At 70.8% G+C, this 55,799-nt stretch carries 49 protein-coding genes and 4 pseudogenes (1 of these 53 only partly in view); 22 read left to right on the plus strand and 31 right to left on the minus strand.

The window, feature by feature from the left end:
• The first annotated feature begins 162 nt into the window (after positions 1-162).
• Positions 163-1,119, plus strand: a complete 957-nt coding sequence (locus AB0J69_RS30530; protein WP_364123961.1) for a TIGR01777 family oxidoreductase — start codon at positions 163-165, stop codon at positions 1,117-1,119.
• A gap of 331 nt (positions 1,120-1,450) precedes the next feature.
• Here the strand turns inward: AB0J69_RS30530 and AB0J69_RS30535 are convergent, their stop codons facing one another.
• Both AB0J69_RS30535 and AB0J69_RS30540 read right to left on the minus strand, forming a co-directional pair.
• Positions 1,451-3,709 carry an alpha/beta fold hydrolase gene (locus tag AB0J69_RS30535; protein ID WP_364123964.1) on the minus strand — a complete coding sequence of 753 codons (2,259 nt, stop codon included), beginning with the start codon at positions 3,707-3,709 and terminating at the stop codon, positions 1,451-1,453.
• On the minus strand, positions 3,706-4,638 hold the full coding sequence (locus AB0J69_RS30540) for an ATP-binding cassette domain-containing protein (RefSeq protein ID WP_364123967.1): 933 nt from the start codon (positions 4,636-4,638) through the stop codon (positions 3,706-3,708). The genes AB0J69_RS30535 and AB0J69_RS30540 overlap by 4 nt, the downstream gene beginning before the upstream one ends.
• A 183-nt stretch (positions 4,639-4,821) precedes the next feature.
• On the opposite strand from AB0J69_RS30540, the gene AB0J69_RS30545 reads away from it, so the two are divergent.
• The 4 genes and pseudogenes from AB0J69_RS30545 to AB0J69_RS30560 all read left to right on the plus strand — a co-directional run bounded on the left by AB0J69_RS30545 (position 4,822) and on the right by AB0J69_RS30560 (position 8,374).
• Positions 4,822-6,057, plus strand: a complete 1,236-nt coding sequence (locus AB0J69_RS30545; RefSeq protein WP_364124130.1) for a histidine kinase — start codon at positions 4,822-4,824, stop codon at positions 6,055-6,057.
• Positions 6,042-6,712, plus strand: a pseudogene (locus tag AB0J69_RS30550) (response regulator transcription factor). The gene AB0J69_RS30545 and the pseudogene AB0J69_RS30550 overlap by 16 nt, the downstream one beginning before the upstream one ends.
• Before the next feature lie 475 nt (positions 6,713-7,187).
• Entirely contained in the window at positions 7,188-7,853 is a 666-nt protein-coding gene (locus AB0J69_RS30555; RefSeq protein ID WP_364123970.1) for an MFS transporter, read from the plus strand.
• A gap of 212 nt (positions 7,854-8,065) precedes the next feature.
• On the plus strand, positions 8,066-8,374 hold the full coding sequence (locus AB0J69_RS30560) for a hypothetical protein (RefSeq protein WP_364123973.1): 309 nt from the start codon (positions 8,066-8,068) through the stop codon (positions 8,372-8,374).
• 195 nt (positions 8,375-8,569) lie between these two features.
• On the opposite strand, the gene katG is transcribed toward AB0J69_RS30560, so the two are convergent.
• On the minus strand, positions 8,570-10,846 hold the full coding sequence (gene katG / locus AB0J69_RS30565) for a catalase/peroxidase HPI (RefSeq protein WP_364123976.1): 2,277 nt from the start codon (positions 10,844-10,846) through the stop codon (positions 8,570-8,572).
• A 287-nt stretch (positions 10,847-11,133) separates the two neighbouring features.
• Here katG and AB0J69_RS30570 point away from each other — a divergent pair, with 287 nt between their 5' ends.
• From AB0J69_RS30570 to cynS, 3 genes are all read left to right on the plus strand, one after another.
• Positions 11,134-12,063, plus strand: a complete 930-nt coding sequence (locus AB0J69_RS30570) for a LysR family transcriptional regulator (RefSeq protein ID WP_364123978.1) — start codon at positions 11,134-11,136, stop codon at positions 12,061-12,063.
• Between the two features lie 94 nt (positions 12,064-12,157).
• Positions 12,158-13,321 carry an NAD-dependent formate dehydrogenase gene (locus AB0J69_RS30575; protein ID WP_364123980.1) on the plus strand — a complete coding sequence of 388 codons (1,164 nt, stop codon included), beginning with the start codon at positions 12,158-12,160 and terminating at the stop codon, positions 13,319-13,321.
• A 168-nt stretch (positions 13,322-13,489) separates the two neighbouring features.
• Positions 13,490-13,933 carry a cyanase gene (gene cynS / locus AB0J69_RS30580; RefSeq protein WP_364123983.1) on the plus strand — a complete coding sequence of 148 codons (444 nt, stop codon included), beginning with the start codon at positions 13,490-13,492 and terminating at the stop codon, positions 13,931-13,933.
• Between the two features lie 539 nt (positions 13,934-14,472).
• Here the strand turns inward: cynS and AB0J69_RS30585 are convergent.
• Positions 14,473-15,471: a winged helix-turn-helix domain-containing protein gene (locus AB0J69_RS30585; protein ID WP_364123986.1), complete on the minus strand. Its 999-nt coding sequence runs from the start codon at positions 15,469-15,471 to the stop codon at positions 14,473-14,475.
• A gap of 59 nt (positions 15,472-15,530) precedes the next feature.
• On the opposite strand from AB0J69_RS30585, the gene AB0J69_RS30590 reads away from it, so the two are divergent.
• Positions 15,531-16,823 carry an MFS transporter gene (locus tag AB0J69_RS30590; RefSeq protein ID WP_364123989.1) on the plus strand — a complete coding sequence of 431 codons (1,293 nt, stop codon included), beginning with the start codon at positions 15,531-15,533 and terminating at the stop codon, positions 16,821-16,823.
• Here the strand turns inward: AB0J69_RS30590 and AB0J69_RS30595 are convergent.
• Entirely contained in the window at positions 16,811-17,314 is a 504-nt protein-coding gene (locus AB0J69_RS30595) for a hypothetical protein (RefSeq protein ID WP_364123992.1), read from the minus strand. The two genes, AB0J69_RS30590 and AB0J69_RS30595, sit on opposite strands and share 13 nt — an antisense overlap.
• A 692-nt stretch (positions 17,315-18,006) precedes the next feature.
• Positions 18,007-18,573 (minus strand): hypothetical protein, encoded by a 567-nt coding sequence (locus AB0J69_RS30600; RefSeq protein ID WP_364123995.1) that lies wholly within the window; start codon positions 18,571-18,573, stop codon positions 18,007-18,009.
• A gap of 44 nt (positions 18,574-18,617) precedes the next feature.
• Between AB0J69_RS30600 and AB0J69_RS30605 the strand changes: the two genes are divergently transcribed.
• Positions 18,618-18,905: a helix-turn-helix transcriptional regulator gene (locus AB0J69_RS30605; protein WP_364124133.1), complete on the plus strand. Its 288-nt coding sequence runs from the start codon at positions 18,618-18,620 to the stop codon at positions 18,903-18,905.
• 193 nt (positions 18,906-19,098) lie between these two features.
• On the opposite strand, the gene AB0J69_RS30610 is transcribed toward AB0J69_RS30605, so the two are convergent.
• Positions 19,099-19,671 (minus strand): TetR family transcriptional regulator, encoded by a 573-nt coding sequence (locus AB0J69_RS30610; RefSeq protein WP_364123998.1) that lies wholly within the window; start codon positions 19,669-19,671, stop codon positions 19,099-19,101.
• A gap of 85 nt (positions 19,672-19,756) precedes the next feature.
• Here AB0J69_RS30610 and AB0J69_RS30615 point away from each other — a divergent pair, with 85 nt between their 5' ends.
• Entirely contained in the window at positions 19,757-20,710 is a 954-nt protein-coding gene (locus AB0J69_RS30615; RefSeq protein WP_364124000.1) for an NADP-dependent oxidoreductase, read from the plus strand.
• Between the two features lie 189 nt (positions 20,711-20,899).
• On the opposite strand, the gene AB0J69_RS30620 is transcribed toward AB0J69_RS30615, so the two are convergent.
• From AB0J69_RS30620 to AB0J69_RS30630, 3 genes are all read right to left on the minus strand, one after another.
• On the minus strand, positions 20,900-22,228 hold the full coding sequence (locus AB0J69_RS30620; protein ID WP_364124003.1) for a HAMP domain-containing sensor histidine kinase: 1,329 nt from the start codon (positions 22,226-22,228) through the stop codon (positions 20,900-20,902).
• Complete coding sequence (locus AB0J69_RS30625; RefSeq protein WP_364124006.1) at positions 22,225-22,896, minus strand: response regulator transcription factor; 672 nt, start codon at positions 22,894-22,896, stop codon at positions 22,225-22,227. Before AB0J69_RS30625 ends, AB0J69_RS30620 begins: the two co-directional genes overlap by 4 nt.
• A gap of 116 nt (positions 22,897-23,012) precedes the next feature.
• The gene (locus tag AB0J69_RS30630; RefSeq protein WP_364124009.1) at positions 23,013-23,513 is read right to left on the minus strand and encodes a hypothetical protein; all 501 of its coding nucleotides are present in this window, start codon (positions 23,511-23,513) and stop codon (positions 23,013-23,015) included.
• 139 nt (positions 23,514-23,652) lie between these two features.
• On the opposite strand from AB0J69_RS30630, the gene AB0J69_RS30635 reads away from it, so the two are divergent.
• Positions 23,653-23,871: a hypothetical protein gene (locus AB0J69_RS30635; RefSeq protein ID WP_364124011.1), complete on the plus strand. Its 219-nt coding sequence runs from the start codon at positions 23,653-23,655 to the stop codon at positions 23,869-23,871.
• On the opposite strand, the gene AB0J69_RS30640 is transcribed toward AB0J69_RS30635, so the two are convergent.
• Both AB0J69_RS30640 and AB0J69_RS30645 read right to left on the minus strand, forming a co-directional pair.
• The gene (locus AB0J69_RS30640; protein ID WP_364124014.1) at positions 23,858-24,910 is read right to left on the minus strand and encodes an alpha/beta fold hydrolase; all 1,053 of its coding nucleotides are present in this window, start codon (positions 24,908-24,910) and stop codon (positions 23,858-23,860) included. The genes AB0J69_RS30635 and AB0J69_RS30640 overlap by 14 nt on opposite strands.
• A 330-nt stretch (positions 24,911-25,240) precedes the next feature.
• Positions 25,241-25,981, minus strand: a complete 741-nt coding sequence (locus AB0J69_RS30645; RefSeq protein ID WP_364124017.1) for a TetR/AcrR family transcriptional regulator — start codon at positions 25,979-25,981, stop codon at positions 25,241-25,243.
• A gap of 133 nt (positions 25,982-26,114) precedes the next feature.
• Between AB0J69_RS30645 and AB0J69_RS30650 the strand changes: the two genes are divergently transcribed.
• Entirely contained in the window at positions 26,115-27,344 is a 1,230-nt protein-coding gene (locus AB0J69_RS30650; protein ID WP_364124020.1) for an FAD-dependent monooxygenase, read from the plus strand.
• 558 nt (positions 27,345-27,902) lie between these two features.
• Here the strand turns inward: AB0J69_RS30650 and AB0J69_RS30655 are convergent.
• Both AB0J69_RS30655 and AB0J69_RS30660 read right to left on the minus strand, forming a co-directional pair.
• The gene (locus AB0J69_RS30655) at positions 27,903-28,433 is read right to left on the minus strand and encodes a hypothetical protein (protein WP_364124023.1); all 531 of its coding nucleotides are present in this window, start codon (positions 28,431-28,433) and stop codon (positions 27,903-27,905) included.
• A 285-nt stretch (positions 28,434-28,718) separates the two neighbouring features.
• A complete protein-coding gene (locus AB0J69_RS30660) occupies positions 28,719-29,138 on the minus strand; it encodes an SRPBCC family protein (RefSeq protein ID WP_364124026.1) in 420 nt (139 codons plus the stop codon).
• Positions 29,139-29,468: 330 nt separating this feature from the next.
• Between AB0J69_RS30660 and AB0J69_RS30665 the strand changes: the two genes are divergently transcribed.
• Together AB0J69_RS30665 and AB0J69_RS30670 are read left to right on the plus strand one after the other, a co-directional pair.
• Positions 29,469-29,675 (plus strand): RecQ family zinc-binding domain-containing protein, encoded by a 207-nt coding sequence (locus AB0J69_RS30665; RefSeq protein WP_364124029.1) that lies wholly within the window; start codon positions 29,469-29,471, stop codon positions 29,673-29,675.
• Positions 29,618-29,779, plus strand: coding sequence for a hypothetical protein (locus AB0J69_RS30670; protein ID WP_364124138.1), 162 nt, complete (start codon positions 29,618-29,620; stop codon positions 29,777-29,779). Before AB0J69_RS30665 ends, AB0J69_RS30670 begins: the two co-directional genes overlap by 58 nt.
• A gap of 229 nt (positions 29,780-30,008) precedes the next feature.
• On the opposite strand, the gene AB0J69_RS30675 is transcribed toward AB0J69_RS30670, so the two are convergent.
• The 6 genes from AB0J69_RS30675 to AB0J69_RS30700 form a co-directional block, all read right to left on the minus strand.
• A complete protein-coding gene (locus tag AB0J69_RS30675; protein ID WP_364124032.1) occupies positions 30,009-31,025 on the minus strand; it encodes a C-terminal binding protein in 1,017 nt (338 codons plus the stop codon).
• On the minus strand, positions 31,012-32,781 hold the full coding sequence (locus AB0J69_RS30680; RefSeq protein ID WP_364124035.1) for an IlvD/Edd family dehydratase: 1,770 nt from the start codon (positions 32,779-32,781) through the stop codon (positions 31,012-31,014). Before AB0J69_RS30680 ends, AB0J69_RS30675 begins: the two co-directional genes overlap by 14 nt.
• Positions 32,781-34,151 carry a glucose-6-phosphate dehydrogenase gene (locus AB0J69_RS30685; protein ID WP_364124038.1) on the minus strand — a complete coding sequence of 457 codons (1,371 nt, stop codon included), beginning with the start codon at positions 34,149-34,151 and terminating at the stop codon, positions 32,781-32,783. Before AB0J69_RS30685 ends, AB0J69_RS30680 begins: the two co-directional genes overlap by 1 nt.
• Positions 34,148-35,977, minus strand: a complete 1,830-nt coding sequence (locus AB0J69_RS30690) for a glycoside hydrolase family 15 protein (RefSeq protein WP_364124041.1) — start codon at positions 35,975-35,977, stop codon at positions 34,148-34,150. Before AB0J69_RS30690 ends, AB0J69_RS30685 begins: the two co-directional genes overlap by 4 nt.
• 103 nt (positions 35,978-36,080) lie before the next feature.
• Entirely contained in the window at positions 36,081-37,280 is a 1,200-nt protein-coding gene (locus tag AB0J69_RS30695) for a zinc-binding dehydrogenase (RefSeq protein WP_364124044.1), read from the minus strand.
• The gene (locus AB0J69_RS30700; protein ID WP_364124047.1) at positions 37,216-37,425 is read right to left on the minus strand and encodes a hypothetical protein; all 210 of its coding nucleotides are present in this window, start codon (positions 37,423-37,425) and stop codon (positions 37,216-37,218) included. The genes AB0J69_RS30695 and AB0J69_RS30700 overlap by 65 nt, the downstream gene beginning before the upstream one ends.
• Positions 37,426-37,699: 274 nt before the next feature.
• Between AB0J69_RS30700 and AB0J69_RS30705 the strand changes: the two genes are divergently transcribed.
• Positions 37,700-37,987 (plus strand): Fe-S cluster assembly protein HesB, encoded by a 288-nt coding sequence (locus tag AB0J69_RS30705; RefSeq protein WP_364124050.1) that lies wholly within the window; start codon positions 37,700-37,702, stop codon positions 37,985-37,987.
• Here the strand turns inward: AB0J69_RS30705 and AB0J69_RS30710 are convergent.
• Positions 37,971-39,296, minus strand: a complete 1,326-nt coding sequence (locus AB0J69_RS30710; RefSeq protein WP_364124053.1) for an FAD-dependent monooxygenase — start codon at positions 39,294-39,296, stop codon at positions 37,971-37,973. The two genes, AB0J69_RS30705 and AB0J69_RS30710, sit on opposite strands and share 17 nt — an antisense overlap.
• A gap of 107 nt (positions 39,297-39,403) precedes the next feature.
• On the opposite strand from AB0J69_RS30710, the gene AB0J69_RS30715 reads away from it, so the two are divergent.
• The 3 genes and pseudogenes from AB0J69_RS30715 to AB0J69_RS30725 all read left to right on the plus strand — a co-directional run.
• Entirely contained in the window at positions 39,404-39,940 is a 537-nt protein-coding gene (locus AB0J69_RS30715) for a TetR/AcrR family transcriptional regulator (RefSeq protein WP_364124056.1), read from the plus strand.
• An 834-nt stretch (positions 39,941-40,774) separates the two neighbouring features.
• Positions 40,775-41,209 (plus strand): cupin domain-containing protein, encoded by a 435-nt coding sequence (locus tag AB0J69_RS30720; protein WP_364124059.1) that lies wholly within the window; start codon positions 40,775-40,777, stop codon positions 41,207-41,209.
• A gap of 115 nt (positions 41,210-41,324) precedes the next feature.
• Positions 41,325-41,624, plus strand: a pseudogene (locus AB0J69_RS30725) (IS3 family transposase); the annotation flags it as partial.
• A gap of 205 nt (positions 41,625-41,829) precedes the next feature.
• On the opposite strand, the gene AB0J69_RS30730 reads toward AB0J69_RS30725, so the two are convergent.
• The 3 genes and pseudogenes from AB0J69_RS30730 to AB0J69_RS30740 all read right to left on the minus strand — a co-directional run.
• A complete protein-coding gene (locus tag AB0J69_RS30730; RefSeq protein WP_364124136.1) occupies positions 41,830-43,239 on the minus strand; it encodes a HAMP domain-containing sensor histidine kinase in 1,410 nt (469 codons plus the stop codon).
• A 245-nt stretch (positions 43,240-43,484) separates the two neighbouring features.
• Positions 43,485-43,750, minus strand: a pseudogene (locus AB0J69_RS30735) (hypothetical protein); the annotation flags it as partial.
• A 220-nt stretch (positions 43,751-43,970) separates the two neighbouring features.
• Positions 43,971-44,450 (minus strand): annotated as a pseudogene (locus tag AB0J69_RS30740) (OsmC family protein); the annotation flags it as partial.
• Here AB0J69_RS30740 and AB0J69_RS30745 point away from each other — a divergent pair.
• Genes AB0J69_RS30745 through AB0J69_RS30755 form a run of 3 tightly spaced genes read left to right on the plus strand, consistent with a single transcriptional unit; the run spans position 44,407 to position 47,415 of the window.
• Positions 44,407-45,600, plus strand: coding sequence for a homoserine O-acetyltransferase (locus AB0J69_RS30745; protein WP_364124061.1), 1,194 nt, complete (start codon positions 44,407-44,409; stop codon positions 45,598-45,600). The pseudogene AB0J69_RS30740 and the gene AB0J69_RS30745 sit on opposite strands and share 44 nt — an antisense overlap.
• Positions 45,601-45,613: 13 nt before the next feature.
• Positions 45,614-46,936 carry an O-acetylhomoserine aminocarboxypropyltransferase/cysteine synthase family protein gene (locus AB0J69_RS30750; protein ID WP_364124063.1) on the plus strand — a complete coding sequence of 441 codons (1,323 nt, stop codon included), beginning with the start codon at positions 45,614-45,616 and terminating at the stop codon, positions 46,934-46,936.
• Complete coding sequence (locus AB0J69_RS30755) at positions 46,933-47,415, plus strand: CoA-binding protein (RefSeq protein WP_364124066.1); 483 nt, start codon at positions 46,933-46,935, stop codon at positions 47,413-47,415. Before AB0J69_RS30750 ends, AB0J69_RS30755 begins: the two co-directional genes overlap by 4 nt.
• Positions 47,416-47,428: 13 nt before the next feature.
• On the opposite strand, the gene AB0J69_RS30760 is transcribed toward AB0J69_RS30755, so the two are convergent.
• The 7 genes in view from AB0J69_RS30760 to AB0J69_RS30790 are tightly spaced (at most 10 nt apart) and all read right to left on the minus strand, a layout consistent with a single transcriptional unit that may run on beyond the window.
• On the minus strand, positions 47,429-48,790 hold the full coding sequence (locus tag AB0J69_RS30760; protein ID WP_364124068.1) for an LLM class flavin-dependent oxidoreductase: 1,362 nt from the start codon (positions 48,788-48,790) through the stop codon (positions 47,429-47,431).
• Positions 48,787-49,956 (minus strand): SfnB family sulfur acquisition oxidoreductase, encoded by a 1,170-nt coding sequence (locus AB0J69_RS30765; RefSeq protein WP_364124070.1) that lies wholly within the window; start codon positions 49,954-49,956, stop codon positions 48,787-48,789. Before AB0J69_RS30765 ends, AB0J69_RS30760 begins: the two co-directional genes overlap by 4 nt.
• Positions 49,957-49,966: 10 nt before the next feature.
• Positions 49,967-51,565 carry an ABC transporter ATP-binding protein gene (locus AB0J69_RS30770; protein ID WP_364124072.1) on the minus strand — a complete coding sequence of 533 codons (1,599 nt, stop codon included), beginning with the start codon at positions 51,563-51,565 and terminating at the stop codon, positions 49,967-49,969.
• Entirely contained in the window at positions 51,562-52,365 is an 804-nt protein-coding gene (locus AB0J69_RS30775) for an ABC transporter permease (RefSeq protein WP_364124075.1), read from the minus strand. The genes AB0J69_RS30770 and AB0J69_RS30775 overlap by 4 nt, the downstream gene beginning before the upstream one ends.
• On the minus strand, positions 52,362-53,294 hold the full coding sequence (locus AB0J69_RS30780) for an ABC transporter permease (RefSeq protein WP_364124077.1): 933 nt from the start codon (positions 53,292-53,294) through the stop codon (positions 52,362-52,364). The genes AB0J69_RS30775 and AB0J69_RS30780 overlap by 4 nt, the downstream gene beginning before the upstream one ends.
• Positions 53,294-54,913 (minus strand): ABC transporter substrate-binding protein, encoded by a 1,620-nt coding sequence (locus AB0J69_RS30785; RefSeq protein WP_364124080.1) that lies wholly within the window; start codon positions 54,911-54,913, stop codon positions 53,294-53,296. Before AB0J69_RS30785 ends, AB0J69_RS30780 begins: the two co-directional genes overlap by 1 nt.
• Positions 54,914-54,916: 3 nt before the next feature.
• On the minus strand, positions 54,917-55,799 hold the 3' portion of the coding sequence (locus AB0J69_RS30790) for an ABC transporter substrate-binding protein (RefSeq protein ID WP_364124083.1). Its footprint extends 515 nt past the window's final position; only the last 883 of its 1,398 coding nucleotides appear in the window; its start codon lies beyond the right edge, outside the window; the stop codon is at positions 54,917-54,919.

The following is a 55,799-nucleotide window of genomic DNA, read 5'->3' on the forward strand; positions in this document are numbered from 1 at the left end:
CGCCGACCAGGCCGCGATCAAGATAAGGCATGACAAGGCGCGTAGTGATCGGGGATCCCGGTGCGTCCAGGGCCTGGCGGTTCCCAAGTCGCCGCATGGGCCCACTTTTGAACGCGTTCAGCCGGGAGATAGGCTTGTCCCACTCGCCTTGGGAGAAGCCGGATGAAGATCGTGATACCCGGGGGAACCGGACAGGTAGGCACCATCCTCAGTCGCGCGCTGACCGCCGCGGGCCATGACGTTGTGATCCTGACCAGGCGGCCGGTGCGCGATCGCGACGTCCGCTGGGATGCCGAGACGCTTGGCCCATGGGCGAAGGAACTCGACGGCAGCGACGTAGTGATCAATCTGGCCGGACGCAGCGTCAACTGTCGTTACACGCCTGACAATCTGCGGGCCATGATGGATTCGCGGGTGCATTCCACCCGGGTGGTGGGTGAGGCGGTCGCGGCCGCCGTACGGCCTCCCCGGGTCTGGTTGCAGATGAGCACCGCCACGCTCTACTCCCACCGCTTCGACGCCCCCAACGACGAGTCGACCGGCGTGCTCGGCGGAAACGAACCGGGCGTGCCAGGCTACTGGACCTACAGCGTTGAGATCGCGAAAGCGTGGGAGCGGGAGCAGGAGCAAGCCGAGACCCCGCACACGCGCAAGGTCAGCATGCGCGCCGCCATGGTGATGAGCCCCGACCGCGGCGGCGTCTTCGACGTCTTGCTGCGGCTCGCGCGCCTCGGCCTTGGCGGCCCGGTCGCCGGCGGCGCGCAGTACGTGTCCTGGATCCACGACCGCGACTTCGTCCGCGCCGTCGAGTTCCTGGCCGACCGCGACGACCTCGCCGGGCCGGTGAACCTCGCTGCTCCCGTTCCGTTACCGCAGCGCACGTTCATGCGCGTGCTGCGCGCCGCGTGTGGTGTTCGGGTGGGCCTGCCCGCAACGAAGTGGATGGCCGAGCTCGGTGCGTTCGCGCTGCGCTCGGACACCGAACTCCTGTTGAAAAGCCGCCGCGTCGTCCCCGGCCGCCTGCTCGAAGCGGGCTTCGCCTTCGACTACCCCCAGTGGCCGGAGGCCGCCGACGACCTCGTGCGACGCCTGCGCGGCGGGCCCGGCTCCACCATGTGAGCCTTCGGCTCCTCCAGCGGCTCCATGGCCGCCGGACGCCCTCCCCGCGCTGGCCGATGACCGGTATTTCGACCTGCGGTTCGTCCTCGGCACCGCCGGCACGCGCGCCTCCGTACACGTCACCGAGCCTTCGCCCATGACGGCGACGCTCCCCTTGATCACCCGCTTGCGTACGATCTTCGGCTCGAAGCTGCCGTCCCGATCACGCGGCCGGCACGGTGAGCTCGACCGGCCCGACGTTGTGATCAGGACTTGCACCGAGAACCGGGCAGTTCGGTGGCCGCATCCCCCACGGTGCGGCACCGGCGAAACCGGGCCGCACGGCCGGTCGTCATCCGGTGGCCTGGCAGGTGGTGCCCGGGGGCGGGAGCCTCAAGCTGGTGAAGTAGCGGTTGACGTGGGCGGTGACGCAGCCGCCCTTGCCGTAGACGTAGAGCGCGTGGCCGTGGCCGTCGTAGCGGACGCTCGAGGAGCCCGGCACGTGGCGGATGATGTCGGCGACCTCGTCGTGGTCGGTCCAGCTGCCGACTCCGAGGAAGGGCACCAGGCCGCTGGTGGGCAGCGGCGCCGGCGGGTTGGTGACGGGAGCGGGCCAGCCGGCGCAGCCCAGCGGCCACCACGCCCGCTGCCCCGCGAAGTTCGGCGACAGCTCCTGCGCCCTGCGCAGTGCCCCGCGGTAGGCCGCGTAGCTCTCGTACCCGTGGCCGTCGAGGCAGGAGGTCATGTTCTGCCCGGCGAGCGAGGGGACCTTGGGACTGCCCGTGGCCCGCCGGACGTACTCGGCGAACCCGGAGGCGTCGCCCTCGGCGGCCTTCTTGATCGCCTCGGCCAGCTCGACCCAGCGCGGGACGTCCGGTTCCGGGCCGGGCGAGGTGAAGCTGGGGGCGGCGGCCACCTTCAGGTCGAACCCCGTGTACGCGGCCCCGGTCGGGTCGTTGCGCACCGGCACGGGTGAGCGGTCGGCGGCGACCACCAGCCGGTGCCACATCTCGCGGACGTCCTGGCCGTGCAGGGCGCAAGCCGTGGCCGAACGGCACCAGGCGGCGAACCGCTCCAGTTGCTTCTCCGCCCGCGGATACATGAAGGGCTCCCTGGCCGCCGCCCCCTGGATGTGGCCGGCGGTGCCGTCCATGACCATGGCGCGGATGCGGGAGGGGAACAGGCGGGCGTAGGCCATCGCGGGATGTCCGCCGTAGGAGGTGGCGAGGAAGCTCAGCCGCTGCTCACCCAGCGCGGTGCGGACGGCCTCGATATCGCGGGCGACGGAGGCCGAGTCCATGTGGTCGAAGAACTCCTGGTCTGCCGACCGGCACCGCTGCGCATGTTCGCGGTTGGTCCGGGCGAGTGCGGCGTACTCGGCACGGGTGTCCGGCAGGGTGATGTAAGGGCCGGCGGCCAGGCACTCGTACGGCAGCACGCCGCCGGGCTTGACGGTGTTGCGCGGGTCGAAGCTGACCACGTCGAAGCGGTCACGTAGCTTGGCGAACCTCCCGTGGAACTGCTTCAGCTCATCGATGCCCGACGCGCCGGGGCCGCCTGGGACGGAAAGCACCGTGCCGATCCGGCGTGCCGTACCGGAGGCGGGAAGCATCGCGACAGGCACGGTGATCTTCCGTCCCGCGGGCTCCGTCCAGACGAGAGGCACCTGGACGGAGGCACAGCGCATGTCCTTTGGGGCGTCCTTGTCGGTACACGGCCCCCAGACCGGCGAGGACGGGCCGGAGCCGGCCGAGTCTGCGGCGGCGGGCACCGCCACCAGAGCGGTCACGAGCGTGGCGGCCGCTCCAACGGCCGCCACCTTCAGGCGTCCCTTCAGCGCGGTCACCGTCGCACCCGCCGTCAGCGCGGCGGCGACGTAGCCGACGAGCAGCGCGGCCGCCGCCCCCGAGGGCAGCAGGCCGCCGCCCACCCCGGCGATCTGCGACGGCAGATTCTCCATCATGTACGAGCCCACCTGCGAACGCAGCGGCGACGGCAGCGCCTGGGCGACGATCGGGATCACCAGGAAGAACATGACGAGCGCGACCAGGCTGCCAGGGGTGGACCGGACAGCCGCGCCCACACCGAGGCCGATCAGCGCCGCGGCCGTCATGGACAGCCCCGCGAGGACCACCGTGGCGAGCACGCCCGGCTCCGAAAGCGGGGTGCCAAGGGTGCCCCCGTCAAGCAGCATATGACCGGCGCGGTCGCCGAGGACGGCCTGGGCGGCCAGATGCATGGCGAACGCCAGCACCTGGCCGACGACCAGGGCGACCGCGGCCAGACCGGGGATCTTGGCGAACAGGAACACCTGCCGCCGCGGCACCGCCGCCAGGCTCGTGCGGATCATCCCTGTGGCGTACTCGGAGGTGATCGAGAGCGCGCCCAGCGTGCCCAGCACAAAGTAGGCGACCGGCAGCCCGGTGCCCAGCCCGGCGCCGTTGCCGGCGAAGGTCAGCCGCTCCTCGAACGTCTGGCGGTCGAACCCCCGGCCCACCAGGTACGCCACCCCAGCGCAGACCAGCACGGCGAGGACCGAGGCGGCCAGCAGGTAGACGTTGGAGCGGAGCGAGCGGAGCTTGTACCACTCCGAGGCGATCACGTCCCTCATCGAGTCGCCTCCGAGACGGTGGCGGGGCGGGCGCCGTACTGGACGCTGTCCTCGGTCAGCTTCATGAACGCCTCCTCCAGCGAGGCGCTGCGCGGCGTCAGCTCCCGCAGCGCGATGCCGGCCCGCAGGGCCAGCTCGCCGATCCCGGTCGCGTCCATGCCCCGCACCGTCAGGTTACCGGGCGCCAGGGCGTCGGCGGTCACGCTCGCGCCGTGCGCGCGCAGGGTCTGCGCCAGCCGGTCCGGGCGCGCCGTGCGGACCAGCACGTCGCGCCGGAACCGTGCGGCGAGCGCGTCCGTCGTCGTATCGGCGATCAGCCGGCCGCGCCCGATGACGACGACGTGGTCGGCTGTGAGGGCCAGCTCGTTCATCAGATGGCTGGACAGCAGGACGGTGCGGCCCTCGGCCGCCAGCGAGCGCAGCAGGTCGCGGATCCAGCGGATGCCCTCCGGGTCCAGGCCGTTGAGTGGCTCGTCGAACATGAGCACCGCCGGGTCGCCGAGCAGCGCACCCGCGATGCCGAGGCGCTGCTTCATGCCCAGGGAGAACCCGCCGATCCGCCGGCCCGCCACGTCGGTCAGGCCGACCTGGTCGAGCACGACGGCCACCCGCTTCGAGCCGATGCCGTTGCTGCGTGCCAGGCAGCCGAGATGGTCGCGGGCCGTACGCCCGCCGTGCACCGCTCCGGCGTCCAGCAGCGCTCCCATCGTGCGCATGGGCCGGCGCAGCGACGCGTACGGCCGCCCGTCCACCAGGGCCTCACCCGCGGTAGGGATCTCCAGCCCGAGCACGGCCCGCATGGTCGTGGACTTGCCGGCTCCGTTCGGCCCCAGAAATCCGGTCACCAGGCCCGGTTTGACGGTGAAGGTCAGGTCGTCTACTGCGAGCGTGCGGCCGTATCGCATGCTCAGCCCTCTCACTTCGATCACGTCTCATCCTCGTCCGCCAGGTCAGGCCGATCAGCTCGATCCGATCGGCGGGACCAGCCTCGCGGTCCGGGGCTCCGGCCTCCATGGGCGTCGGCCCACCGGCCAGGGTGGGAAATCGCCACCTCAAGAGGTAGGGCCAGCCCCACCGACTGCTCCTCGCCGGCAGGGCAGACTGCACCTGTGATGGGGATACGACCCGCGTTCGGCGGGCCGGCGCGGCAGGCCGTCAGTGCTGTGGCGGGGTACGCGCGGAACGGGGTGAGCAGCCTGGCGGCGCTGGCGCTGAACGCGGTCACCGGCCTTGCTGCGCTGGCGGTGCTCGCTCTGGTGCTGGTGAGCGCCGCCCTCGTGCCGGTGGCCGGTCTCGGACGGGTGCCGCTCGGCCTCGGGCTCGTTCTCGTCCACCGCCTGGCCGCCTACCAGCGCCGCTGGGCGGGCCGGGTGCTCGACAGGGACGGCGCCGCAGGGAGCCACCTGGGCGAACCCGACCGGCCATGGGCCACCGCGGTGCCGGAACCGCGCCGGCGCGGCACGCGGCGTGAACTGGGCTGGCTGGCCGTGCATGTCGTCACGGGCCCCGCCCCGGTGGTGGCGATGGGGGCGATGCTGGCCGCCCTGGACTACGTCTGGTTCCGGCTGCAACCGGCGGAGACGAGCACGCTGAACACGTTCGCCCTCAGCTTGTCCATCGTGGCCATCGCGGCCGTCGCCCTCATGGCCATCCCCCTGTTCCGCATCGGGCAGGCCCGACTGGCGCGACGGCTGCTGGACGGCGGCACCGCGACGGACGCGCGGATCCGGGCGCTGACCGCGTCACGGGCCGCGGTGGTCGACGCGCGCGCCGCCGAGCTGCGGCGCATCGAACGCGACCTGCACGACGGCGCGCAGGCCAAGCTGATCGCCATCTCCATGCACCTGGGGCTGGCCCGCGGCTCCCGTGACCCGGGCGAGATGGTACGCCTGATCGACGAGGCGCGGGAGGTCGCCGGCCAAGCGCTGACGGACCTGCGTGACCTGGTCCGCGGCATTCATCCCCCGGTGCTGTCCGACCGCGGTCTGGCCGGCGCCATCGAGGCGTCCGCGCTGCTGTGCCCGATGCCGGTCGAGGTCGACATCGACCTGCCCGGCCGCCCGCAACCGCCCGTGGAGTCCGCCGTCTACTTCGCCGTCGCCGAGGCGCTGGTCAACGCGGCCAAACACAGCGGCGCCTCACGCGCATGGGTGCGGCTGCGGCACACCGCCGGCGTGCTTCGCATGACCGTGGGCGACAACGGGTGCGGCATGGTGCGCCGCGACAGGGGCACCGGGGTGCTCGGCATCGAGGACCGCCTGTCCGCCTTCGACGGCACGCTCACGGTGACCAGCCCTCAAGGCGGCCCTACCGTACTGACCATGGAGGTCCCGTGCACGTTGTCATAGCCGAAGACCTGGCGCTCCTGAGGGACGGGCTGGTCCGCCTGCTGTCGGCGAACGGCTTGACCGTCGTGGAGGCCGTGGACAACGGCCCCATGCTGCTGGAGGCGCTGGTCCGGCACCGCCCGGACGTGTCCGTGATCGACGTGCGGCTGCCGCCCGGCTTCACCGACGAGGGACTACGCGCCGCGCTGGAGGCGCGCAGCCGGATCCCGGGCTGCCCGTGCTGATCCTCTCGCAGTACGTGGAGCAGCTCTACGCCAGGGAGCTGCTGTCCGACCGCTCCGGCGGGGTGGGGTACCTGCTGAAGGACCGGGTGGGCGATGTCGGCAGATTCGTCGACGCGGTACGCCAGGTCGCCGCGGGCGGCACCGCGATGGACCCGGAGGTGGTCTCCCAACTGCTGACCCGCCGCAGCCGCGACGAGCCGCTGGCCGCACTGACCCTCCGAGAGCGTGAGGTGCTCGCGCTCATGGCGGAGGGAATGTCCAACCTGGCCATCGCCGCCCGCTTCCAGGTCACCGACAAGGCGATCGGCAAGCACACGAACAACATCTTCGCCAAGCTCGGCCTTCCTCCGTCCGACGACCACAACCGGCGCGTCATGGCGGTCCTGGCCTACCTGCAGGCCTCACCAGCACCATCACGACCACCGGTGTAGCGCTCACGTGAATTGCTTGGAACAGTGGTGAGCGGACGGTCGCCCACCCAACAGGTCTACGAGACTGCCCCTGAAGGGCGTCAATACTCCGTGCACGAGTGTGAGCTGCAGGTTTGCCCTGGCGCCCCGGTCGAAGCAGTGATCGGGCTCAGGCATGCTCAAGGCTCGTGGAGCTCCACCTCATGCAGATCGGCCTCGTGGGCGGCTGAGGCTCGGCGACACACTCGGCACCGACCCGGCCGCATGAACCGTGCCCTCTCCAGCCTTGGTGGCCGACGTCGGGGCCCCTTCGGGGGTTCCGATGTGGGTGCGCCTTGATCGCTCAGGTCGAAGATGTCCTCGACGTCTGCCGACCGGGAGCTTGCGCCGTTCGAAGTGGCCGGGGAAGGCATCCCACTCTTCGCTGGTGGGCGTTCGGCGTTCCTCCTTGCAGTGGGATGGACGGGGCAGTCAAGTCCGGTGCAAACTGATCCCCATGCACGATCATCAACCGCAACGGAATGCCGCCCTGCCGGGCGGGGAGCGACCGGCATGGGCGTTGATCGGCCCAGGGATCGCCGCGCTCAGCGGCCTTTACCTGCTGACGATGCCTTTCGGGCCCGCAGCGCGGCTTGCCCTGCAGGCAGACCTGGCTTTGTCCGGACAAACAGCCCTGCTCACGACTCTCGTTGCGTACCTGGTCAGCGCGGCAGCGGGTGGGGCGCTGGGCGTTGGCCTTGGTGGACGTTTGCTGACGACAGTGGGCATGACGGCCACCGCCTTCATGATCATCGGCGTGCTGCTGAACGCGCTCGCCCCCGACACCGGAATCTACTTGACCGGCCGGGTGCTGAGCGGGCTCGGTGCCGGTGGCGTGGTGGGGGCGACGGTGGCAGTCGCGCGGCGGGCGGGCCGCAGCCGGGGCGCGGTGGTCGCGATACTGGCAGGTCTTGGTGTTCTCGCTCTGGTTCTTGGCCCGATCGTCAATCAAGGGCTGTCGAGCGCGTTGTCGTGGAGGTGGGGATACCTCTTCACGGTGCTCCCTCTGGTCGTGGGGCTGATTGTCGCCGCCGTCAGCGGATTCGTGCTGCTCCTGACCCGGCGACCCGCGCAACCGCATCCGGCCGGCCTGCCGTACCCACCAGCCGAGCAACGGCCTTGAAACGGCGCCGACCTCGAGGACCTGCCGGCCCGGATCGAGCGGCACGAACAGAGAGGGTCGAACTCCCAGCAGCCCCTTTGGCTGCGATCAACAGCCTCCCGTATTCGACCAGGCCGCGTAACCCTCGAAGGACTTACGCGCTCGACCGCTTAGACCGACATTATGCGGCGCCTTTTATGGTGACGCCCGAGACCGTACTCGGGAGCGATTCCATGTCACAGCGAAAGGTGAAGCGCAGGCGCGCTGCCATGCGGCGCGCGGAGGCTCTGCGGCAGGAGCAGCGCAGGCGTCTCAGGCGCAGGCTCGGCTACGGCGCCGCCGCCGTGGTGTCGGCGGTGTTCGTCGCGATCGGGGTGCTGGCGTACCTGTCGGTCGGCGACTCCTCCCCGCCCGCCGCCGGGACCGCACCGCCTTCGGCCTCCGCGACGGCCCGGCCGACGGCCACGCCCACGGCCACGCTCTCGCCGAGCGCGACGTCCAGCCCCAAGGCATCCCCCACCGAGACTCCGCGAGCCGGGTGAGCTCGTCTGCTCCTTCGGTTGGAGCACCGAAGGAGCAGAGCTGAAGTCGTCGTCGCGCCGTAGCCCGTACAGGCGGTGGCCCTTCGCCAGGGCGGGATCGAAGCCCGCGCCGTGGATGAGTTGTGCGGACGGACCCATGGCCGACGAGCCCGGCCGATCAGGGTGGCTCGGCCGGGCTCGCCGGGTGGAGACGGGTCAGGCGAGGTCGAACCGGTCGAGTTCCATGACCTTGGTCCAGGCTGCGACGAAGTCGGTCACGAACTTGTCGCGGGCGTCCTGGCTGGCGTAGACCTCCGCGAGGGCTCGTAGCTGGGAGTTGGAGCCGAAGATGAGGTCGACCGCGGTGGCGGTCCACTTCACCTCATCGGTGGCCACGTCGCGGATCTCGTACACGTGCTCCTCGGAGTCCGATGCCTTCCACCGCGTGCCCGGGGAGAGCAGGTTGGTGAAGAAGTCGTTGGTGAGCACGCCGGGCCGGTCGGTGAGGACGCCGTGCTGGGTACCGCCGAAGTTGGCCCCGAGAGAACGCAGGCCGCCGATAAGGACGGTCATTTCGGGCGGGGTCAGGTTGAGCAGGTAGGCACGATCGATGAGCAGCACCTCCGGTTGGGTCTTCTCGCCGGAACTCAGGTAGTTGCGGAACCCGTCGGCCCGCGGCTCGAGGACCCGGAAGGACTCGACGTCAGTCTGCTCCTGGGTGGCGTCGGTGCGGCCCGGGCGGAACGGCACCGTCACCTCCACGCCGGCCTCGCGTGCCGCCTTCTCGACGGCGGCCGAGCCGGCCAGGACGATCAGGTCGGCGAGCGAGATCTTCGCGCCGCCGACCTCGTTGAACTCGCGCTGGATGCCCTCAAGGGTGTCCAGGACCGTCGCGAGCTGCTCGGGCTGGTTGACCTCCCAGTCGCGCTGCGGCCGGAGACGGAGCCGGGCGCCGTTGGCGCCGCCGCGCTTGTCGGTGGCCCGGAAGCTCGCGGCGGCGGCCCAGGCGGTGGAGACCAGCTGAGCGGTCGTGAGGCCGGACTCAAGGATCTTCGCCTTGAGGGAGGCGACGTCGGCGTCACCCACGAGTTCGTGGTCGACGGCCGGCACCGGGTCCTGCCACAGCTGGGGCTCGGCGACCCACGGTCCGAGGAACCGGGTGACCGGACCCATGTCGCGGTGCAGCAGTTTGTACCAGGCCTTGGCGAAGGCCAGCGCGAACTCGTCGGGGTTCTCCAGGAAGTGGAGGGAGATCTTCTGGTACGTCGGGTCGACGCGCAGCGCCAGGTCGGTCGTGAGCATCGTCGGCTTGTGCTTCTTCGACGGGTCATGGGCGTCCGGGATGATCGCCTCGGCGTCCTTCGCGACCCACTGCTTCCCGCCGCCGGGGCTCGTGGTGAGCTCCCACTCGTGGCCGAAGAGGATCTCGAAGAAGCGGTTGCTCCACTGCGTCGGCCGGTCGGTCCAGGTCACCTCGAGACCGCTGGTGATCGTGTCACCGCCCTTGCCGGTGCCGTGGCTGCTCAGCCAGCCCAGGCCCTGCGCCTCCAGCGGCGCGGCCTCGGGCTCCGGCCCCACGTGGTCGTCCGCGATGCCGGCGCCGTGGGTCTTGCCGAACGTGTGGCCGCCGGCGATGAGAGCGACAGTCTCCTCGTCGTTCATCGCCATCCGTCCGAAGGTCTCGCGGATGAAATGCGCTGCCGCGGCCGGGTCCGGGTTGCCGCGGGGACCCTCCGGGTTGACGTAGATGAGGCCCATCTCGGTCGCGCCGACGTTCGGCACCATCTCGCTGTCGGTGACGTAGCGCTCGTCACCGAGCCAGGCGTCCTCCGGGCCCCAGAAGATCTCCTCTGGCTCCCAGACGTCCTCGCGGCCGAAGCCGAAGCCGAAGGTCTTGAAACCCATCGACTCCAGGGCGACGTTGCCGGCGAGCACGAGCAGGTCGGCCCACGAGATCTTCTGGCCGTACTTCTGCTTGACCGGCCACAGCAGCCGGCGGGCCTTGTCGAGGTTGGCGTTGTCGGGCCAGCTGTTGAGCGGGGCGAAACGCTGGCCGCCGTCGCCGGCCCCGCCGCGACCGTCGTGGATGCGGTAGGTGCCCGCGGCGTGCCAGCTCATCCGGATCATGAGACCGCCGTAGTGGCCGAAGTCGGCCGGCCACCAGTCCTGCGAGGTGGTGAGCACCTCGATGATGTCCTGCTTGAGGGCCTCGACGTCGAGCTTCTCGAACTCCTTGGCGTAGCTGAAGCCCTCTGCCAGAGGGTTGCCCTTGGACGAGTGCGCACGCAACACCGACAGGTCGAGCTGGTTGGGCCACCAGTCCCGGTTCGTGCGCGGACGACCGCCGGTCTTCGGAGTCGGCGAGTCGATTGCCGGGTTCTCGCTCTCGCTGCCATGCGCGGTCACCGAATCCTGCGCGAGCGGGTAGCCGGCCGCCGCCTTCCGATCCACGCCCTGGGCGCTGGAGGGGGTGTTGTCCTGGGTGTCGCTCATCTGCTTCCTCCGAACTCCGGATCACTGGGCAATGCGTTTAGTCGCACAGTCGGGGTAGGTGCCCCAATAGACGACCTCTAGACAACCTCCGGCTCGTCGACCAGGGTGATCTACTCGATCAATGCCATCGCGTCCGTGAACGCGCGGATCCGGCGGGCGGTCAAGGCGCGCGCTTCCCGGTCGCGGCCGCGTCCCACGAGGGCAGGCCGCCGGAGCCGGGCACGCTGGAGACGGGCGCGGGCTCTCGGAGGGTGGACGGAAGAGGCACGTACGCGACATCCTGTGACGTGCTGTTGCGCCAGTTGGAGTACCTCGTCGCCCTGGCCAGGGAGCGGCATTTCGCCCGCGCCGCCGCGGCCTGTCACGTCTCCCAGCCATCGCTGTCCGCGGCCATCCGCAAGCTGGAGCGCGAGCTGGACGTGCCGCTGGTGCGGCGCGGGCAACGCTTCGCCGGGCTGACGCCCGAGGGTGAGCGGGTGGTGCTGTGGGCGCACCGCATCCTCGCCGACGCCGACGGGCTGCGCCAGGACCTGTCCCGGATGCGCGAGGGGCTGTCAGGGACGCTGCGCATGGGGGCGATCCCGACCGCGCTGACCGCCGCCTCGCTGCTGACCACGCCGTTCTGCGAGCGCTATCCGCATGTACGGGTGCGGCTGACGTCGCTGTCGTCCCGGGAGATCGCGCGGCGGCTGGCGGACTTCGAGATCGACATGGCGATGACGTACCTCGACGACGAGGAGGAGGATTTCGGCGAGGTGCGCACCAGCCCGCTGTACGAGGAGCGCTACCTGCTGCTCACCCCGTCCGACGGCGAGCTGGCCGACCGGCGGGTGGCGCGCTGGGCCGAGGTCGCCGCGCTGCCGCTGTGCCTGCTCGCCCCCGAGATGCGCAACCGCCGCATCCTGGACGCCAACTTCCGCCAGGCCGGAGCGGTGGCCGTCCCGGCGATCGAGACCGACACCGTCTCCGCCCTGTTCGCGCACGTGGCCACGCACCGGTGGTCCAGCGTGATCGCGCACGCGTGGCTGCACATGTTCGGCGTGCCGGAGGGGATGCGGGTGATCCGGCTGGAGCGGCCCGCGCGCGAACCCCGCGTCGGCCTGGTGGTGGCCGGTACGGGCCCCGAGTCGGTGATGGCCAGGGCGGTGCTGGACATCGCCCGGGACCTTGATCTGCGTGAGGTGTTCGACCGGCTCGCCCACGAGCACCTGGTATAGACGGCGCCTATCACCCGATAGACACAAACGCTTTGACCTGCGAAGACACCTCGTCGGACAGTGAGATCACCCTGACCGACAAGGAGCCGGAACCATGGCAAAAGTGTTGTGCGTGCTCTACGACGACCCGATCGACGGCCACCCCACCAGCTACGCCCGTGACGGCCTGCCTGAGCTGGCCGGCTACCCGGGCGGCCAGACGCTGCCCAGCCCGAAGAGCGTCGACTTCACCCCGGGTCAGCTGCTCGGCAGCGTCTCCGGCGAGCTGGGGCTGCGCCGTTTCCTGGAGGAGCGCGGTCACACGCTGGTGGTCACCTCCGACAAGGACGGCGACGGCTCGGAGTTCGACCGCGAGCTGGCCGACGCGGACGTGGTCATCTCGCAGCCGTTCTGGCCCGCGTACCTGACCGCCGAGCGCATCGCCCGCGCCCCCAAGCTGAAGCTGGCCGTCACCGCCGGCATCGGCTCCGACCACGTCGACCTCGACGCCGCCATCGCCCGGGGCATCACCGTCGCCGAGGTCACCTACTGCAACAGCATCAGCGTCGCCGAGCACGTGGTGATGATGATCCTGTCTCTCGTACGCGACTACCTGCCCGCCCACCGGACGGTGCTGGAGGGCGGCTGGAACATCGCCGACTGCGTCGCCCGCTCCTACGACCTGGAGGGCATGCACGTCGGGACCGTGGCCGCCGGCCGTATCGGCACGGCCGTGCTGCGCCGCCTCAAGCCGTTCGATGTGCACCTGCACTACACCGACCGGCACCGCCTGCCGCGCGAGGTCGAGGAGGAGCTCGGGCTCACCTTCCATCCCGACGCCGCCGCCATGGTCCCGGTCTGCGACGTGGTGACCATCAACGCCCCGCTGCACCCGGAGACCGAGGGCCTGTTCGGTGACGAGCTGATCGCCACGATGAAGCGGGGGGCGTACCTGATCAACACCGCCCGCGCCAAGATCGCCGACCGCGACGCGATCGTCCGCGCGCTGGAGAGCGGGCAGCTCGCCGGATACGCCGGCGACGTCTGGTACCCCCAGCCCGCTCCCGCCGATCACCCCTGGCGTGCCATGCCGCACCACGGCATGACCCCGCACATCTCCGGCTCCTCGCTGTCCGCCCAGGCCCGCTACGCCGCCGGCACCCGCGAGATCCTGGAGGCGTGGCTGGAGGGCATCCCGATCCGCGAGGAGTACCTCATCGTCGAGGGCGGCGCGCTGGCCGGGGCCGGCGCGCACTCCTACAGCACCCGCAAGCAGTAGAAGGGATGGGCGCGGTCAGTGGCGTGCCGGGTTCCGGCCCGGCACTCAGTGCTCGCGCCCGCCCCCTGATCCCCGGGTTCGAGGATGTGTCGGAGCTGCCGTCCGGGCGGCTTCTCCGAGTGATTGCTACGTTGTGACGGACTGTGCTGAACACACGATGGAGGCGTTGTGCTCACCAAGAAGGAAGCGGCCGAAGCCATCCGGAACGCCAAAGTCGTGACGGGCGTGACGTGGGCCCAGCTCGCCGACGCGGTCGGCAGGCCCCTGGCGTGGACGACGGCCGCGCTGCTCGGCCAGCATCCGATGAGCAAGGACGAGGCGACCACGGCGGCAGCCCTGCTGGAGCTCGGCGAAGACGTCGCGCTCGCTCTCCAGACGCAGCCCACGCGTGGGGCGCTGGACACGACCGTCCCGGTCGATCCGACGATCTACCGGCTCTACGAAGTCATCCAGGTCTACGGGCCGACCATCAAGGAGCTGATCCATGAACAGTGCGGGGACGGCATCATGAGCGCCATCAATTTCCGGCTCGACGTGCGGCGAGTGCCGGACCCGGCCGGCGACCGAGTCGTCATCACCATGGACGGGAAGTATCTCCCCTACCAATGGTGACGGACCCCGTATCGCATCACCGGCAGCGCACGGGCCATGAGGAGCGGAACACGGTCAGCACCGTTGAGGAACGCCGGACTGTCGCCACCCAGAGCCCGCACACCGGGACCGTCCCCGACGACCGGGACGATACGAGTGCGGCCGGCGTCCACCGCGTTCGCCGAGCCTCGGCGCACTGGACAAGCCGTGCGAGGCATGCGGCGGCGCAGGCCGGCGGGAGACGCGATGGAATGTAGAGATCGAACGGCTGGTCAAGACCGCCCGGCAGATCCGCCAGGCGGCCGGTCTGCCGGCTGCTCTCGGGAGGTCATCGAGCCGCCGGCCCCCGTACGACGAAAGTCCGGCAGTCCCCGCGCCGTCGACCGCGGCGAACCCCACGAGACGGCACCCGCGCACTGCGTCCTCCACGGCCGTCACGATCGGCCGCCGACACGTGTAACCCTGGCTCCAGCAGGCCGCACACCCGGCGGCGTCCATCAGCTCGCTGATTGGTGCGGTGACCGGAAACGATCGCGCGTGCCCGCCACCGGTGGCCACGCTCAGTCGCCGGCCAGGGTCCCGCCCAGAGGGGTGCGCTCGTAGCGCACGGATCGGCCGGTCCGCGTCCGCGTGACCAGGCCGGATTCGCGCAGCACGGCCAGGTGGCCGCCGACTGCGCCCAGGCTGAGACCCAGCTGGCGGACCAACTGCGTGGTCGTCGCCGGCACCGCGAGCGCCCGCAGCACCTGCGCGCGGTGCGGGCCGACCAGCCGCGCCAGCGCCGCCGCACCGCCCTGCGCGGGCGGCGGCCCGAGCAGGTTCGCGACGCCGCGCGCCGGATACACCAGGGCGTACGGCCAGGGCGGCTCGACGTAGCTGATGAGGGTGCCGAAGACGGTCGGCATCAGCAGCAGTCCCTTGCCGCCCAGCCGGTGCCGCTCCCACTCGTTCCGGGGGCCGGTGCGCACCTCGATCACACCGTCGGCGCCCTCGGAGCGCCAGCTCACCCGCGGGTCCAGGTCGGACAGCGCCGCGGCCCAGCCGTACATGGCGAGGTGCCCGGCGCGGTGCACCAGGTCGCGCTCCAGCACCGTACGCAACCGCGGCCAGTCAGGCTCGACCAGCGCGTGCCAGGTCGCCTCGATCGCGTCCGAAAGCCGGGTGAGCACGTCCGGGGCGGCCAGGATCTGCTGGACGTGGCGCGGCGGCGTACGCAGCCCGACCAGGTTGCGGGCGATCTCCGCGCGAACCTGAGGCAGCGGGGTCGCCCGCACCGCGGCGAGTTCGACGGCGAAGTCGCCGCCGGAGCCCGAAGGCGGCGGATGGATGAAGTCGGCGTTGTAGCCGCCGCGGCGGAACAGCGTCGTCAGCGCCCCGACCGCGGGCGTCTCGCGGAGCAGCCGCGCGTACCGCGGCGCGATGCGCTCCGCCCAGGGCCGCAGCGGCCCGGCCGGCTGCTTGCCCGCCGCGACCCGCAGCGCGTTCATTGCCTCACCCAGCGGCGAGATCGCGTATCGGGTGTGCGCCACGTCGACCGGCCCGACTTCGATGGCAAGCATCTTTCGCCTCCACACGAAAGCTTAACGCCTCCGACCGCACCGCCTAGAGACTGACCCGCATGACGACACTCCAGGCCGCACCGGCGCGGGCCACCTACCGCGAGGTGTTCGCGCTGGGCCAGTTCCGCGTGCTGTTCACCGGCTACACGCTCTTCCTCGGCGGCGAGACGGTGAAGATGCTCGCGCTCTCGGTGACCGTCTACGCCGGGACCGGCTCGTCCCTGCTGGCCGCGCTGGCCTACGTCGCCGGCTTCCTGCCCTACACCCTCGGCGGCACGCTGCTGCTGGCCTACGCCGACCGGTGGCCGCCGCGGGTCGTGATGGTGGGCTACGACCTGGTCCGCGCCGCGGTCGCCGCGGTGCTCGCCGCCGGGCTGCTCTCCCCCACCGCGATGCTGGTGCTGGTGTTCGTCGCCGGCATCCCCAGCGCCGTCGCCTCCGCGGCGCGCGGCGCGCTGCTGCCCGAACTGCTCGACGGCGACCGGTACGTGCTCGGCCGGGCCGTGTTCTCCATGGCCGCCGGCGGCACGCAGGTGCTCGGCTTCGCCGTGGGCGGGATGCTGATCGCGGCGCTGGGCCCGTACGGCGCGCTCTGGATCACCGTGGCGAGCTGCCTGCTGTCCGCCGCGCTGCTGCGCCTGCGGCTGGCCGAGCGGCCGCGCCGCGGCACGGCCGCAGGGTACGCGGTACGCGAGACCTGGCGCGTCAATCGCGAACTGCTGCGCCGGCCGGCGATCCGTTCGCTGCTGCTGGCCCAGTGGCTGCCGCCCGCGCTCATGGTCGGCGCCGAGGGCGTGCTCGTCCCGTACGCCGTCCAGATCGGCATGCCGGACTCGGCCGGGCTGCTGTTCACCGCCGTGGCGCTCGGCATGCTCACCGGCGACCTCGCGATCGGCCGGCTGGTCACCCCGGAACGAAGGGAACGGCTGGCCGGGCCGCTGGCGCTGCTGCTCGGCGCGCCGCTGCTCGGGTTCGTGCTCTCGCCTGGGCCGGTCATCGCGGCGCTGCTGCTCGCCGTGTCCGGGTTCGGGGTCGCGTACCAGCTGGGGCTGGCCCGGCGCTTCCTGGCGGCGGTGCCGGAGGCGAACCGAGGCCAGGCCTTCGGGCTGGCGCTGACCGGGACCATGACGTTGCAGGGGCTCTTCGCGGCCGGTGGCGGGGCGTTGGGCGAGGTGGCGGCGCCCGGCCTGGTCGTCGGCGCGGCGGGGGCGGCGTCCCTGCTGGCCGTACTGGGTCTCTGGCGCGTGCTCGCGTCGCCGAGGACGGATCCCGAGCGAGTCACGGACCCGAACGTACGCCGACAGGGAACTTTCGGCAGGCGCGGAGTCTCGCACCCGGCTCAGCCCAGGTAGCAGTCCCGGCGAGCAGCCACGAACGCCTCGATCGTCTGGGCGGGTACGCCCGTCACGCGTTCGACGTCGTCGGAGGCGGCGTCGTAGCGGTTGTCCTGGTGCAGTCGGGTCAAGATGGTGGCGAGGTGCTGTTCGACGTGCGGCGGCAGGCCCGCCTTGGCGAGCACCTCGGCCCGCCACCGGTCCAGCGGCACATCCACATAGGACACCGGGCGCTCCAAGGCCCGTGAGAACTCCTCTGCCATCTCGGTCATGTCGACCATGCGTGGCCCGGCGAGCTCGTACGCGTGCCCGACGTGCGGAGCCGGGTCGCTGAGCACGGTGGTGACCACCCGGGCGACGTCGTCCACGGCCACCGGCGCCGTGCGTCCGGCGCCGAACGGCAGCGTGATCGTGCCGTTCTCCCGGATCGACCGGGCCGCCAACGTGGTGAACAGCGGATTTCCAGGAAGACGGTCGAACGGATGTGGATCACCGGCAGGCCCGACCATTCGAGTACCTGCTCCGCCAGCCAGTGCAGCCGGTGCTGGTGCGATCCGCCTTTGGTGCCGGTGGCGGTCATCTCCGACACCGTCATCTGTGACATGTCCACCAGCGCGTTCAGCTCCCCGCGTTCCCGCGCCACGGTGGCCACCACGGTCGCCGCCAGCAGATGGTCCGGAGACACGGGCATCGCGAAGTACATCCGCCCGACGCCCTCCAGCGCGGCCGCGACGTTCTCGGGCCGGGTCAGATCGCCGACGACGACGTCCGCCCCGAGGGCACGCAACTCAGCCGCACACTCGTCGTCGCGGCGGCGGCTCCTCGGCGACCCCGACGCATCGTGCGTGAGCTCATCGGCGTGCGTCCCCTGCTTCAGCGGCCACCCCTCCCGTCGCGGCGGCGAGCAAAGCCTGAGGCCGGAAACGACAAGCCGCCCGTGCGTCCGCGAGCAGGGCGAGGCGACGTTAGAGCAGGACCTGTACGTGCTCTGTCAGCAGGCGGTGGCTGCGGCGCAGGCGGGGACGCCGGTGGAATCGGGGCCCTCCTCTTCCTCATCGCCGCCCTCTCCGGAGGTCTGCCCGGGGTCCCCTGGCCGGCCCGGCGGTTACGATCCCGCACAGGGTGGCCGGGCGGCTCGGGGTCGAGCCTCCCGGCCAGACCCGCCGGGCGAAGGAATGCGCCGTCGCCCGGACGCGGTCAGCTAGCTCCGGCGGAGCGACCGCAGCCCCTCGCGGATCTCCTCCGCGAGGACGAGAGGCTGTTCCCAGGCCGCGAAGTGCCCGCCCTCGGGCAGCCGGTTGTAGTGGACCAGCTTCGGATACGCCTGCTCCGACCAGCTCTTCGGCGCCTCGTAGAGCTCGTCGGGAAAGACGCTCACGGCGACCGGGATGGTGACGCCCTTGACGGCGAAGAAGGCGGACTTGTTCTCCGCGTAGAGGCGAGCCGCGGAGACCGCCGTGTTCGTCAGCCAGAAGAGCGTGATGTTGTCGAGGACATCGTCCCTGGTGAGGCCTTCGGACTCGCCGGCGAAGACGCGGGAGATCAGCGCCAGGCTGGCCACGTCATGGTCGAGCATGAAGGCCGCCAGGCCGACGGGCGAGTCCGCGAGTCCCGTCAGCGTCTGCGGGCGCGTTCCCATCATGAGGGCGTAGGCGACGTGGTCCCAGAAGAAGTCCAGCTGCTCGCCCGTACGCTGCTCCTCCTCCGAGAGGCCGGCCGGCAGCGGGTTGCCGGTCTGGAGCGCCCGGTCGATGGCGGGAGGGATCACGCCGGGCATGTTGGAGCGGCTTCGCCGAGCGTGCCCGCCGGGAACTGCAGGCGACCGGGGAGACCGTACGCAAGCGCACGGTCGCCGCCGTCGCCGAGCTCACCGGCCAGGAGGCCCAGATCGCCGGCCTGGCCAGGGACGGGCACACCAACGACGAGATCGCCGCCCAGCTGTTCATCAGCCCGCGCACGGTGGAGTGGCACCTCGGCAACGTGTTCGCCAAACTCGGGGTCAGCTCGCGCCGGCACCTCCGCTCGGTGCTGACCCCGCCGAAGCCGGGAACGCCGGGGACGCCGCGGCGCGGCCCGGTGCGCGCGGCCCACCGGGTTTGAGCGCCACGCGACGGGCGTCGCGTCGGTCAGCGTGCTGATGGGGTGGGACCGGATCACTGGGCTGCCCGGCCTTGGCGGCCTCGGGCGCCTCCCCCACTGCGTCCCAGGCGGTGAGCACCTGGCAGGCCTGGGGCAGCAGGGGCGGCCCCCCACCGGCGTGCGCCGGGCACCCTGCCGGTGACGTGCGGCGGACTCAGCGGACCGTCGGGGCCAGCGGCGCGACCGCCTCGTACAGCTCGGCGGCGGCCTGGGCAACGAGCTCGGAGAGGGTCGCGTCCGGGTCGGCCAGCCAGCGGGACGTGGCGCGCCGGGAGATCGCTATCGCCACGTCGATGATGAAGCATGCCTCGCCGGGCTCGACGCCGCGGCGCTCGAGCGCCCGCGCCAGCGCGTCGGCGATGTCGGCGAGCTTGATCAGATCGCGCTCGGCCAGTGCCGGGCTGGCGGCGATCACCCTGACGCGGCGCAGCAGGAACTCGCGCGGGCGAAAGACCTCGTCGGCGGTCCCCAGCGCGGTCAGCAGCACCTCGATCGGTGTGAGGCCCGGGTCGGCCGCCTCGACCTGGGCGACGAGATGGGCCTCGAGCTCGTTGCCGGCGAAGAGCACTTCCCTCTTGTCGGGGAAGTAGCGGTAGAAGGAGCGCTCGGTCAGACCGGCGGTGCGCGCGATCTGCGCGACCGACGTGCGCTCGAACCCCTGCGTCTCGAACAACTCGAGCGCCGCGCGCTCGAGCCGGCCCTTTGCGTCGGACTCCCATCTCGGCATGCCCACCAGGATATGACAGCAGAGGCTGTCATCGCGGTGCTAGGGTCAATGACAACAGATGCTGTCATCGCTTGGGAGATTGCCAATGAAGGCCCTTCAGTTCGACCGCTTCGGAGCCCCGGACGTGATCGTGCTCCGCGACGTCCCGCAGCCGGAGCCGGGACCCGGCCAGATCCGGATCGCCGTACGGGCGTGCGGCCTGAACCCGGCCGACTGGGCGGTGGTCGACGGCCTCTTCGCCGACCGGCTGCCGCCGCTGCCGCGCGGGCTCGGCCTCGAGGTCGCGGGCACCGTCGACGCGCTCGGTGAGGGCGTCACCGGCGTCGAGATCGGCGACCGTGTGTTCGGCCCGGCGACCTTCGACGGCCCGACGGCCGGAGCCGCCGAGTATGCGCTGATGGCGGCCTGGGCACGCATTCCCGAGGGCGTCACCGCCGAGCAGGCCGCCGCGCTGCCGATGGCGGCCGAGACGGCGTGGCGCGCGCTCGACGACCTCGGCGTCCAGCCGGGCGAGCTGCTGCTCGTCCACGGCGCCGGCACCACCGTGGGTGAGGCGGCGGTGCGCCTGGCGCTGCACCGGGGTGTCCGGGTGATCGCCACCGCCGGGCCGACGCGGGCCGCCACCCTGCAAGAGATCGGCGCCCAGGTGACCGGCTACGGCGACGGCATGGCCGAACGCGTCGCCGCACTGGCCGCAGGCCGCGTCGACCGCGCCCTGGACACGGCCCCGACCGGCGGCCGGATCGACCGCGCCGACCAGCCCAGCCCGGCCGGCGGCTCGCTGCCTACCCTGATCGAGCTGACCGGGGACCCCGACCGCGTCCTCACCGTCTCGGACTTCGCCGCCGCGGCCGAGCTGGGCACCCGGATCACCCAGATCGACCTGCGCTACGACCTGCTGGGCGAGTTCGCCCGGTTGGCCGGCGAAGGCGTCCTGGTCGTATCGGTCGCCCGCACCTACACGCTCGACCAGATCCACGAGGCGGCCAAGCTCAGCCAGTCCCGCCGGCCCGGCGGCAAGCTCATGCTCGTCCTGTGATCGCCTCGCCGGCCCGGCCAGGCGAGACGTACCCAGCCACTTTGGATGCGCGTCCGGCGGGGTCTTTCCCGCCCTGATGGACCTCTCGACGGCCCACCGGCGCGAAGGCCGAGCTCGGCCCATTGACCTTCAAGCGGCTGAGCAGCCGGGACGCCACCCCCACCGGCGTCTCCTGCCGGGTGGCCGGGCTCAGGTCGCGACGGGCAGGGAGAGGACGAGCCGGACCCCTCGCCGGAGCGGCTCGGCGCGTACGGTCCCCCCGTGCGCCTCGGCGATCTGCCGCACGATGGCCAGGCCGAGTCCTGAGCCGGGCAACGAACGGTCCGCCTCGGCGCGGTAGAAGCGGTCGAAGACGAAGGGCAGGTCCTTGGCCGCGATGCCGGGTCCCTGGTCGGCGACCGACAGCGTGCCGGCTCGATCCACCCGCACCAGCACCTCGCCGCCCGGCGGGCTCCACTTGATCGCGTTGTCGACGAGATTGGCGGCGGCGCGTTCGACGGCGTCCTGGTCCGCCGACACCAGGCACTCGGCGAGCTCGGCCTGCAGCCGTACGTGCGGCGCGCGCGCCCGCGCCCTGTCCAGCACGCGTTCGGCCACCAGGTCGAGGCGGACGTCCTCGATGTGGATCTGGATGTCGCCGTATCTGGCCAGCTCCACGAGGTCGTTGACCAGCACCCGCAGCTCGTCGGCCTGTTCGTGAGCCTCGCGCACCAGGGCCGGGGCCTGCGGGTCGGCGGTGCCCCGCCCTTCCGCCAGCAGCTCCAGGTTGGTGATGAGGCTGGTCAGCGGGGTACGCAGCTCGTGCGACGCGTCGGCGACCAGGCGCCGCTGGGCCAGCAGGGATTCGTTCAGCGCGCCGGTCATCGTGGTGAAGGCACGGGCCAGCCGGGCCACCTCGTCGCGCCCGTTGCCGTCCAGGCCGGCGGCGGTGAGCGTACGGGTGGCGGTGACGTGTTCGACCACCTCGGTCAGACGGCCGATGGGGCGCAGCACCCGCCCGGCGAGCAGCCGCGCGCCCATTCCGGCGATCAACGCGCCGCCCAGCGTCAGCCCTGCCAGCAGGACCTTCAGCGTGTTCAGCGTCGGGTCGTCCCGGTCCAGCGTGAACGCGGTGCGTATCAGTGCCAGGTCGGTCTGGCCCAGCGAAGCCGTGTAGACGCGGTAGAGCACCCCGTCGCGGCTCACGTTCTGGAAGTACGGGGCGCTCGTACCCAACGCGACCTCGATGTCCCTGCCGGTGAGCGGGGCGAGGTCTCCCGCCGCGCCCGGCTCCGCGGGATGCGGGACGAACTGCAGCAGCGTGCTGCCCGCGGCGACGGGGCGTGTGGGCACCTCCGTGGAGTTGGCCTTGAACGATCGCAGCAGGCGGGGCGCCTCAGCGGCGGCCACGACCAGCTCTCCGTCGTGCTGGGCGGCCAGCCCGGCCTCCATCGACGGATACAGCACGAGCGAGGCCGCCAGCAGCGCCGCCCCCACCACGGCCGCCCCCGCCAGCGCGACCCTGGTCCGCAGCTTCACGGCTCCTCCCGCAGCACGTATCCGAGCCCGCGCACTGTCTGGATCAGCCGCGGCTCGCCACCGGCCTCCAGCTTGGCCCGAAGGTAACTGATGTAGACCCACAGCGCGTTGGAGGACGGGCCGAAGTCATACCCCCAGACCGCGTCGAAGATCACGACACGGCTCAGCACCCGGTTCGGGTTGCGCATGAACACCTTCAGCAGCGTGTACTCGGTCCTGGTCAGGTCGAGCGGCCGTGCCCCGCGGGAGGCCCGGCAGGCCGCGGTGTCCAGCTCCACGTCGGCGAAGCGCAACACCTCCTCCGCCGCGCCGCTGCGCCGCAGCAGGGCGCGCAGGCGGGCCCGGAGCTCCTCCAGCGCGAACGGCTTCACCAGGTAGTCGTCGGCCCCGGCGTCCAGCCCTGCCACCCGGTCGGCGACGAGGTCGCGGGCCGTGAGCATCAGGATCGGCGTACGATCGCCGCCCGCCCGGAGTCGGCGGCACACCTCCAGTCCGTCCAGCCCGGGCATCATGATGTCCAGCACCACCGCGTCCTGACGCCCGCCGCCGGCGCTCTCCAGGGCGCGCAGGCCGTCGGCGGCGGTGCTCACGTGGTAGCCCTCGCGGGCGAGCGCACGCGCGAGCGAACGGCGTACCGCCTCGTCGTCATCGGCCACAAGGACGTGCATGATGACACTCTCCTCGCCGAACCCCGTCCCCGCCCAGCCTTCACGTCCCGGACTGCCGGGCGGGATGGCCGTCGCCCCGTCCTCGGGGACGGGCGCCCACCCGGCCGTCCGGATGCTCAGGAGTCCGGCGTCTTGCCGGGGCCGGGCTTGGCGCCCTGTGATTCGTTCGCCCGCTTGAACCCCTTCAGCGCCTCCTGCAGCCGTTCCGCCGACACGCCGAGGCGCGCGGCCACCGCAGCGAACTCCGGCGAGTCAGGACGTATCCCGCCATTCTGGGAGAGCGCGTTCAGGCCGGTCACGGCGGCGGTCGCCCGGTCGAGCCCGACGCCCAGCGCGTCGGCCAGCGCCTGGGCGAGCCTCTGGGAGAGGTTCTCCGATTCGAGAGACCCGGGCCGCTCCCCTTCGGGCGAGCACCCGGACCCGTCCTTGCCGGGATCGTCCGCCTTGGCCGTAGCCGTCTCCGCCGGCTTCGCGAGGTCGGCGGGCGAGCACGTCGCCGTTTCGGTGCACGGATCGCCGTCGAGGTTCCGCTGAGGTGAGGCCGCCAAGGCTCCCGACCCGCCCAGCACCAGCACCGCGACCATCCCCGCTGCCAGGGCCGCCTTTCGTCTGTCCATGTCGCTCCTTCTTCTCCCGATCGGCCGGCACCTCTGGCCGGCGGTTGCCGCCAGCCAACCGGGCCGACCTTCACCGCGCCGTCGGCGAACCTTAGAAAAGCCCTAGAGACGACGCCGCCCGGGCGACACGGCGCTACTGGTGATGCGGCGGCGCCTGCCGGGCCGGGTGTGGGCGCGGCTCGTGCGGCATCGCTTCCAAGGGTTGTGCCTGCGTACGGCGCTGCGCACCGTCAACGGCAGGCTTCCCCTGGTCGTGCACGCTCGCTGGGACGATGACGCCGTGGCGCTGCTCGTGTCGTGCCGCTCCGGGAGCCCCCCTCTGGCGCAGCCGCGACCCCCCTACGTCACCGGCCGGTGAACGAGAGGATCTCCCGCACCACGAACTCGGGATTCTCCTCCGCCAGCCAATGCCCTGATTCGGGCACCTCGACCGCGCGCGTGATGTTCCGCAGCATCGGCGTCAGGGTGGGGCGGGTGGCGGCGAGCGATCCGGTGGCCGTGAGGAGCAGCGTGGGCGTGTCCACACGGGCGGCCGCGGTGTTGTCACGCTCATCCTGGTCCAGGCTCCGGTAGAGCTCGAATCCCGCCCGCAACACGTCCCGGCGGCTGTAGGTGCGGACGAACTCGTTCGTTTCCGCTTCGGTGAACGGGGACCGCGTCCTCGTGCCGCCGAACGCCGCTCCGCCGTAGGCGACCTGCGGGTAGAACGCCGTCAGGTACTCGCGCACGTCACCGCGGTCGTCGACGAGCTTCTCGGGGATCGCCCGCTGGCTGTTGAAAGCCATGTGCCAGGAGAAGGTCCGGTACTGCGCGGCAGGAAGCTTCGGGCCGGGAAGCGGATAGTCCATATGAACGTAGGACCTCACCTGCCCGGGGAACTGCGCGACGTACTGGAATCCGACTCCGCCACCGAGGTCGTGCGCGACCAGGTCGAAGGCGTGCAGCCCGATCCGCTCGTGCAGCAGCTCGTGGACGTACCGTGCCAGGGTCTTCTTGTCGAAGCTCGCCGGGCTTCCCTCACTGTCGCCGAGGCCGGGGAGATCGAGGGCGTAGACGGTGTGATGCTCGGCCAGGGCCGGCATGATCTTCCGCCACTCGTACCAGGTCTGCGGCCACCCGTGCAGCAGGACCAGCGCCGGGCCCTTGCCGCCCGTGACGTAGTGCATGCGCACGTCGCGGACCTTCGCGAACCTGTGCTCGAACGTCGCGTTGAACTCCGCGTCGTCCTTCGTCGCGGCGTCGTACGACGGTGCTTGCCCGGCCGTCGAGGCGGCGGCGGGCGCCGCAACGGGCTCGTCGAGCGTAGTCCAGCCGGCAGCCAGTGAAAGGGTCAGCGCGCAGGCGCCGAGGAGGAGGCGGCGGCGGGCCGGGCGCTTCTGGGTTCGAGTCGGTGTCATGCGACAAGCTTCAGCCGCCCTCTTGCGGCTCGGCAAACTTTCTTGCGAGTTCGCAAAACGTGGCCGGCCCCGGCACCACAACCGGTCCAGGCCCTGCGCCGGGTCCAGGCCACCGCGCCCGGCCCCGAAGATCGGCAGGGCGATGGAGCGCAGCGGTGGACCGAAGGGTGCGCGCGCCGCGCGGAGGCAAGGCGTTCCCGACCAGGTCACCTTCGCCACCAAGCCCGCCCTGGCCATCGCCGTGCTGGCCGAGGAACTCGCCACCGCCACCCCGTTTCGCCGTGTGCCACCACGCACCAGGTGGGCTACGGGCCCGGGGCCGGGGAAGTCCTACGTGAGGCGCTTGCGCATGAGCACGTGTATGCCGTCGAGGATTCGCTCGAGGCCGAAGGTGAACTCTGCGTCGGCGTCGTCCTGATCGTCGTCAATGGCGCCGCCGGCGATGGCCGCACTGACGGCTGGGAAGCGTTGCTCGTCGACAAGTTTCGACAGCGTGCTGCCGTAGCGGAACGTCGCTCGTTGACGACCGGCTTGGGCGGTGCTCACGGTGAGGCCGGCCCAGTTCCGGACGAAGCCAGACAGCAGCATGATCACCGACAGCTTCTCGCTCTCGGTCAGGCCGGTGTCCCGCAGGTCGGCCAGGCCGCGCTCCAGCCAGGCGATCTGGTTGGGTGTGATCGGCGGGCCCGTGATGGGAACTTGCAGGATCCATGTGTGGCGGTGCAGAACACTCAGATAGTCCCAGGCCCAGCGGGAGAGCCCCTGTCGCCATCCCGTGGGGTCGTTGCCCTGGCTGGTGGGTGGTAGACCGATGCCCGCGTCCATCATGAGCTCTACCAGTTCGTCTTTGGCCGCGACGTACCGATACAGCGCCATGGTGGAGACTCCGAGCTCCTTGGCGACGCGCACCATGGACACCGCCGCCATGCCCTCGGTGGCGGCGAGCTGGACCGCTGTCTCGACGATCCGCTCCAGGGTGAGGCCTGGCTTGGGTCCCGGGCTGGTGCGGCTGCGCCTTCCCCACGCCGCTTCGAGACTCGCCGGCAGCCCGGTGCCGCTGTCGTCGCTCATTCGCCCCTCCGTGTGGGTGCCGCAATCGCCATGATTGTGTATAGCATAAGCAATCACATATAAGGGTTACGCAGTTACGCGTGACCCTTACACAATCGGCGGCGGTAACTCGAGCTCCAACAGGGAGAGCCACATGAAGAACACCCGCATCCTCATCTCCGGCGCCAGCATCGCCGGTCCGGCGCTGGCCCACTGGCTACACCACTACGGATTCACTCCGACCGTGGTCGAGCGGGCACCGGCACCCCGGCCTGGCGGTTACAAGGTCGACCTGCGCGGTGTGGCGGTCGAGGTGGCCGACCGCATGGGCATCGGCCCGCAGGTACGCCACCGCGCCACCGACATGCGCGGCGGGACCTGGTTGACCAAAGCCGGCAAGACCGTGGCCACCCTCGGTGGCGACCTGATCGGGTTTCGCGACCCCGGCGACCTGGAGATTCTGCGCGGCGATCTCGCCGAGATCCTCCACGAGGCGACCGGCGGTGAGGTGGAACATCTCTTCGGCGACGCCATCACCGCGCTCAGCGACGACGGACACGCCGTGCACGTCACCTTCGAAAAGGCGCCGCCGCGTACCTTCGATCTGGTGGTGGGCGCCGATGGGCTGCACTCCGGAGTGCGCGCGCTGGCCTTCGGTCCGCAAGCGCAGTTCGCCGAGCAACTCGGGCTGAGCGTCGCGGTCTTCAGCGTCCCCAACCACCTCGGCCTGGACCGCTGGGAGATGGCCTGCACCACCGCCGGTCACATCGCCAACCTCTATGGCCTGCGGCCAGCCGCCGACGCCACGGCCCAGCTCTTCTTTCCCACTCCCGATCGCCGGCCCGAACGCCACGACAGGCACGCTCAGCATCAGGCCGTGGCCGAGGCCTTCGCCGATCACGGCTGGGAGGTACCCCGGCTGCTGGCAGCCATGCCGGCGGCCGGCGACTTCTACTTCGACTCTCTGGCCCAGACCCACATGCCCAGCTGGTCGAACGGGCGGATCGCGGTGCTGGGCGACGCCGCGTACTGCCCCTCCCCCGCCTCCGGGCAAGGCACCAGCCTCGCACTGGTGGGTGCCTACGTGCTGGCCGGCGAACTCGCCGCGGCCCACGGCGACCATCGGACCGCCTTCGGCCGCTATGAGCAGGAGCTGCGCCCATACGTGGAGCTGAATCAGCAGCTCGGGCGCGATGTGGTCAAGCAGCTTGTCCCCTCCACGCCCCTGCGGGCCTGGGCACAGCTGGCGATGATGCGCATGATGCCGTACATGCCGGGCAAGGCCAGGGTCATGGAGAAGATCATGAAACCGATCCGGGAGGCGGCCAACGCCATCGCTCTCAAGGACTATGCCCCAAGCCATGCGCTGAAGAAGGCTTTGTGAGCCACCCCTACTTAGGGCGCCGCCGCACCGCCTCGAACCGCACCGCTGCTCGGCTTCAGCGGCAGGCGTCCGGTTGGCGGTCGGCTTTGCCGTGGACCAGCGTGGTGGCGAGCGTGTGACGCATGACGTGTGCCGTGCTGGGATCGTCCAGCCCGGCCGTTTGGGCGATCTCGGCGATGATGCCACCGGCGGCGCGGGCGGAACAGGACTGGATTGTCGCCGGCGTGGGGGCAGTTGGGGCGCGATACGTGGCCGATCCGGGGGGCGCGATTTCGGCCCGGACCAAACAGCACCGTCCCGCTGGTGGTGCACGAGACGGCCTTCGTCACGGACGTCCGCGACCGCCTGCTCGTCGTGGACCTCGGCAGAGTGATCCGCCCCGGGCACCTGTGGCCAGATCCGCGACACTCCCGCGATCCACGCCGTTCACCTGGGCTGATTCTTCTGCTTGCGCCACCCGCCGGCTCGGTTGTCGGCGATGATCTGCCGGAACATGGCAAGGAGAGCGGGAGCGTTGATGGTTTCTCGCGCGGCCGGCGGTTCCCTGGGCTGGTGGCTTCACAACGGGATGGGGCGGTAGCTGAGGGCAGCCTCGACGATCTCCTCGGGAGTGGCGCTCCTCAGCTCTTCCGGAGGCCAGTAGATAAGGTCGCTGATGTGCGGATGCAGCACATTGGCTTCGAGCAGCGCAAGGAAGTAATCGGCCTCCGGATCGGCCTCCATGATCCGGCGAACGATCTCGGCCAGCTCCGCCCGAGTGATGTCCGGTACCCTCGGCGGCACAGGGCGCGCGGCGTTCGTGGCGATTTCCTCCAGATCCTGAGATTCCCAGTACGAGGCGAAGTCCTCCGGCTCGTACCTGTGGCCGGTCTGCTCGTTGAACGTGGTCACGGCCTGGCGTGCCTCCGGCATCATGCCTTCCTCCAGAAGCTCGGCGATCCGGTCGATCTGGGCACCGAGCTGCTCCACGCGCTCCCTCGGCACGGGCGGGGGCAGCAGTTCCGGTCGTAGTTCCATGTCCGGCATTGTGCTGCCGGCGCCTTCGTTGCGAGAAGTTTCGGGGAGGGTCTCAGCCGAGAAGATCTCCACGCTGGTCGGGGTTTGCCCCAGCATGTACCTGCTGCAAGCCCTCATCAGCCACGACCCGCAGGTACGCCAGGCCGCGCTGGAGGAGATCTACGGCAGTGTCCTGCACCAGGGGCACCGTGTACGAGGCCTCGCTCGCCTGCGTGCCCTTCCTGCTGACGGCGGTGGCCGACCCGAGCGTGCACGGCCGGGCCGGACTGGTGGAACGGCTGGCCGGAATCGTCAGCGGAGACGATGGCGAGGAGGGGGTCGGGGATGTGGCACGGCGGCGGCCCCGGCCTGCGGATGTCACGGCGTTCCCGCGGCGCTCTCCAGGAGGTTCTTGAGGACGTCGAGGTTCTGGGCGACGGCTCGTCGGATGTTGGCGGTGGCGAGGGCGGAGAAGGCGCGCAGCAGTCCGCGGCCGGCCAGTTCGATCTCGTTGGTCAGCCTGGTGGTTGCTCCGTCGGGCTCGAGTGTGTAAGTGGAGGTGCCCTCCAGGTCGCCGAAGCCGCCGGTGACGGCCAGCAGCCGGTCGTGTTCGTACCGGGAGATCTCAAGGGTCTCCTGCATGGGCCTGGGCAGCGTGCGCGTCTGCAGGTAGACGGTTCCCTGGGCGGGCGGGCCGGGCGAAACCTTCCGGGTCTCGGCGATGGCGTAGTTCCAGCGAGGAAGGTTCTCCAGGTCCGCCAGATACTTGAACACCTCGCCGGCCGGACGGTTGATCACTAGGTCATTGTGGAACCGCATGGTGGCGCGTCCTCTTCTCCGGGTGAGCGGGCACGGCTCCATGAGCGCGCCTTTGCCCGTACCCGATGATCAGCAAGGGTGGGCCGACCAGTCTAGGGTGCTCTGCCGTGCAGCACGCCGGTCTGGGCGATCATCGCCAGGACCTTCTCGAAGATCCGGTGCGGAGGCGCGCAGCCGTTCGCGCCAGTAGGCGGGTGTGGTCGCATGGAAACCCTCCGCGCGAAACAGCACACGCCGGGTGCGAGGCCGGGAAGGCGAACACACGATCCGGCGTGACCGGATGCCCGGCCGGCACCTCCGCCGAGTGACATGCCGGCCACCTACCGGGGCCAGCGCCGCTTCCTGCTCGGTTACTTCGGCGAGCAGCTCGCCGAGCCCTGCGGGAACTGCGACCGCTGCCTGGCGGGCACCGCCGACCGGCAGCAGGAGGAGACCGGGCCGTTCCCCCGCACGCCCGTGTGGAGCATCGCACCTGGGGGCCGGGCGAGGTCATCCAGCGCGGCGAGGACCGGCTGACGGTCCTGTTCGACACGGCCGGCTACCGCGAACTGCAACTCGACGCGGTACTCGAACTACAACTCCTCACCGAGACCCCGGCCTCCCCTGACGGCGGTCGTTGACGCGAGCGGGCTGGGGTTCTGTGACGGCAGCGACCTGCAGGCATTGATCTCCAGTCAGCGTGAGGCCGAAAACCGTGGCGGCTGTCTCCGGCTGATCGGCGTGCGCGGAGCTGCCCGCCGAGCGGCCACGACGCGATGCGGGACACCTCGATGCCGTGCCGCCGCGCCGTCACGGCATGCGCGAGTTCGTGGGCGAGCAGGGACACGCGCTGTCCCTACCAGCGATCTCCTACCCGGGCTCCTCAGAGGCGGCCGTCACGTCGTTGACCGGGCTGCGGGCGCCCTGCCCGGTCAGGACCCGTACGGCCTCTTCCGCGGCGATGCGCCGCACTGTGGTGATGGCCTGCTCGGAGTAGTAGGCGGCGTGGGGGGTGACGATCACGTTGGGCAGCGTGAAGAGAGGGTTGCGCGGGGACCAGTCGCGCTGTTTCGCGGGCTCCTCCTCCAGGTCGTCCAGTGCCGCGCCGGCGATCCATCCCTCGGTGAGTGCCTGGTGGAGCGCCGCGTCCTCCACGATCGGGCCGCGCGCGGTGTTGATGAGGACGGCGGTCGGCTTCATCCTGCGCAGCGTCGTACGGTCGAAGGTGTGGTGTGTCCCGGGCGTGAGCGGCGCCTGGACCACGAGGTAGTCGGCGCCCTCCACGAGCTGGTCGAAGGATGCCGGCAGCACGTGGCGCGATCGGAGCTCGGACTCGTCGAGGAACGGGTCGTGCGCCCAGACCTCGACGCCGAACGCTCTGGCGCGTTCGGCGATGAGCTGGGCGATGGCGCCGAAGCCCAGCAGCCCGAACACCCGGCCCCGCAGTCGCCAGATCGGCTCCCCGCTCTGCCACTGCCAGACGCCCTGCCGGGTCGCCCGGTCGTACGCGCAGATCTTGCGCGCGGCGGCCAGCCAGAGCGCGACGGCGTGGTCGGCGACCTCCTCGGCGCACCACTCGTTCGGCGCGTTCGTGACCTGGATGCCCCGCCGGGTCGCGGCGTCGACGTCGACGATGTCCACGCCCGTGCCGTAGCGGGCGATCACCCGGCAGCGGGTGAACGCGTCGATGGCGCGGGCACCGACCCGGGCGTACTGGGTCAGGACGCCGTCGGCGTCCCGGCCCTTTTCGATCACCTCGTCCTCGCTCTTGCACTGTGCGGCGAGGAGTTCGAATCCGGCGCCCTCGACGATCTCGCGTTCGATGTCCACGTCGCCGAAGTCGGAGTCGGCGATCATGATGGTGCCTCTGGCGTCAATGCGAGTCACGGGGAATCCCCTTGGTGTGTACGAGATCCTGGTAGGACACGGCGAGTTCCAGGCAGCCTCCGGTGTCCAGCTGCCCGACCGTGGCGCGGTAGATCTCCTGCCACGGTGTCTGGTTGTCGAGTGCCGGCGGTGTGTAGGCCGCCCACCGCGCGGCGATCTCCTCATCCGTCAGCAGGACGTCGACACGCGCGTTGTCGATGTCGATCCGGATGCGGTCGCCGGTGCGCAGGATGGCGAGGTTGCCGCCCGCCGCCGCCTCGGGGCTGGCGTTGAGGATGGACGGGGCGTCCGAGGTGCCGCTCTGGCGGCCGTCGCCGAGCGTGGGCAAGGTGGTGGCGCCCAGGCGGAGCAGCGCGGCGGGCATCTCCATGTTCACGACCTCGGCTGATCCCGGGTAGCCGATCGGGCCGGTGTAGCGGATGACGAGGATGCAGCCTTCGTCGATGCCCAGTTCGGGATCGTTGATGCGGGCGTGGTAGTCCTCGGGCCCGTCGAAGACGATGGCGCGGTAGTCGGAGACCGCGCGGAGGTCGTCGGTGAGGACCGAGGTCTTCATGACCGCGGAGTCGAAGAGGTTGCCCGTCATGATGAGCAGTCCGCCGCGCGCGGCGAGCGGCTCGTCGTAGGGACGGATGACCGTCGGGTCGGCGGGCGGGGCGTCGGCCAGGTTCTCGGCCATGGTACGGCCGGAGACGGTCACGGCGTCGCCGTGCAGGCGCCCTGCCGTCAGCAATGTGCGCATGAGGGCGGGGACGCCGCCGGCGCGGTAGAAGTCCTCGCCGAGGAACTCGCCGGCGGGGGCGACGTTCGCCAGCACCGGGATGTCGGCTCCGACCCGCTGCCAGTCGTGGATGGTCAGCGGCACCCCGACGTGCCGCGCGATGGCGTTGATATGGACGGGCACGTTGGTGGAGGCGGCGATGGCCGAGGCGACCACGATCGCGTTCTCGAAGGCCGGCAAGGTCATGATCTTGCGTGGGGTGAGGTCCTCGCGTACGAGGTCCACCGCCCGACGGCCGGTGTCGTAGGCCATCTGCGCTCGCCGGCGGTAGGGGGCCGGGATCGCCGCGCAGCCTGGTAGGGACATGCCCAGGGCCTCGGCCAGGCTGTTCATCGACAGCGCGGTGCCCATCGTGTTGCAGTGACCGACGCTGGGCGCGGAAGCGCACACGCGCGCCATGAACTCGGCGTAGTCGATCTCCCCGGTGGCCAGCAGCCGCTTGGACTGCCAGATCACCAGCCCCGAGCCCGAGGCGGCGATCCGCCGGCCCTGGTGATAGCCGTTGAGCATCGGCCCGCCGGACAGGACGATCGCCGGGATGTTCACCGTGGCCGCCGCGGCCAGGCACGCGGGCGTGGTCTTGTCACAGCCTGTCGTCAGGACGACCCCGTCGAGCGGATATCCGTAGAGCACCTCGACCAGCCCGAGGTAGGCGAGGTTGCGATCCAGCGCGGCGGTCGGGCGTTTACCGGTCTCCTGCAGCGGATGGACGGGGAACTCGAGCGGGATGCCACCACTGTCGCGGATCCCGTCCCTGACCCGGTCGGCGAGGGCGAGGTGGTGGCGGTTGCAGGGGACGAGATCGCTGCCCGTCTGGGCGATGCCGATGATCGGCCGGCCGGACCGGAGTTCGGCGGGGGTCAGCCCGAAGTTGAGAAAACGTTCGAGATACAGGGCTGTCATCTCCGGATTGCCCGCGTTGTCCCACCAGGCCTGGCTGCGCAGGCCGCCTGCGGCATGTTCCGTCGGCGGCATCAGCCCCTCCTCTCTGCGGTCGGCCCGTCCGATCCGGCCGGGTATTCGGCAAGCGGCACCAGGCCCCTGGACCAGGCCGACATGACCGGCGCGAGCACCCGCCAGGCCTCTTCGGCCTCGTCGCCGCGGATGGACAGCGCGGCGTTCCCGTGCAGCACGTCCAGCAGCAGGCGGCCGTAGGCGGGCAGGCCGGGAGGCGCCAGCTGCGCGGTGAGGGTGAGCGGGGCGAGGGTGTGGGTGGCGGCGCCGATGCCGGTCAGCGCCAGGGTCATGCTCTCCGGCTCCAGTCCGAAGCGCAGCACGTTGGGCGCGGCCTCCTCGCCGAGGCCGAAGGGCAGGTGCGGTACGGGGCGGAAGCGTACCGTGACCTCCTTGCGGTCGTGGCCGAGCGCCTTGCCGGTGCGCAGCCGGAAAGTCGTGCCGGACCAGCGCCAGCTTTCGAGCTCCAGCTCCACCTCGGCGAAGGTCTCGGTGCCCCGCCCCGGGTCCACGCCCTCCTCCTCGGCGTAGGCGGGAACGTCACGATCCGCGATGCGGCCGGCCAGATATCGGGCGCGGCGGGTCCGGCGTACGACATCGGCGTCCGTGAGGGGGCGTACCGAGCGCAGCACGTCGATCTTCCGATCGCGCAAGTCACGCTCGCTGAGGCTGAACGGTGGTTCCATGGCCACCAGGCACAGCACCTGGAGCAGGTGGTTCTGCACCATGTCCTTGAGCGCGCCCGCGCCGTCGTAGTAGCCCGCCCTGCCTTCCAGCGCGAGCGACTCGTCCCAGACGATCTCCACCTCGGCGATGTGCGCGCTGTTCCAGATGGGCTCCAGCACCCGATTGGCCAGGCGGCTGCCGAGCACGTTCTGGACGGTCGTCATGGCCAGGAAATGGTCGACGCGGAACACCGCCTGCTCGGGCACGACCCCCATCAGCAGCCGGTTCAGCTCCACCGCGCTGTCGAGGTCTTCGCCGAACGGCTTCTCCAGCACGATCCGGCTGCCCGGCGGCAGGTTCGCGGCGCCGAGGGCGGCGACCACGCCGGGGAAGATCCCCGGTGGGAGGGCGAGGTAGACGGCGACGGGCCCGTCACCGGCGACGAGCGAGGCGATGTCAGCGGCGTCGGTGGCGTCCGCCTGCCGGTATCGGGCGGAGTCGGCGATCGCCTTCCTGACCTCGCCGGGCTCCGTCGCGGCGTGCCGGTCGAGCTGGGCGGACGCCCAGCGGCGGAACTCCTCGTCGGTCCAGTTCCGCCGGTCGGCGCAGATGGGTTCGAACCGGTCGGGCAGGTGTCCGGCTGCGCGCAGGGCGGCCAGGGCCGGCAGCAGATAGCGGGCGTTGAGGTCGCCGGTGGCGCCGAGGACGATGAGCCGGTTGATCATGCCGTCATACCTGCTTTCGCTCGTGCGAGGTTGACGCCGCTGGCGATGATCCCGATGTGGCTGAACGCCTGCGGGAAGTTGCCCATGAACGCGCCCGTGGCCGGGTCGATCTGCTCGGGCAGCAGCCCGACGGGGTTGGCGCGGGCGCACAGCGACGCGTACAGCTCCTCGGCCCGGTCCAGGTGGCCCTGCAGGATCAGGTTGTCGACCAGCCAGAAGCTGCACAGCAAGAAGGCGCCCTCGTCGCCGGGCAGGCCGTCGGGTGAGTGATCGTGCAGGTAGCGGTAGAGCAGCCCGTCACCGGCCGACAGGCGTTCGGCGACGGCCGCGGTGGTGGCCGCCATCCGCGGGTGGTCGGCCGGTACGACCTTGCGCAGCGGCAGCGCGAGCAGGCTGGCATCCAGGCTGCCGCCGCCGTCGAGGTGCTCGCTCAGGCACTGTGCCTCCTCGTCCCAGGACTGGTCCAGGATGAGCCGGCGGAGCTCCTCGGCGGTGGCGCGCCAGGTCGCGATCGGCCCGGACATGCCGAACCGCTCGCCGATGGCCGCGGCCCGGTCCAAGGCCACCTGACACATCCCGGTCGAGTAGGTGAAGACCCGGCCTTCGCTGCGTACCTCCCAGATGCCCTGATCCGGCTGCCGCCACGTGTGCGCGGCAGCCTCGGCCAGCTCCCCCAGACCGGACCACAGCGCCGGCTGCAGCTCGCGGCCGGGGCGCAGCCACTGGTCGGCGCAGTCCAGCACCTCGCCGTAGACGTCGTGCTGGCGCTGGTCGGCGGCGCCGTTGCCCCATCGCACCGGTGCCGAGCGCCGGTAGCCCTCCAGGTCGGCGTCGTGGATCTCCTCCGGTACGGGCTCGCCGCCGAGGGTGTACATGATGCGGGGGTGGCGGCTGTGCTCGAAGGCGTCCAGGACCCAGCCGAGGAAGGCGTCGGCCTCCTCGTCGAAGCCGACGCGGCGCAACGCGAACACGGCGTAGCCGGCGTCGCGGATCCAGGTGTAGCGGTAGTCCCAGTTGCGCACCCCGCCGATCGGCGCGGGCAACGAGGACGTGGGCGCCGCGACCAGTGAGCCGTTGCCCCAGTCGTCGCACAGCTTCAGCGTGATCACCGAGCGCCGGACCAGCGCTTCCTGCGGGCCGCGGTAGCTGCACTTGCGCATCCAGCGCCGCCAGGCCTCGGCGGTCTGCCGCAGCATCGCCTCGGGGTCGAAGCGGTGATGGCGGTGGATGCGGCCCCAGGACAGCACCAGATCGAGGCGGTCGCCCTCCTGAAGGTCGTGCGCGGTGCGCGGGCCGGTCAGCGGACGGTTGGATCGCAGATGCAGCCGCAGGTCGGGCCGCCGGGAGACGCGCATCTCCAGACCGCCGTAAAGGGCCCGGGCCTGCCCGCCGCCGCGCGGCTCCAGCTCCGCCCGCAGCCGGACGGTCCCGGCCTGGACGACCGCGGACCGGACCAGCTCGCCCCGGCCGCCGCCCGCGTCGTCGCTGAGGTCCGCGTCGGCACGCAGGGCCAGCGCGTCAGTGATCCGGACCAGGCCGGTCGGGCCGCGCAACTCGGTCACCAGCACCGCGGTGTCCGGCTCGTAGAACTGCCGGGCCTCGCGCAGGTCGTCCACGGTCAACGTGAAGTGGCCGCCGCGCTGGTGATCCAGCAGGCCGCACAGCAGCGGGTCGCTGTCGAAGCGGGGCAGGCACAGCCACGGGATCGAACCGTCGAGGCCGACCAGCGCCGCCGTCGTGCCGTCGCCGATGAGGCCCAGGTCCTCCAGCGCCAGATAACCGTCCTGGCGGCGCACCGGGCGAAAGGGTGGATCGAGATCGAGCATGCCTGGCCTTCTCCTCCGTGCCGACGTGCACCATCGGAGAAGGGGGGTGCTCCTGGCAGGCGGACGTCGCCGCTTTCCGATACTGGACGATGATCAGCTTCCGTCACGAGAAGGTGATCAGCACTTTCACCATGTCATCGAGCTTCTTGTCCGAGACCTCGAAGGCGCGCTCCATCTCGTCGAAGCGGAACGTGTGGGTGGTCATGTGCGTGGGATCGAGCCGCTTGCGCTGCAGAACGCGCAGCAGCCGTTCCAGGCGCAGCCTGCCGCCTGGGCACAGGCCGGTCGTGATCGTCTTGTCGGCCATCCCGACGCCCCACTCGATACGGGGAATGCGCACGAACTCGCCTTCTCCGTAATAGCCGGTGTTGGACACCGTCCCGCCCGGTTTAGTGATCTTTATGGCGGTCTGGAAGGTGACGTCCGCGCCGAGGGCCTCGATGGCGGTGTCCACGCCCTGCCCCTCGGTCAGGTCAAGGATGCGCTCGACGACATCCTCGGTGGTGAAGTCGACGATCTCGTCGGCGCCGTAGTCGCGGGCGAGCTTCTGCCGGCTGGGCACCGATTCGACCCCGATGACCAGGCCGGCGCCGCGCAGCTTGGCTCCCGCGGTGGCCATGAGGCCCACCGGGCCCTGGGCGAGCACGGCCACCGTCCCGCCGATGGGGATGTTGCCGTTCTCCGCGCCCATGAAGCCGGTCGACAGCATGTCGGCGCAGTAGACCGCCATCTCATCAGGCACGCCGTCGGGGATCCTCGCCAGGTTCGCGTCGGCCTCGTTCACATGGAAATACTCGGCAAAGACCCCGTCCTTGGAGTTGGCGAACTTGAACCCCCCGAGCGGTCCGCCGGACTGTGACGGATGACCGTTCTGGGAGGCAAGATCGCCCCAGTCGGGGGTGATGGCGCCCACCAGCACCCGGTCGCCCGGCCGGAAGGCCGTCACCTCGCCGCCCACCTCGTGCACCACGCCGACGCCCTCGTGGCCGAGCGTCAGATTCTCCCGCGGCCCGATGCCGCCACTGACGGTGTGGGAGTCCGAGGTACAGATCAGGGCGTTGGTCGTCCGTACGACGGCATCCAGCGGACCTGGCCGCGGGACGGGCTTGTCCACCAAGCCGACCCGTCCGATTTCCTTCATCACGAACGCTTGCATCGTGCCCCCGAATGTTCCCCCATGTCGAGCGTCGCCGAGTACGCCGCGAACATGCCCAGCTCTACCCCGTCGGTCTCGGCGTTTAACTCGGCCCCTTCCCTGCGGGCTGTCGGCGGACCCGCGCAATGACGCGTCCACCGGTTTCATCTGCGAACGGCAGCATCGCGGCCAGCCCGTCCTTGAGCGCCTTGGCCTCGGCGGGTACGCCCTCGGCCGACAGCGGCGGCACCACCAGGTGCTCGTCCTCATCCAGGCGCGCCGAGCCCGCATCGGCGAGCGAGGCCCGGGCCAAGGTCTCCTCCAGGTAAGCGTGTCATCCAGCGCAGCATGGGCTCTGGTCTGCCCGCGAGTGCACTTGGTGTTCGGCTCATGATCAGCGGGCCATGGGATGGCGGATGCCCTGAGGCGGTGGTCGCCGGGTGGCAGCCGGGCCAGCACGTCGAAATTGACACCATTTGCCCCTTACTGGGGTTATTGGCTGGCCCAGCACGGGCAATCCTTCAAGGGCGAGTGAGCGGACAACCGCTCCTTGCCGACAGGGAGTCCGTCAAGCTCGAGGAGTTGCCGTGCTCACGCTGACCGCCGACGCGGTCGCGGCGATACGCGATCTGACCACCCAACCGGAAACCCCGCCGGACACCGGGCTGCGCATCGCAGCCTCCTCCACCAACGGCTCCGGCAGATCCCTCGAACTGTCGGTCTCCGGTGGCCCGCACCCGAACGATCAAATACTCGAGGCAGAGGGCGTACGGGTGTACCTCGAACCGACCGCCGCTACCTTCCTGGACGACAAGACCCTCGACGCGGAGATCGATGACGACCGGCCATCCTTCCGGATCATTCCCCAGGCCTGATGCGCGGTTCTTCGGCGGAGTTCGATCGACGTCCGTACCGCCGATGCCCGTGCCGAGGCTCCGGCCGGCCGCGTTCGGGCTGCTCCTCCCCGCCGCCATCGCCACCTGAAGCGGCCTGCCGTCGCTTCCCGCTGCGGCTCGCCGCGACCCGGGTGTAGTGGGGCAGGGGGCGGGCCTTTCTGGCCTGGATACGGCGTTCCACTGTGCCGATGACTTTCATCAGCGGCAGGCGGGCCACGAGGTCGCGGACGCAGCGGCCGCCTTCGGTCTTGGGCACCATGAGGCGGACGTTGGGGCCGATTTGTTGCTTGTTGTCCACCAGCGGACGGTGTGCTGCGTCGTAGCGGGGGAAGGCCACGCGGTGGTCGCCACCTGCGGCGGCGAGCTCACCGGCGAGGCGGTAGGCCCCGACCAGGGCGAGTTCGGCGCCCGCGCCCGATGCGGGGGACGCGCACCAGGCGGCGTCGCCGACCAGGACGACGCGTCCGTTGGACCAGGAGTCCATCCGCACCTGGCCCAGGGCGTCGAAGTAGAAGTCGGGGTCGGTCAGGGCCGAGTCGAGAAGTTCCCTGGTCCGCCAGGACTCCTTGCCCGCGAACGCCTTGCCGACCAGACGCTTGTGCTCGGTGACATCCCGGCGGTCGTAGTCCAGCGGAGCGGAACGGAACATGAAGTACGCCTTGGCCTGGGCGTGGTTTCCGGACCGGTAGATCCCGGTCATCGTGCCTGGGGTGTTGAACATCGTCACCCAGCGGTCCTCGCCGAGCGCGGCGTCGGTGTTGGCGAAGGCGAAGTAGTGGTTCTTGAACGCGATGTACTTCTCCTCCGGCCCGAAGGCGATCCGCCTGACGTTGGAGTGCATGCCGTCGGCCCCGACGACCAGGTCGAAGCGGCGGGCGGGCGCGCGCTCGAAGGTGGCGGTCACGCCGTCGTCGTCCTGCTCCAAGCCGCGGATGGAGTCGCCGAGCACGATTTCCGCATCGGTCACCTCGCGCAGCAGGGCGACCAGGTCGCCGCGCATGATCTCGGTGGAGGCCGGGTCCTGGGTGTCGATCCGGGCGACGGCCCGGTCGGCGGCGTCGACGAACTTCATGCCGCGCACGTCCGTGCCCAGCTCCCGTACCCGTGACATGAGTCCCATCCGCTCGACCACCGTGACCGCGTGGTCTCGCACGTCGACCCCGTTGCCGCCCAGGCGCAGCGCGGGGGCACGCTCGACCACCGTGGGCCGGAAGCCGTGCCGTGCCAGCCAGTGGGCCAAGGTCAGGCCGGCGATGCTTGCTCCTGAGATCAGGATGCGCTCGTTCATGCCGGCCTCTCACGCTAGACTTAAGTGAAATGCACATTCCAGTTGATTATGTGGAAGGGCCATTCCAGTTGTCAACGCCCACGGGAAGCCGACGCCGTGCCGACGCCGTGCGCAACCGCGTGCTCTCCCTGGAAGCGGCCACCGCGCTGCTGGCCGAACCCGGTACAACCCTCACGGTCGAAGCGATCGCCACACGCGCGGGTCTGGGCGCCGCGACCGTCGTGCGCGCCTTCGGCGGCAAGGACGCCCTCCTGGACGCCGCCGTCTCCCGCCTGCTCGAACCGGTCGTTCAACGCGCCCGCGACCTGCTCACCGAAACCACGCCGTACCAGGCCCTGCGCACCTTCCTCCGCGAACTGCTCGCCTTCCAGGCCGCGCACCACGCCATCAACGACCAACTGGGCGGCCTGGACCTGCCCGCCACCACCGCCCTGCGCGCCGACCTGGTCGCCGCCGTGAAGGAGATGATCGAAGGCGCCCGCCGCGACGGCGCCGTCCGTACCGACCTCGACCCCGCCGTCACCACGACACTGATCGGTCAGACCGCCCTGGCCATCGCGCGCGCCCGGCCATCCTCGCCCGACCTCGTCAATGCCTACCTCACCGTCCTGCTGGACGGCCTCAGCCCGCAAGGCTCGACCTGACCCGCAAGGGCATCGCCGCGCTCCCGCACCGCCTCGCGCCGAGGCGATCGCCGAACTGTTCGGCTGGCGTACCCCGCCCGGCCCCATCCGCCGGCACCGGGTGGGGTCTTTTCACGGGATGGAGCCGCAAATGCCTGCTTTCCGGTTGGCCCGGCTGGCTCCGGCCGCAAACTTCGTCGCAGTTCGGTGCACAGAAAACCAAACTTCCACCGAGGCTTGACTTCGCCTCTGGTAGCTAGTCCAACTGCCTGGGCAGCGTACCCATCAGAGCTACTCCGTCTGACCGACGCCGCGCGGAAGTGAAGCCACTTCGAGCTGCGCCTCGGTGCTGCGGCGGGGCGTGCAGCGCGCACTTGAGGCGGAAACCGGGATGCATCGCGGGCGCCCCGTCTGCCTACACGTGCGGAAGGATAGGAGAGCCGTCAAGATGCGAGTGCGTTCCGCCAGCGGGATTCCGGCTGCCGGCATGGCGACTGCGGCATGCGCTCCCACGGCCGAGCAGGAGACCGGCAAGGTGCGTGGTGCTGACAAGGTGCCGGTTGCCGCCGCGGTTACGCGGCCACCGACCGAGACGCTGACGCCTCTGCTGGATCTGGCGCTTCCCAACATCAAGGGCAGGACATTCACCTCGGCGATCGCAGACTTCCCGCCCGGTGCACGCGCGTTGCCGCATCGGCACGGCAAGGCCTTCCCTTTACGTCCACGTGCTCGACGGCGCTGTCCGCAGCCGGCTCTGCGACGAGCCAGTGCGCACTTCGGACCAACACAGGAGACGAGATCAAAGTCGGTGATCCGACAAGCAACAACAAAGGACCACAGAGAAGGCAGGAACCCATGAGCAACGAACATCTGCACCACCTCGAGAACCCCAACGCGACCACGCCACCGCCGAAGATCGATCTCATCTCGTCGGTGCCCTCGCCGCCGCCGATACCCGACAACGCGGAGGCGATGACGGTCCGGGTCACTCTGCCGCCGGGCAGTGAGGGCAACCCGCCGCATCGCCACTCCGGTCCCGTGTTCGGGTACATGATCAGAGGTGAGCTGCTCTTCGAGCTGGAAGGCGAACCAGAACGGGTCGTCAAGGCCGGAGAGTCGTTCTGGGAGCCGGGCGGCGACCTCATCCACTACCAGGACGCCAACAACCTCCCGGACGCCGAAACCGAATTCGTCGTCACGATGTTCGGTGTGGTCGGGCAGCCGATGCTCATCCCGGTCAGCGCGGAAGAACTCGAAGAGCGCCGAGACCGACGGGCACCTCGCCCCTGACCACTCGGCCGTTCCGGGCTGCGGAACCGGCGGACAGCATTCTCGATGAGCACGATCTTGCTAGGAGCGTCCACTGGCAGAAACGAGACACGGGGTGACGCAAGGGCGCCGCGGCGCGCGGCCGGCCCGCCGCCAGGCCGACGCGCAGCTGGCCGAGCGGATGCGACGGATCCACGCCGAGCATGACGGCACCTACGGCTCGCCCCGGTGACGCCCGAGCTGCGCGCAGCCGGAATGAAGGTCAACCACACGCGGGTGGAGCGGGTGATGCGCGAGCACGGCATCGCCGGGCGCGCCTGCGCAAGAAGGTCCGCACCACCATCGGCGCGCCGGACGCGGCCCCCGGTGCCGGACCTGATCCAGCGCGACTTCACCTACCTGCCCCGTCGGCGGCGCCCGGTTCCTGTACCTGGCCCGCCCCCGCTCGGACGCGAGCGGGCAGCGTGACCACGCTCGCCATCCGCTCGATCACGTCCACGACGATTCCGGCCCGATGCGGGTGGAGATCTTCATGCCGAGCGTGATCAATTATCTGAACTGCTTCGTGTCACAAATCAGCGACGAAGCCGGTTCAGCCTGCTCACCTCTGCACACCCGTACGGAGCTTGCTGCTTGTCGGGTCATCCGGCAGCGGGCGTGGATCCGGGGGCATCCTGGGAGTCGCGTGGGAGCCGGAGTACGAAGCGGGCGCCCCGATCGCTGTCCTCGATCCGCAGAGTGCCTCCGGCCGCCTCGGCGATCTGCCGGGCGATCGGCAGGCCGAGCCCGCTGCCGCCGGTGTCCTTGTTGCGCGCGGAGTCCAGCCGGGTGAAGCGCCGGAACACCAGCTCACGCTTGTCCGGATCGATGCCAGGCCCGTCATCCAGCACCTCCAGCACCGCGACGCCGCCCGGGTAACGCTCATCGTCCTCATGCTGCACCTTGACGATGATCGTGATCGTGCTTTGTGCGTGCCTTTCGGCGTTGTCGAGAAGATTGGTGAGCAGGCGGCCCAGGTGCTGCCGGTCAGCACGTACCTTCACGCCGGGCTCTACGTGGCATAGGAGACGCTTGGTCGTCTGAAGATGGATGTGCATCTGACACGCCTCGTCCACCAGTTCGGCAAGGTCGAACGAGATGGGCGCGGTGGGCGCGCCCGCGTCGAGTTTGGTGAGCGTGAGCAGGTCGAAGACGATCGACTCCAGCCGTTTCAGGCTGGCCAGAAGGGTGTTGCACAATCTGGTCAGCGTGGTCGCCTCGGGCGCCAGTAGGGCGTCCTCCACTTCCGCGCGCATCGCGGCGATGGGGGTTCTCAGGTCATGGGAGGCGTCGGAGGCGAACTGGCGCTGCTGGGTCATCGCGGTGTCGAGGCGAGCCAGGGTGTGATTGATGCTGTCGGCCAGGTCGCTGATCTCGTCGCGGTTGGGCGGCATCGGCACCCGGCGGGAGGGGCAGGTGGCGTTGATCTCGTCCAGCTCGCCGCGGATGGCACTCACCGGACGCAGCGACGCCGTGACGATCCGGTTGCCGAGATAGGTGATGGCGACCGCGAGCACGACCGCGGAGCCGATCACCAGGGAAGCCAGCCAGGGCTCGACCCACACGGGGATCACGGGCGAGGATGCATAGACCGTCCAGTTCCCCTCCGGCCGGTCGGCCGACTGGGCGATCACGATGTCGCACTGGCCATGCCCGAAGACGCCGCCGCACACCACACCTTCCCTGGTGTTCAGGCCGTCCGGGAGGAACGTCGCCATCGGCGGCTTGCCCCGCAGCGCCGGGGTCGAATCAACCACGCGCCCCTGGTAGTCGACGACCTGGACGTTGCGGCCCGGATACTGCGCAAGAGGGCCGCTTACCCTGCCCAGGTCTTCCACGGTGATGGCGACACGGCCGCCGGCCGCGCGGATCTCCGAGCTGAGCGCGCTGGTGGCGTAGCGATGGATGGCGATCATCAGGACGACGGCCAGCAGCGAGCACAGCAATGCCGACACCACGCCGGTGAATAGGGTGATGCGCCCGGTGATCGAGATGTTGCTGTTTACGGTCATCCTCTGCCCCCTCGGCTGGTTCGCACCGTGCTCTTGTGATGTGCGGGGGAGAATCTGATCCGGGCCCGGGGGATGAACGAAACGACAAGTGACCCCGATCGGGACACTATTGATCATATCTACACGCCAGAAAATGGCACACGGGGGCGGTGCCGGTGCGGGCGGGCGACCGGCACCCGCGGTGATAGAGCGGGACCAGCGCGACCTGGGGAACGTCACTACCACCCGAGCCGTCCTGACCTGCATCAGGACTGGTCGGGGCGCAAGGGCACGCGCAGGCGGGTGAGCAGGTGGCGGCGCAGGGCGCCGAAGCCTGGATCGTCCTGCGCGCGCGGGTGCGCGGGCGTGACGGCGGTGTCCTCGGCGATGCGCCCGTCCTCCAGGACGAGGAGACGATCGGCGAGCGGCAGGATGTCGGCTCGCGGACGAGCGCGCGGGCCAGGGCGACCCGGTGCGCCTGGCCGCCGGACAGCTCCGCGGGCCAGACCCGCCCGCGGTCGGCGAGGCCGACCTCGGCCGGCGCCGCCACCGTGCGCCGGGCCAGGTCTGGTCCGGCGTCGCCCGCCCGCGGCCACGCTGCGCGGGTCCGCTCGTTCAGGCCCTGAGGCAGAGCACGACGTGCCGGAGGATGAGCTGGTAGATGTCCAGCTCGGCTGACAACGTTCACCGCCGTACGGCCGGTCGTCGAAGCCGTTGCGCACGTCGGCGTCGACGCCGAGGATGCCGCGGATGTCGTGCGTGCCCTCGAGCCTCGCCTCGACCGAGCGCAGCTGGATGCCGCGGTTCTGCGCAACGGACGCCACGCCGGCCGTCAGGCAGCTCGCCAGGCCGACGAGCAGGTACTCGATCGGCGTGATGCCGTTGTCCTCCGTCGCGAACACCTCGGGGTGGTCGGCGTCGAACACCGCTTCCCTCTTGTGGCTGCGCTCCTCCCCGAGGCCGAAGAACTCCTTGACGGTCGTGGTGCTGTGCACGCCGTTCCGCCACGTGGAGGAGGCACGCCAGACGAACCGGGCGGCCTCGGGCGTGCCCTTCAGCACCTCGCGCGCGTCGAGCAGCGCCTGGACGTTCACACCGTTCGCGGCTGTGGTCATACCCGCCCTCGACTCCCTGTATTTCCGGTAGGTATTTGACCATACATTGCCCGTGGCGGCTACCATAAGACCCATGTCGCAGCCAGCCCCCACGCTCGCGGCCGGCAGCGTCGGCATCGTGGAGACCCGCTACCTCGACCTGCCGGAGCCGGTGCGCCTCGACTGCGGCCGGGAGTTACACCCGTTGCGCGTGGCGTACGAGACCTACGGCACCCTGTCGCCCCGGCGGGACAACGTCATCCTGGTGTGCCACGCGCTCAGCGGCGACGCCCACGCGGCGGGCCTGTCGAAGGCGCCGTCCGGGGAGAGCACCCGCGACGGGTTCGGGGCCGAAGGGCATGGCAAGGGGCTCGGCTGGTGGGACGGGATGATCGGCCCCGGCAAGGCATTCGACACCGACCGCTTCTTCGTCATCTCCACGAACCTGCTCGGCGGCTGCCGGGGGACGACGGGGCCGTCCTCGATCGACCCGGCGACGGGCAGGCCGTACGGGCCGGACTTCCCGGTGATCACGGTCACGGACATGGTGCGCACGCAGCGCGCGTTCCTGGACGCCATGGGCATCGAACGGCTCGCGGCGGTGGCCGGGGGCTCGCTCGGCGGCATGCAGGCGCTGGAGTGGGCGGTGCTCTTCCCTGACCAGGTCGACGCCGTCATCCCGATCGCCAGCACGCACGCGCTGCACCCGCAGGGGGTGGCCTGGAACGCGATCGCGCGTGACTCGATCATGCGCGATCCGGCCTGGCAGGGCGGCCGCTACTACGGCACGGGCCGCGCGCCCGACGCCGGCATGGGCATCGGGCGGATGGTCGGCCACATCACCTACCTGTCCGCGCCCGCGCTGGAGGCCAAGTTCGGCCGGCGGCTGCAGGGCTCCGACGAGATCCGCTACACGATCACCGATCCGGAGTTCGAGGTGGAGAGCTACCTGCGCCACCAGGCCGACTCCTTCGTCAAACGCTTCGACGCCAACACCTACCTCTACACCTCGCGCGCGCTGACGTACTTCGACCTCGCCCGGCAGCACGGCGGCGGGTCGCTCGCGCGGGCGGTCGACGGCGTCTCGGCGCGCACGCTGCTGATCGCCTTCAGCTCCGACTGGCTGTATCCGCCGTCGGCGTCACAGGAGCTCGAGCAGGCGCTGCGCGCTCTCGGCAAGCCGGTCGAGCTCCAGGTGATCGACGCGCCGTACGGCCACGACTGCTTCCTGCTGGAAGAGGCGCGGCAGACGCCCATCATCCGCCGGTTCCTGGCCCAGCCCGTCTGAAAGAGAGGCTCATGTGACCGACCAAGTCCCCCGCGTGGAACAGGACCGCGAGTTCGGGTTCGAGACCCGGCAGCTGCACGCCGGGCAACGGCCGGACCCGAACACGGGAGCCCGCGCGGTGCCGATCTTCCAGACGACCAGCTACGTCTTCGAGGACCCGGAGTCCGCGGCCGCGTACTTCAACCTGCAGGAGTACGGGAACACGTACTCGCGCATCATGAACCCGACCGTCGCGGTGTTCGAGGAGCGGGTGGCGAACCTGGAGGGCGGCGCCGGCGCGGTGGCGTTCGCCAGCGGGATCGCCGCGCAGGCGGCCGCGCTGTTCACGCTGCTGGAGCCGGGCGACCACGTCGTGTCGTCCTCGGCGCTCTACGGCGGCACGGTGAACCAGCTCAAGCACCTGCTGCGCAAGATGGGCGTGGAGCTGACCTGGGTCGATCCCGACGATCCGGACGCCTGGCGCAAGGCCATCCAGACGAACACGAAGGCCTTCTTCGGCGAGACGATCGGCAACCCCGCCGGCAACGTGCTGGACATCGAGACCGTGGCGGCCATCGCGCACGAGCACGAGCTGCCGCTGATCGTGGACAACACGTTCGCGACGCCGTACCTGTGCCGGCCGATCGAGTGGGGCGCCGACATCGTGATCCACTCGGCGACCAAGTTCATCGGCGGCCACGGCACGAGCATCGGCGGCGTCGTCGTGGAGGCGGGCACGTTCGACTGGTCGAACGGGCGCTTCCCGGTGGTCGCGGATCCGTCGCCGGCCTACCACGGGCTGCGTTTCCACGAGACGTTCGGCGAGTACGGCTACCTGATGAAGCTGCGCGCCGAGACCCTGCGCGACCTCGGCGCGGCGCTGTCGCCGTTCAACGCCTTCCTGTTCCTGCAGGGCCTGGAGACGCTGTCGCTGCGCATGGACCGCCACGTCGGCAACGCGCTGGCGGTCGCGGCCTTCCTCCGGTCGCATGAGCTGGCCTCCGGCGTGACCTTCCCCGGCCTGCCGGACAGCAGGTACCGGCCGCTGGTGGACAAGTACCTGCCGCGCGGCGCCGGCGCGGTGTTCTCCTTCGACTGCGCCGGCGGCCGAGCGGGCGGGCAGGCGTTCATCGGCGGGCTGACGCTCTGGTCCCACCTGGCGAACGTCGGCGACGCCAAGAGCCTGGTCATCCACCCCGCCAGCACGACCCACCGCCAGCTCGGCGACGACGAGCTGCGGGCGGCCGGCGTCGGCCCCGGCACGGTGCGGCTGTCGGTCGGCACCGAGTCCGTCGACGACCTGATCTGGGACCTGGAGCAGGCTTTCGCCCGCGTCGGAGAGGTGGCCCCGGCATGACCGCACTCGACCGCTACCAGGACGCGCTGACGATCCAGCGCGTGCTGCATTCGACCAGGACGATCGCGATCGTCGGCCTGTCGGGCAACGAGCTGCGGGCCAGCCACTTCGTCGGCTACTACCTCAAGCGGCACGGCTACCGCATCATCCCGGTCAACCCCCGGGAGAAGGAGATCCTCGGCGAGCGGAGCTACGCGAGCCTGCTCGACGTGCCCGTTCCGGTGGACCTCGTGAACGTCTTCCGCGCCCCGGACGCGCTGCCGGAGATCGCACGGGAGACGGTGGCGATCGGCGCCGCGGCCCTGTGGTGCCAGTTCGGCGTGGTCAACGAGGAGGGCGCGCGGATCGCCGAGGACGGTGGCGTGAGCGTGGTCATGGACCGCTGTCTCAAGGTCGAGCACGCGCGCTTTGTGGGGCGGATGCACTGGCTCGGTTTCAACACCCGGCGCATCACCTCCGTCCGCGCCGGGCTCCAGTAGCCCACCCGATCCGTCACCCCCGGCGGTGGGCGGCCCCCGGATGGGTGGCGGGCAGCCGGTGCCGGCCGGGGCCGAGCAGCCGCTCGCGCAGCGTCGAGTCGGCGTACGCGGTGCGGTAGCGGCCCCGTCGCTGCAGCTCGGGCACGACCAGGTCGATGAAGTCCTCGGCCGTGCCCGGTGACAGGTACTGGATGAGGTTGAATCCCGTCGCCCCCGTCTCGTCGGCCCAGCGCTCGATCTCGTCCGCGACCCGTTCCGGGGTGCCGGCCACGAAGAACGGGCCCTGCCCGATGCGGCCGACGGACCCGAGCACGTCGCGCACCCGCAGGCCGCGCCCGACCAGCGGGCGCACGGCGCGCTCGGTGAAGTCACCGCCGCGGGCCACGATGTCGTCGATCAGCTCGTCCGGGTCGTAGGCCGCCAGGTCGATGCCGCTGCCGCGCTGCGCGAGGAAGCCTTCGGGGCGGATGTGCCGCTGCAGGTCGGCGAGCTTGGCGTCCACCTCCTGCCGCGTACGCGCCACGATCACCGAGGCGCTGGGGAAGAAGGTGATGTGGGCGGGGTCGCGGCCGTAGGCGGCGGCACGGCGGCGGGTGTCGGCGATGTCGTCGCGCAGCGCCTCCAGGGAGGCGGCGCCGGTGAAGACGGCCTCGGCGTGCCGGGCCGCGAACTCCTTGCCCCGGTCGGAGTTGCCCGCCTGGTACAGGACGGGGGTGCGCTGCGGCGACGGCTCCGACAGGTGCGGCCCGGCCACCCGGAAGTGCTTGCCGACGTGGTCGATGGCGTGCACCTTGGCCGGGTCGGCGTAGACGTGGCGGTCCCGGTCGCGCAGCACGGCGCCGTCCTCCCAGCTCCCCTCCCACAGCTTGTAGAGCACCTCCAGGTACTCCTCGGCGATCTCGTAGCGCAGGTCGTGCTCGATCTCGTCGTCCAGCCCGAAATTGCGGGCGGCGCTGCGCAGGTAGGAGGTGACGACGTTCCAGGCCACCCGGCCCTTGGTCAGGTGGTCGAGGGTGGACATGCGGCGGGCGTGCGCGAACGGCGGCTCGTACGTGGTGGAGAACGTCACCGCGAACCCCAGGTGCTCGGTCACGGCGGCCATGGCGGGCACCACGAGCAGCGGGTCGTTGGCGGGGATCTGCACAGCCTCGCGGACGGCGGTCTCGGGTCCGCCGCGGTAGCGGTCGTAGGCGCCGACGACGTCGGCCAGGAAGACGGCGTCGAACAGGCCGCGTTCCAGCAGCCTGGCCAGGTCCGTCCAGTAGTCCAGGTCGGTGTAGCGGTGCCGGTTGTTGGCGGGGTGGGTCCACAGCCCGTGCTGGATGTGGCCGACGCAGTTCATCTCGAAAAGATTGAAGTGGATGATGCCGCTCATCTAGGAAAGCTCCTGGGGGCGATGCCGTTGAGGTGGAAGTTGCCGACGTCGTGCACCTTGGCGCGCCGCGGGTCGTGGACGGTGTGGGTGCGGGCGTTGCGCCAGTGCCGGTGCAGGCCGAGCGGCTCGCGTACGGCGGAGGCCCCGGCCAGCTCGAACCATTCGGCGCTCACCCGGTTGGCGGCCCTGTCAGCCTGCGCGCGGGCGGCGGCCATGGCGACGGCCGCCTCCGCCGCGAGGGCGGGGAGCTCCTCGGGCGGGGCCGATCTGGCCCGGTCAACGGCGTCGCCGGCGCTCTCCAGCAGCGCGCGGGCGGCCCTGGTCAGCACGGCCAGCTCGCCGAAGAGCTGCACGACGACCGGGTCCTCGACCACCTTCTCCGCCTGGGTGCCCGGCCGGCCGCCCTTGGTGTAGCCGCGCAGGAAGGCGGCGGCGTCGGCGAGCGCTCCCTCCGCGATGCCGGTGTCGATGGCGGCGTGGATGAGCAGGCCGAAGCTGCGGAAGGTGCTGACACCATCGCGCCGCACCGGCATGACGCGGTCGGCGGGCACGAACACGTCCTCCAGCAGGACGGTGCCGCTGGCGGTGGTGCGCTGGCCGAAGCCGTCCCAGTCGTCCACGACGGTCAGGCCGGGCGAGTCGCGGGGCACGAATGCCACGCTGTGCGAGTCCTCGTCGAGCGCGGTCACCGGAATCCAGTGGGCGAACAGCGCGCCGGTCGAGTAGATCTTGCGGCCGGAGATGAGGTATCCGTCGTTGTGCGGGCGCAGGATGGCGCGCTCGCGTTCGCCGTCGGGGCCGCGGCCGTCCACCGCGGCGTTGCCGAGGTGGCGCCCGGCGAGCGCTTCGGCGTAGAAGAACGTCTGCTGGTCGGGGGTGCCGTGCTCGCGCAGCGAGTCGAGGTACCAGAAGTGGTTCTGCGGGATCTGCCCGATGCTGGCATCGCCGGCCGACAGCTCCCTGATGACGGCGCCGAGTGTGGCGGTGCGCACGCCGGCGCCGCCGTGCCCGGCGGGGACGGTGATGCCGAGCAGACCGCTGTCCGAGAGCGTCTCGATCTCGGACACGGGCAAGAGGCGCTCGGCGTCGCGCCGGGCCGCCCCTGCCGCAAAGCTCGCGGCCAGTTCGCGGGCGACCGCGATCGCCTCCTCGTCGGTCTTGATCACATGTGCCACGTCACGCCGCCGCCAGTCTCGGGATCGCCGCCACCAGTTCCTTCGTGTACGGGTGCGCGGGCTCGCTGAAGACCGTCCCGACCGGCCCTTCCTCGACCACGCTCCCGTCCTTCATGACCAGCACCCGGTCGCACAGGTGGTGGACCACGCCCAGGTCGTGGGAGATGAACAGATAGGCCACGCCCGTCTCCCGTTGCACGTCCTCCAGCAGGTCGAGGACCTGTGCCTGCACCGACACGTCGAGCGCCGAGACCGGCTCGTCGCACACGATCACCGAGGGCGACGGGGCCAGGGCCCGCGCGATGGCCACGCGCTGCCGCTGCCCGCCGGACAGCTTCAGCGGCCGGCGCTCCAGCTGCCCGGCACCGAGTCCGACAAGGTCGAGCAGCTCGACGGCGCGTTCCCGACGGCGTGCGCGGGGCACGCCGGCCACGGCCAGCGCCTCGGCGAGGATCCTGGCGACGGTGTGGCGGGGGTCGAAGGAGGCCAGGGTGTCCTGGTAGACGACCTGGACGTCGCGGCGCTGCGCGCGGTCGCCACGCGTCCACGGCCGGCCGTGAATCTCGACGGCGCCGGTGTCGGGCGGGATGAGGCCGAGCGCGATCCTGGCCGTGGTGGTCTTGCCCGAGCCGGACTCGCCGACGATGCCGAGCGTCTCGGCGGCGCGCAGCTCGAACGACACGTCCCGCACGGCGGCCCGGCCACCGAAGGACTTGCCGACGCCCCGGGCACGCAGCACGACCTCGCCCGCGGCCCGCCGTGGCGCGGCGGCGCCGGTGAGCGGGGCGGTGCGGGCCGGCGGGGCGGTGTCCGACAGGCGGGTGCCCTTGGTGTGCTCGGCCGGGATCGCCCGCAACAGGCTCCGGGTGTACTCGTGCTCAGGGCGGGTGAGCACCTCACCGGCCGGTCCCCGCTCGACGATCACGCCGTCCTTCATGACGGCCACCCGGTCGGCCAGCCGGGCCACCACGGCCAGGTCGTGGCTGATCACCAGCAGCGATCTGCCCTCGGCCTTGATCCCGGCCAGCAGCTCCAGCACCTGCGCCTGGATCGTGACGTCCAGGGCGGTGGTGGGCTCGTCCGCGATGATCAGCTCGGGGTCGGCGGCCAGCGCGGCGGCGATCAGCGCGCGCTGGCGCAGGCCGCCGGACAGCTCGTGCGGGAGCTGTCCGGCCCGCAGCTCCGGCTCGGGCACCCCCACGGAGGCGAGCAGCTCCCGCACCCTGGCCTTCCTGGCCGCGCCGGGCAGGTCGGTGTGGGTGGCCAGGACCTCCTCGATCTCCTTGCCGACCTTGCGCAGCGGGTCCAGCGAGACCAGGGCGTCCTGGAGCACGAAACCGATCCGGCCGCCGCGCAGGCGCCGCCAGCCGCGCTCGCGCAGGCGGGTCAGGTCCTGTCCGTCGAAACTCAGCTCCTCGGCGGTGACGCGGGCGCCGCCTCCGGTGAGGCCGACCAGGGTGCGTGCGGTGACGCTCTTGCCGGAGCCGGACTCGCCCACCAGGGCCAGGCACTCCCCCGACCCGATCTCGAACGACACCCCGTGCACCACCGGTGTCGCGCCGAAGGCGACGCGCAGGTCGTCCACCTTGACCAGGCTCACCCGGTCCTCCCTTCCGATCGCAATCTGAGCGCCCGGCCGACCACGGTCACGCTGATCACCGTCAGCGTGATGGCCAGGCCGGGGAAGAGGCCGTACCACCAGGCCCGCGAGATGAAGTTGCGGGCGGTGGACAACATGGAGCCCCACTCGGGCTCCGGCGGCGGCGTGCCGAGCCCGAGGAAGCTCAGCGCGGAGCCGGCCACCAGGGCCGTGCCGACGCCGATGGTGGCCAGGATGAGCACCGGTTTGACGGCGTTCGGCAGCACGTGCCGCAGGATCACCCGCGGCCCCGGCAGCCCCAGCGCGTACGCCGCCTCGACGTAGCTCGCCCGGCGGATCGCCAGCGTCTGGGCGCGGACGAGGCGGGCGTAGGAGGGGATGTTGGCCACGCCGATGGCGAGGATGGCGTTGGCGGTGCCGCCGCCCGCCACGGTGATGACGACGAGGGCCAGCAGCAGCTCGGGGAAGGCCATGCCGACGTCGGACAGGCGCATGATGACGTTCTCGACGAGCCGGTTGCCCAGCCCGGCGGCCAGGCCGAGCAGCCCGCCGAAGACCAGGGCGACGGCGATCGCGCCGAAGCCGAGCAGCAGCGAGGCGCGCGTGCCGTGCACGATGCGGGCCAGCACGTCGCGGCCGTTCTCGTCGGTGCCGAGCAGGTGCGCGGCGCTGGGGGGCCGGAGGGTGGCGCCGCTGTCCACGGCGAGCGGGTCCTGGCCGGTGAACAGGCCCGGCGCCAGCGCGGCCAGCACCAGCACGGCCAGGACGGCCGCGGCGAGCCACACGCCGATCCGGTTCACGCGGCCTCCTTCAGACGGGGGTCGATGACCAGGTAGAGCAGGTCGACCAGGAGGTTGACCAGGACGTAGACCAGCGCGGACAGCAGCACCACGCCGAGCACGACCGGCAGGTCCTTGGCGTTCACGGCCGAGACGAGCAGGCGGCCGACGCCCTGCCGGGTGAAGAGCGTCTCGGTGACGACGGCGCCGCCGAGCAACGCGCCCACCCAGAAGCCGGTCATCGTGACGAGCGGGGTCAGGGCGTGCCGGAGCGCGTGGCGCAGCCGTACCGCGGTGTCGCCCAGGCCGCGGGCGCGGGCGCTGACGATGAACGGCTCGTCCAGCACCTCCTCCAGCGCCTCGCGCAGCACGTGGCCGAGCACGCCCGCGATCGGCAGCGCCAGGCACAGCGCGGGCAGCACCAGCGACGCCACGCCCTGCCCGCCGGTGGAGGGAAGCAGCCGCAGGCCGAAGGAGAAGACGGTCAGCAGCACGATGCCCAGCCAGAACGTCGGCGTCGAGGCGGCGACCAGCTCCACCGCGGAGGCCGGACCGCGCCACCGGCGGCGGCCTGCGGTGGCCAGGGCGACCGCGATGGCCAGGATCAGCCCGGTGACGGCGGCGGCCACGGCCAGCTCCACGGTGGCGGCGGCCTGCTCGCCGATGGCCCGGGTGACCGGGGTGTGCAGGCGGTAGGAGGTGCCGAAGTCGCCGTGCGCGATGCGCCACAGGTGGGCGGCGTACTGCTCGTACCAGGGGCGGTCGAGCCCGTACTCGGCCCTGACCTGGGCGAGCACCTCCGGGGTCGGGGCGGCGCCCTCACCCCCGACGACGGCCTCGGCCGGGTCGCCGGGGGTGAAGTGCACCACCAGGAAGGTCAGGGTCGCCGCACCCCACAACACGCCGACCCCGGCCAGCAGGCGCCATCCGATGAACGTCAGGGTCTTCATCACTCGTCCAGCCAGGTGTCGTAGAAGTACGGCGACGGGTAGGCGGGCGTGAAGGCCAGGTCGCGGACCTTCTTGTGGTAGGCGACCGGACGCGGGTCGTCGTAGAAGGGAATGGCGGGGACGAGTTCGAGGAGCCTGGCCTGCGCCTGGTTGTACAGCTCGGTGGGGTCCTGGGCGCTTCTGGCCTCTTCGAGGAGGTCGTCGAGCTTCGCGTCCTCCAGCCGGGCCACGTTCTGGCCGCGCCGCTCGGGAGTGGTGATGTTCTTGGAGGAGTACTGGATCCACAGCACGTCGGCCGTGTTCGTGGCCCACAGGCCGGAGGTCAGGTCGTAGTCGCCCTTGACCGAGCGGTCGGTGAGCTCCTGCTCGGGCGGCGTCTGGATCTGGATGTCCAGGCCGATCTTCCTGGCGGCGGCCTGGGTCTGCACGGCGATCTGCATGCGCTGGGCGGGGAAGTTCGCGGCGATCGGGAAGTACGCGGTCAGCCGCTTGCCGTCCTTGAGCCGGACGCCGTCCTTGTCCCTGGCCGTCCAGCCCGCCTCGTCGAGCAGCTTGTTCGCCAGGGCCTCGTCGTGCCTGACGGTGCCGCTCAGCCCTTGCGCGTAGCCGGGCGTGGAGGTGGTGACGAAGCCCTGCGCCACCTGGTACTGGCCGAAGGAGATGCCCTTGATGATCGAGTCGCGGTCCACGGCGGCCAGCAGTGCCCGGCGGACGCGAACGTCGTCGAACGGCGGGCGCGAGGTGTTCAGCCAGAACGACATCGGGTGGCCGGGCCGGATCGCGGTGAGGAAGCCGAGGTCGGGGTTGGCCTTGACGTCCTCGACGTTCTGCGGCGGGGTGAAGTCGATGGCGTGCACCTCACCGGCGGCCAGCGCGTTGTAGCGGGTGGCGTCCTCGGCGAGGAAGCGGATCTCCAGCCGCTCCAGGTAGGCAGGGCCGGTGTGCTTGGCGCTCTTCGGCCCCCAGTTGTAGTCGGGGTTGCGGCGGTAGGTGACGCTCTGGCCCTTGGTCCACTTGTCGAAGACGAACGGGCCGGAGCCGATCGGGTGCTCGCAGATGGTCTGCGGGGACTCCTTGATCTGCTTGGGGGAGATCATGCCGAGGTAGCCCTGGGCGAGGACATCGAGGAAGGGCCGGTACGGCGAGCTCAGGTGCACTTCGAGCGTGTGCTCGTCCACGACCTTCGCGTCCTTGTACGGCGCGATGTACGAGGCCGCCAGCGGTGACTTGGTCGCCGGGTCGCGCATGTGCTCGAAGTTGGTCTTGAGCGCCTCGGCGTTCCAGACGGCCCCGTCATGGAACTTCACGCCCTGGCGGAGCTTGAAGGTGTAGGTCAGGCCGTCGTCGGAGATCGCCCAGCTGTCGGCCAACCACGGCTGGATCGTGCCGTCCACGTCGAACCACACCAGCGAGTCGGCCACCGGGACCGTGGTCACCGGGCCGTCGGAGCTGGCGTTGCCGTGCGGGTCGAGGCAGGGCGGCTCCTGCCCGTTCTCGCCGAGGATCAGGGTGCCGCCGGACTTGGGGGTGTTGGTGGTGCCGCCCGAGCTCCCGGCCGCGCTGCCGCATCCGGCGAGCAGCAGCGCGAGCGCGAGGGCGGCGAGGGGGGTCTTGGTCATGTGTCAGCTCACCCATGCGTCGTGGAAGGTGACAGCGCCGTAGGCGTAGTCCCAGGTCAGGCCGTGCACCCGCTTCTGCGCGGAGACGAGGCTGGGCCTGTCGTAGAGCGGGATGGCGGGCGCCAGTTCGAGCAGCCGGGTCTGTGCCTTGCCGTAGATTCCGGCCCGTTCTGCGGCGTTCGTGCGGGCCCTGGCCTCTTCGAGCAGCTTGTCGAGGTCGTCGTCGGCGAGCCTGGTGGTGTTCTGGCCGCGCCGCTCGGGGGTGGTGATGTTCTTCGAGGAGTACTGGATCCACAGCACGTCGGCCGTGTTGGTCGTCCAGATGCCGACGGAGACGTCGAAGTCGCCCTTGCCGGTGCGATCCTGGGACTCCTGGGCGGTGACGTTGTCGATCCTGATCTCGATGCCCGCCTTCGCGGCGGCGGCCTGGGCCTGGACCAGGATCTGCGTGTTCTGCGGGTTCACACCCGTGTCGATGGCTACGGCGGTCAGGCGCTTGCCGTCCTTGAGCCGGATGCCGTCCTTGTCCTTGGCGCTCCAGCCCGCCTCGTCCAGCAGCGTGCTCGCCTTGGCCGGATCGTGGGAGATGCCACGGCCGGCGGTGAAGTCGGAGGCCGGCGGGGTGTTGTCGATCACGTTGACCTCGCCGGCGAGCAGCGCGTTGTAGCGGGTGGCGTCCTCGGCCAGGAAGCGGATCTCCAGACCGTCCAGGTACGCGGGACCCGTGCGCCCGGTCGGCGCCCACGTGTACCCGGGGTTCTTGCGGTAGGTGATGCTCTGACCCTTGGTCCACTTGTCGAACACGAACGGCCCCGAGCCGACCGGGTGCTCACAGGTGCTCGCCGGGGCCTCCTTGAGCTGCTCGGGCGAGAGCATGGCCAGGTAC

Source organism: Nonomuraea sp. NPDC049709, assembly GCF_040674815.1.
Classification (GTDB): Bacteria; Actinomycetota; Actinomycetes; order Streptosporangiales; family Streptosporangiaceae; genus Nonomuraea.

What these genes read in the sequence shown, in the direction of transcription:
- AB0J69_RS30665 (WP_364124029.1), top strand. Translation starts at nt 29,469, where the DNA reads ATGCCGGCCACCTACCGGGGCCAGCGCCGCTTCCTGCTCGGTTACTTC.
- AB0J69_RS30555 (WP_364123970.1), top strand. Translation starts at nt 7,188, where the DNA reads ATGCACGATCATCAACCGCAACGGAATGCCGCCCTGCCGGGCGGGGAG.
- AB0J69_RS30615 (WP_364124000.1), top strand. Translation starts at nt 19,757, where the DNA reads ATGAAGGCCCTTCAGTTCGACCGCTTCGGAGCCCCGGACGTGATCGTG.
- AB0J69_RS30645 (WP_364124017.1), bottom strand. Translation starts at nt 25,981, where the DNA reads ATGAGCGACGACAGCGGCACCGGGCTGCCGGCGAGTCTCGAAGCGGCG.
- AB0J69_RS30760 (WP_364124068.1), bottom strand. Translation starts at nt 48,790, where the DNA reads ATGAGCGGCATCATCCACTTCAATCTTTTCGAGATGAACTGCGTCGGC.
- AB0J69_RS30575 (WP_364123980.1), top strand. Translation starts at nt 12,158, where the DNA reads ATGGCAAAAGTGTTGTGCGTGCTCTACGACGACCCGATCGACGGCCAC.
- AB0J69_RS30650 (WP_364124020.1), top strand. Translation starts at nt 26,115, where the DNA reads ATGAAGAACACCCGCATCCTCATCTCCGGCGCCAGCATCGCCGGTCCG.
- AB0J69_RS30745 (WP_364124061.1), top strand. Translation starts at nt 44,407, where the DNA reads ATGTCGCAGCCAGCCCCCACGCTCGCGGCCGGCAGCGTCGGCATCGTG.
- AB0J69_RS30690 (WP_364124041.1), bottom strand. Translation starts at nt 35,977, where the DNA reads ATGCTCGATCTCGATCCACCCTTTCGCCCGGTGCGCCGCCAGGACGGT.
- AB0J69_RS30595 (WP_364123992.1), bottom strand. Translation starts at nt 17,314, where the DNA reads ATGGTCGGGCCTGCCGGTGATCCACATCCGTTCGACCGTCTTCCTGGA.
- AB0J69_RS30535 (WP_364123964.1), bottom strand. Translation starts at nt 3,709, where the DNA reads ATGAGGGACGTGATCGCCTCGGAGTGGTACAAGCTCCGCTCGCTCCGC.
- katG (WP_364123976.1), bottom strand. Translation starts at nt 10,846, where the DNA reads ATGAGCGACACCCAGGACAACACCCCCTCCAGCGCCCAGGGCGTGGAT.
- AB0J69_RS30720 (WP_364124059.1), top strand. Translation starts at nt 40,775, where the DNA reads ATGAGCAACGAACATCTGCACCACCTCGAGAACCCCAACGCGACCACG.
- AB0J69_RS30685 (WP_364124038.1), bottom strand. Translation starts at nt 34,151, where the DNA reads ATGATCAACCGGCTCATCGTCCTCGGCGCCACCGGCGACCTCAACGCC.
- AB0J69_RS30560 (WP_364123973.1), top strand. Translation starts at nt 8,066, where the DNA reads ATGTCACAGCGAAAGGTGAAGCGCAGGCGCGCTGCCATGCGGCGCGCG.
- AB0J69_RS30780 (WP_364124077.1), bottom strand. Translation starts at nt 53,294, where the DNA reads ATGAAGACCCTGACGTTCATCGGATGGCGCCTGCTGGCCGGGGTCGGC.
- AB0J69_RS30625 (WP_364124006.1), bottom strand. Translation starts at nt 22,896, where the DNA reads ATGCACGTCCTTGTGGCCGATGACGACGAGGCGGTACGCCGTTCGCTC.
- AB0J69_RS30785 (WP_364124080.1), bottom strand. Translation starts at nt 54,913, where the DNA reads ATGACCAAGACCCCCCTCGCCGCCCTCGCGCTCGCGCTGCTGCTCGCC.
- AB0J69_RS30730 (WP_364124136.1), bottom strand. Translation starts at nt 43,239, where the DNA reads ATGACCGTAAACAGCAACATCTCGATCACCGGGCGCATCACCCTATTC.
- AB0J69_RS30630 (WP_364124009.1), bottom strand. Translation starts at nt 23,513, where the DNA reads ATGGACAGACGAAAGGCGGCCCTGGCAGCGGGGATGGTCGCGGTGCTG.
- AB0J69_RS30590 (WP_364123989.1), top strand. Translation starts at nt 15,531, where the DNA reads ATGACGACACTCCAGGCCGCACCGGCGCGGGCCACCTACCGCGAGGTG.
- AB0J69_RS30610 (WP_364123998.1), bottom strand. Translation starts at nt 19,671, where the DNA reads ATGCCGAGATGGGAGTCCGACGCAAAGGGCCGGCTCGAGCGCGCGGCG.
- AB0J69_RS30680 (WP_364124035.1), bottom strand. Translation starts at nt 32,781, where the DNA reads ATGCCGCCGACGGAACATGCCGCAGGCGGCCTGCGCAGCCAGGCCTGG.
- AB0J69_RS30695 (WP_364124044.1), bottom strand. Translation starts at nt 37,280, where the DNA reads ATGAAACCGGTGGACGCGTCATTGCGCGGGTCCGCCGACAGCCCGCAG.
- AB0J69_RS30640 (WP_364124014.1), bottom strand. Translation starts at nt 24,910, where the DNA reads ATGACACCGACTCGAACCCAGAAGCGCCCGGCCCGCCGCCGCCTCCTC.
- AB0J69_RS30755 (WP_364124066.1), top strand. Translation starts at nt 46,933, where the DNA reads ATGACCGCACTCGACCGCTACCAGGACGCGCTGACGATCCAGCGCGTG.
- AB0J69_RS30530 (WP_364123961.1), top strand. Translation starts at nt 163, where the DNA reads ATGAAGATCGTGATACCCGGGGGAACCGGACAGGTAGGCACCATCCTC.
- AB0J69_RS30545 (WP_364124130.1), top strand. Translation starts at nt 4,822, where the DNA reads ATGGGGATACGACCCGCGTTCGGCGGGCCGGCGCGGCAGGCCGTCAGT.
- AB0J69_RS30710 (WP_364124053.1), bottom strand. Translation starts at nt 39,296, where the DNA reads ATGAACGAGCGCATCCTGATCTCAGGAGCAAGCATCGCCGGCCTGACC.
- AB0J69_RS30585 (WP_364123986.1), bottom strand. Translation starts at nt 15,471, where the DNA reads ATGCTTGCCATCGAAGTCGGGCCGGTCGACGTGGCGCACACCCGATAC.